The organism is Lysobacter sp. ESA13C, from assembly GCF_019970005.1.
Classification (GTDB): domain Bacteria; phylum Pseudomonadota; class Gammaproteobacteria; order Xanthomonadales; family Xanthomonadaceae; genus Lysobacter; species Lysobacter antibioticus_B.
Genome location: NZ_JAHXYK010000005.1, coordinates 1 through 57,138, shown reverse-complemented (window position 1 = coordinate 57,138; position 57,138 = coordinate 1). Strand labels below are relative to the sequence as shown.

The following is a 57,138-nucleotide window of genomic DNA, read 5'->3' as shown; positions in this document are numbered from 1 at the left end:
CGCCGACCCCAAGCGCGCCGAGCCGCAGGTCCTGATGGTGGTGTACCGGGTCCGCGACGGCCTGATCGAAGACCTGTGGCACGTCGGCAAGGAAACCGCCGACAACCGGCCGCAGGCTGCCGGCGCCGTGGCCACCGCGCGTGCGCTGGTCGAGGCCAACAACCGCGCCGACGCCGAACGCTTCCTCGCCCTGTTCGCCGCCGATGCCCGCCACTTCCGCCGCGCCGAAGACCCGCACCAACTGGCCGACCTGCCCTCGCGCGCCGTCGTCGACGAGGCCAGCCGCGCCAAGACCTATCGGGCGCTTTATGCGGACGGCCCCTCGGTGCAAGTCGACCTGCTCGATGCCTTCGCCGTCGGCGACCTGGTCGTGACCCACGAGCGCATCCGCACCCGCGGCACCTCGGCCGCCGCCGGTGAGACCTACGAGATGTTGGCGATCCTGCGCGTCCGCGACGGTCGCGTCCTCGACCTGTGGCCTCTGCAGAAAATCGCCCGCCCCGCCGATGCGGTCGTCTCGGCCGCCGCCGCCGGGGCGCGGCCATGAAGCGGATGCCAATCCTGCTGATCGCACTGTCGGCGCTATCGGCGGGCGCCGCCGTCGCCGCCATCGTCGCCGCCGACGACGCCCAGGAAGTCGTGGTCCGCCGCTACGTCCAGGCCTGGAACGACGCCGACGCCGAGGCTTTCCTGGCCCAGGCCACCGCCGATGCCGGCGCCTGGCGCCGCGGCGACGACGAACCCCTGCCCGGCCAGCCCCTCATCGCCGAGGCCACGCCGCAGGCGCGTTCGCGCTATTACCGCGCCGCCTTCGCCAAGCGCCCGCATCCGCGGGTCGAGATCCTGGGTCTGCAATCGCTGGACGACATGGTGGTGGCGCGCGAACGCGTCACCGGCACCGCCGACGGCAAGACCGTCGACGGGTTGACGATTTATCAGGTCCGTAACGACAAGATCTGCAACGTCTGGCACATCAAGCGGCGCTCGCGCTGAGCCGCGGCCCTGGCGCGCCACGACGGCGACCGCGTTTCAGCGGCGCTCGCGGCCTCGTCGCGACCGTCTGCGACGCCGCGCCGCTAGACTAGGCGCATGCAGCAGCCCGCACTCGAACTCCTCCATCGCGTTTTCGGCCATACCGCGTTCCGCGGCGAACAAGCCCAAATCGTCCAACACGTGATCGACGGCGGCGACGCCCTGGTGCTGATGCCGACCGGCGGCGGCAAGTCGCTGTGCTATCAGATCCCGTCCTTGCTGCGCGATGGCTGCGGCCTGGTCATTTCGCCGCTGATCGCACTGATGCAGGACCAGGTCGAGGCGATGCGCCAGCTCGGCGTGCGCGCGGCCTACCTCAACTCCACCCTCGACGCCGCCGAAGCCGCGGCGGTCGAGCGGCAGTTGCTCGACGGCGAACTCGACCTGCTGTACGTCGCTCCCGAGCGCCTGCTGAGCCCGCGTTGCCTGTCGCTGATCGACCGCGCGCGCATCTCGCTGTTCGCGATCGACGAGGCCCACTGCGTATCGCAATGGGGCCACGACTTCCGCCCCGAATACCGCGAACTGACCATCCTTCACGAGCGTTGGCCGGACATCCCGCGCATCGCCCTGACCGCGACCGCCGACGCGCCGACCCAGCGCGAGATCGCCGAACGCCTGAACCTGGAAGACGCGCGCCGCTTCGTCAGTTCCTTCGACCGGCCGAACCTGCGCTACCGCGTCGTCCACAAAGACAACGGCACCCGCCAGCTGCTCGATTTCCTCAGCGCGCATCGCGGCGACAGCGGCATCGTCTACGCCTTCTCGCGCAAGCGCGTGGAATCGATCGCCGAGCAACTGGTCGCCGCCGGCATCCGCGCCCTCCCCTACCACGCCGGCATGGACGCCTCGCTGCGCGCCGGCAACCAGCGCCGTTTCCTGCAGGAAGACGGCGTGGTCATGGTCGCCACCATCGCCTTCGGCATGGGCATCGACAAACCCGACGTGCGTTTCGTCGCCCACGTCGACCTGCCCAAGTCGATCGAGGGGTATTACCAGGAAACCGGCCGCGCCGGCCGCGACGGCGAACCGGCCGAGGCCTGGCTGTGCTACGGCCTCGGCGATGTGGTCAACCTGCGCCAGCTGATCCAGCAAGGCGAGGCCGGCGAAGAACGCAAGCGACTGGAACTGCGCAAACTCGATTCCCTGCTGGGGTTCTGCGAATCCACCGAATGCCGGCGCAAGAGCCTGCTGGGGTGGTTCGGCGAACCGCACCCGGGCGGCTGCGGCAATTGCGACAACTGCCTGGAGCCGCCGCAAAGCTGGGACGGCACCGAGGCCGCACGCAAGGCGCTGTCCTGCGTCTACCGCACCGGCCAACGCTTCGGCGCCGGCCACGTCATCGACGTATTGCGCGGCGCGCAGACCGAGAAGATCACCCGCTTCAATCACGAACAGCTCAGCACCTTCGGCATCGGTAGCGACCTCGACGCCAAGCAATGGAGCAGCGTATTCCGCCAGCTGGTGGCCGGCGGGCTGCTCGAAGCCGACATCGAGCGCCATGGCGCCCTGCGCCTGACCGCCGACAGCGGCCCGGTGCTGCGCGGCGAACGCAGCCTGCGCTTCCGCACCGAGGCACCGAAGGCCGCAGGCGGCGCGCGCAAGTCCCGCGGCGGTGCGAGTGCGGCGCCGATGATCGACCTCGACCCGGAATCGCTGGTGCGTTTCAACGCGCTGCGCGAGTGGCGTTCGACAACGGCGCGCGAGCAGAACGTCCCGGCCTATGTGATCTTCCACGACAGCACCTTGCGCGCGATCGCCGAGCATGCGCCGGACGATCTCGACGAATTGGCGCGTATTCCCGGGATCGGGGCCAGCAAGTTGGATCGCTATGGCGAGGCGGTGTTGCAGCATTTGTTCGATCAAGGGTGAGGGTTGCGCTGGGCGGCTTGGGGCACGTCCTTGCTTCGTCGCTTCGGTAGGGTTCATGTAGGAGCGACGTGAGTCGCGACCGCTGGACGCGCAGCCATCGCAACGCCGATGACGCCCATAGAAGCGACAAGCTTTCGCAGGGGCAAGAGCGGCGTCCTACTGGATTTACTTCGGTCACAAGCCGCGACCGCGCCGTAATGGTCTTGCGGCGCATCCATCAAGCAATACCAAGATCAAACGCCAAAAGCTTCCGCCACTAAAGCGGCGGGTTACTTTCTTTTGTCATAAGCAACAAAAGAAAGCTAACCAAAGAAAAATGCTTTTCTTTGAATCACAGGCCCGCACGCGCGATGCCAACGCAAGGATTTTTCATACGGGACATCCCTGTCCCGATGAAAAACGGCCTGCATCCATGCAGGCCGCCCTTCGGGTCTTCGATTGCCTTCGCGAGGGCGAGACGGCGCACGGCTAAATCAGAGCAACGGCAACAGCAACGGCCATAGCTTCTGTTGCCGTTGCCGTTGCCGTTGCCGTTGCCGTTGCCGTTGCCGTTGCCGAGATTTTGATCTGCTTTGCTGCTTTGCTGCTTTGCTGCTTTGCCAGTCAACAGTAGACCCGGAGGGCGGCGCACAGGACGTGCGCCGTTTTTCGATAGGACAAGGATGTCCTATCGAAAAATCCCGGCGACAGCATCGCACTCGTGGCCTGTGCCCTTGCAAGGAGAGCCCTTTTCTTTGGTTACCTTTCTTTTGGGCTTAGCAAAAGAAAGTAACCCGCCGCTTTAGTGGCGGAAGCTTTTAGCGTTTGATCTAGATATTGCTTGGTCGAGGCGCCGCGACGCCGTCAGAACGCGGTCGCGACTCGCGTCGCTCCTACCCCAAGGCAACGACCGATATCGGCGCGAGGTCGAGACTCCGCGGTCGCGGCTCACGCCGCTCCTACAAGAGGAGGACGACTCGCACAGCCCCGCACCGCTACTGCAACTGATAAGAGAAACTCAGATTCCAGCGTGCCTTGCGGTCGTCGGCCTCCAGCGGCAGGTCCGCGGTCGGTCGGGCGTAAGCGAAATCGACGTTGTAGTGGCGGTTGTCGGACAGACGGATGCCGAGCCCGACCGAGCCGAGTTTGTCGATCGGCGGGCGGCCTTCGGTCATCGAGACTTGCGCGTGTTGCACCACCAGGTAAGGCGACACCGATTTCAACCAGCGCGACTGCGGGCGGTAGTTGCGGCTGAGTTCCAGCGACAACCCCCAGCCCTTGTCGGCCGACACTTCGCCCGGGTCGTAGGCCAAGGCGAAACGCGAGGCGCCGAAGCTGATCTGCTCGGACGACGGCAAGCGGTTGCGGCTGTACTGGGCGGTGCCGCGCAGGATCGCGAGGTAACGCTGTTCGGCCCAGCTTCGGCTCTGCGCGTAACCGAGGTTGTAGCGCCGAAACGAAACATCGTTCGGCGAGGCGAATTCGACGCCCGCGACGTTGGTCACCGTGCTCGCCGAGGCGCCCCAGGCATCGAGGCCGCGCGCGATCGACAGGCTGATTTGGCGAGCGCTGTTCTTCTTGGCCTTGGTGTAATCCAAGCTCGCCTGCAACACGCGGGTCTTGGAGCGTTGTTGCAGGATCGCACCGGTCGCAGTGTTGCGGTAGGCATCGACCTGATCGGCACCGTAGATGCCGGCGCCGATGAAGATCGAGCGCTCGTTGCGCAGCAGCCATGGATAACGCGCAGCGAACGCGAGGCGGTCCTGTTCGACGCGGTGATCGAGGAAATCCGGCAGTGGCGTGCGGCTGGCCGGCTCGCCACGATAACGCGAACCGTCGACACGACCGATCCAGCCGTCGCTGCCGAACAACTGCGAATAGCCGGCGCCGTAGAAACGCTCGTCGCCGCGACCGTCGGGATACAGGGTCGACAAGGTCCACTGTTCGGCCAGCGGCGTCAGCGCATTGAGCTGCAGATTCATCAGCCCCTGGGTGCCGGGATGGTTGAACTCCAGCGCCCAAGTGGCGTCGTAGCGCTTGCCGCCGACGTTGAGCTCCAGCGCGGTCGCGCCGTCGGTGGTGGTCGGCGCGGGCACGTTGATCGCCATCTTCGCGCCGGGCAGGAAGCCCAGGATCTGCGAGTAGCGCTCGAAGGTGGCCTGGCGCAACGGCCGGTCGTCGAGGATGTGTTGGGCGATCGCGCGGATCTTGCGCTCGAGCTTGCCCGGCTTGCCGCTCAGGCGCAGCTCGGCGACATAGCCTTCGACCGCGATCACGCGGACCACGCCATTGGCGAAATCCTGGGTGGGCACATAACAGAACGACAGCGCGTAGCCGTGTTCGCGATACAGCTTGCTGCAGGCTTCGGCCGCCTGCAGCAATTCGGCGACGGTGATGCTCTTGCCGGCGAGCGGACTGAACACCGCCGCGACCTGCTCGAACGGGATCGCCTTGACGCCGGACACGTCGAATTTGCTCGGCGTGAGTTGCAACGCCAGCAAAGCAGCCATTTCGGGATTCTGTTGCGGTGCGACCGTGGTGCTGACCTTGGGGTCGGTCTTCGGCAACGGTGCCTGCGGCAGGGTCTGCAGCGGGTTGCCGGTCGGCAGGCGATCCTGGGAATACGCCGGCAAGGTCGAATACAAAAGCGCGGTGACCGTCAGCGCGAGTAGGTAGCGTTTTCCCGAAAGGCCTGTTCGCATGCACGCGCCCCTGCGTTTAGCGTGGTCCATCCAGCGGAAGGTCGGCATTGGAATGGCGCGTCCGCCATGCGGCGGAACGCGCCTCCCCAAGACTCATGCGTTCACCATACGCCGTTGTTGCGCGACGGGAACGGGCCTGTGCCCGTTCCCGCGCGTTGCATCACAAACTTGCGTTCAAGGCTTCTTCTTGAGCAGACCGGTACCGAGCAGGCCACCTTGGTTGGTGGTGCCGCCGAGCAGGCCGCTGCCGGTGCTGGTGCCATTGAGCCCGGTCGCCCCGGCCACGCCGTTGACGACCGTGCTCAGCCCCTGGGTAACCGGCTGCAAAGGACCATTGACCGCCGCGGTCGCCGTCGTGCCGACCGTGGTCACGCCACCGCCGACGCTGGTCACCGCGCCGGCGACCAAGCCGGTGACCGGCGCCAACGGCGTGGTAGCGCCGGTGCTGGCCAATGCCGAGCCCACGCCGCCGACCGTGCCGCCAAGACCGGCGACGCCGCTGGTCACGCCAGCTGCGGTCACGCCGACCGGATTGGCGATGCTGCCGGCATTGCCCATGCCTGCGGTGATGCCCGCGCCGACCGTGCCGAGGTTGCCGCTGACGCCCTGTACCGCGCCACCGAGCACGCCGGTTGCGCCGCCCGGAATCGGAAGACCGCTGAGCTGCGCGCCGACCGTGCCGCCCGCAGCGGCCACGCCGCTGGTCGTGCCGCCCACGCTACGCGAGACATTCGCGACAAGGTTGCTGCCGCCGCTGCCGCCCGCGGTGCCGCCGTTGGCTTGGCCGATACCGGCAACCGGGGTCAGCACGTTGCTGAGCGCGCCGGTCAGCGCCTGTCCGCTCGGACCTTCGATCAGTCCGCCGACCTTCGGCGCCAAGCCTTTGACCTGCGTGCCGACGCCAGAGACCAAGGCACCGGCGGTGCTGGTCAGGGGCTGGATCGGCGAGCCCTGGAAGGCGCCCACGGTCGCGACCGTCTTGCCGAGGTCGTCGACGGTGGTACCGACGTTGACCACTACGTTGTCGACGCCGGCCGCGGTCGTGCCGACCGGATTGGAGATATTGCCGATCTGGCCGAGACCGCTGCTGGTCGCTTGACCGAGCGCGGTGATCGTGTCGCCGACATCGTCGACCACAGTGCCCAGCCCCCGCGTGGTCGGAGTGCTGCCGCCGAGCAGAGCCTGATTCGGGATTTGCGCGCCCAGTCCGCTGATCGCGCCGCCTACGCCGCTGATCAGTCCGCCACCGGTGGTGACGACCGAGCCGACTACGCCGCCGGGCGGAGTGGTGGTGCTGCCGGGAGGATTGCCGGGACCGCCAGGCGTGCCGGGGCCACCGGGAGTGCCCGGGCCACCGCCGCCGGAACCGCCACCGCCAGAGCCGCCACCGCCCGAGCCACCGCCGCCGGAACCTCCACCACCCGTGCCGCCGCCTCCTGAGCCGCCGCCGCCCGAACCGCCACCCCCGTCGCCGCCCCCCCCGGGATTAGGATTGAAACTCGATTTGACGCCGCCCGAGCCCGAGCAACCCGTGGTCGATACCGTGACCGTCAGGATGCAGGCTGCAAGCAGGCTGTAGGAAAGGGCTTTACGAATGCTTTGAGATTCCATTGCGTTCCTCCGAATGCAGCCTGAGCTGCCTCGTGCGCGAATGTGTCGCTACGCCTGCGTTCGCTAGGTCGCGATACCGGCAAGCTCCCCTATCACACTTACAGTTGCCGTTCTGGTGTGTAGTGGGTCAAGGCTGCTCCGATTCATCGTTTATAAAATGTGACGTTCATCACGTTTATATAGCGACGTGCGCATATTTCCGATGGCCGGTTAAACGGGTGAGAAAGGGTGATTTTCGTTCATCAATCAGTGCGGAAACGCGCGACCGGCGCAACAACGGACAAGACCCTGCGTAACCGTACGGTTATGCCCTTAAGCGTTCTGAACGCGAATCCAGAAACACAACCCGAACGTGTCTTCTGCGGCGCCGCCCTTAGGCCATCGCGACCATGCCGACGCAGCGCGACCGAGGCCCGCCGCGCGTTTTTCTTGTTTCCGACAACTACGCGGTAAGCGTTATCGGCGTAAGGCAAAACTACGCACGAACGGGTTTCACCACTCGACCGTGCCGCGAACCACCGCTTGCACGCGCCCGCCGATCCACACTTCGCGTTCGTCGTCGATGCGGATCTCGATGCAGCCATCGCGGCCGACCTCGCGCCCCTGGCTGATCTGGTAGGCATCGCCCACCTCGATACGGCCGGCGGCGAGCAAGGCGGTCGCGATCGCCGCATTGGCGCTGCCGGTCACCGGATCTTCGGCGATGCCGTCGCTCGGGCAGAAGGCCCGCACCGCGTAGGCGAATCCGGGCTCCTGGGTGCGCGCGAACACTGCCAGCCCCAGCGCATCCTCGCCGCTCAGGGCCTGGATCGCCGCCAAGTCGGGGCGCATGCCGCGTACCGCGGCGGCATCGGCGAGTTCGGCCACCCACCAACGCGGTCCGTTGTCCCACAGCGCCGGCACCAGCGGCCCCCATGGCACTCCGGCCAACGCCGCGTCGAGCAAGGCCTGCTTGTCGTGAGCGGTGACGCAACGCTGCGCGCGCGGCGTGCGGATGCTGACCCGCAAACCGTTCGCGTCGTGGACGATGCGCACCGGCAAATGTCCGGCCGCGCACTGCTGCACCAAGGCTTCGCTGCGCGGCGACACGCGTCCGGCGTCGAGCACCGCCCAGGCCGCGCCGATGCTGGGATGACCGGCGAACGACAGCTCCTGGCGCGGGGTGAAGATGCGCACCCGATAATCGGCGCCTGGCTCGGGCGGCAACAGGAAGATCGTTTCCGGCAGGTGCGTCCAGGCCGCGAACGACTGCATCGCCTCGCTGTCGAGGCCTTGCGCATCGAACACCACCGCGAGCGGATTGCCCGCTCCGATGCGGTGGGCGAAGACATCGAGTTGCAGAAAGCGGCGCAGGCTCATGGATGCCGAGCGTACAGCCCGCGGCGCATGCGTTCATGTGCCCTCGGCACGATTGACGCGATGCTCGGCGAAGTCATCGCCGCTTGCGTCGAACCCATGCGGCCGAAGCGCATGTCATCGTGCATGCGGTGCGACGACGGTGCAGCGCAAGGGCGCGGCCAAGACGGCCGCCCCCTTGCGTTGCGGGCCTGCGATCAATCGCAGAACCAGGTCCGCTTCTGGAAGATCGCAGTGCTCTCGCCCCAGGAGCTGTACTGGCCGCCGCAGCTGGCGACCGCGCCGCCGACTTCTTCGCCGGCTTCGTTGAAATACAGAATCGAATAACCCTGCCACGGAGGCGCGGCCTTGACGCTGCCGGCCAGCACCAATCCACCCAGCACCACCGCCGCCACTGCAGTTGCGATAAGACGCATCGTCGTTCTCCCCTTGCTTGATTCGTACTCCGTCGGGCCATGCCTCGCCGGAGCGCTGGAAACCCCGCGACGTTCGCGCAAAGAGGAAAGCCCCGGAAGACCGGAGCTTTCCTGCGGCGCGAACGCCGCGAACCGTATGCGCGACGCCTCAGCTTTCGGCTGCGCAGCCCTGCACGAAACGCTTGTTCTCGGTGGTCTGGCCCCAACGGCCGTCGGCGGCGCCGCAGCCGGCGGTCCACTTGCCGACCTGCGCGCCTTCGGCGTTGTAGTAGTACCAGGTGCCCTGCCAGTTGTAGGCCAGTGCATTGAACGACACGCCACCCACCATCGCCACCGCCATGACGGCAGCGAACAATCCGATACGACGCATGCGATTTCTCTCCCGATTGCGCGGCGTCATTCGCCGCTCGGGCACCTTATGCCAGCGCGCGAGCGCAGCGGCACGATCGGAGGTTCGAGCTTGTATCCACTTATCGAAATCGTGATTGCTATCGCTATTGGCCGTTTTGCCGCTGCGTAAAGCACCGGCAATCGCAATCCCGGCGACGCGACGGAGCGAATCTGCGAGGTCGCCGGGGCGCATTCAGCCGCGACGATGGTGCAGCGCACGACGCGTTGCGCGAACGAGTGATGCGTGGACAACAGCGGCGCCGCTGCTGGGCAGGAGCGGCGTCCTACTGGATTTCCTTCGGTCACAAGCCGTGACCGCCATCGATCCGATGGCGATGCAAGCGTGAGCGCTTCGGCGCAACCATGCCCATCACTTACGTCGAAACACTTGAGATTCGACGTTTGCACCGCGACGGGCGGCGGCGCGGTCGCGGCTCGCGCCGCTCCTACTCCAAGGCCGCCGCGCGTCGGATGCCAGCGCGGCCGATCAGGCCGCGAGCAAGGCCGGCAACTGCGCCGGCGCGGCGACCAGGTGCTGGGCGCCGGCTCCACGCAGTTCGTCTTCGCTGCCGAAGCCCCACAACACGCCGATGTTGCGCATGCCGTGCTCGCGCGCGCCTTCGATGTCCATGCGCCGGTCGCCGATCATCAGGCACTGCTCCGCCGACAGTTCGAAACGACGCAAGGCTTCGGCGATCAGGTCGACCTTATGGGTCAGACGGCCGTCGCGGCTGGAGCCGATGACGTCGTCGAAGCGGTCGCCGAACGGCAGGCCGGCGAGGATCTTGCGCGCGTTGTCTTCGTTCTTGGCGGTGACGACGGCCAGGCGGTGGCCGGCGCCGTGGACCGCGTCGAGCATCTCGGCGACGCCGTCGTAGACCGAAAGCTCGGTCCAGCCTTCGCGGCTATAGCGTTCCAGATACAAGGCCACGGCCTGCTCGACGCGGGTCTCGTCGCCGAGCAGCGGCAGGAAACTGGTGCGCAGGGCCGGACCGATCCAGCCCCGCAACTCCGCCTGCGACGGCACCGGATGCCCAAGCTGCTCGAAGGCGTACGACACGCTGCGGGTGATGCCCTCGGCCGAATCGATCAGGGTGCCGTCGAGATCGAAGAACAGGGTGGTCGGCGCGCCCACGGTCAGCCCGCGCGCTGCTTGAGCGCGGTCACCGCCGGCAGTTCCTTGCCTTCGAGGAACTCGAGGAAGGCGCCGCCGCCGGTCGAGATATAGCTGACCTCGTCGGCGATGCCGTACTTGTCGACCGCCGCCAGGGTGTCGCCGCCGCCGGCGATCGAGAACGCCTTCGACGCGGCGATGGCGCGCGCCAAGGTCTGCGTGCCATGGCCGAAGGCGTCGAACTCGAACACGCCGACCGGGCCGTTCCAGACCACGGTGCCGGCGTTCTTGATCAGCTCGGCGTAGCGCGCGGCGGTGTCGGGGCCGATGTCGAGGATCATGTCCCCGGCGTCGACCGCATCGACGGCCTTGACCGTCGCCGGTGCATCGGCGGCGAACGCCGGTGCCACGACGACGTCGGTCGGCACCGGAATGTCGGCGCCGCGCGCCTTGGCGTCGGCCATGATCTGCTTGGCGGTGTCGATCAGGTCGGGCTCGACCAGCGACTTACCGACGCTGTGGCCCATTGCGGCGATGAAGGTGTTGGCGATGCCGCCGCCGACGATCAGCTGGTCGACCTTGGACACCAGCGAGGACAACAGTTCGAGTTTGGTCGACACCTTGGAGCCGGCGACGATGGCCAGCAGCGGACGCGCCGGGTGTTCGAGCGCCTTGGCCAGCGCGTCGAGCTCGGCCATCAGCAGCGGACCGCCGGCGGCGACCTTGGCGAAACGGATCGCGCCGTGGGTCGAGGCCTGGGCGCGGTGCGCGGTGCCGAAGGCGTCCATGACGAACACGTCGCACAGCGCGGCGTACTGCTTCGACAGCGCCTCGTCGTCCTTGCCTTCGCCGATGTTCATGCGGCAGTTCTCGAGCAACACCAGCTGACCGGGCTGCACCTCGACGCCGCCGACCCAATCCTTGATCAAGGGCACTTCGATGCCGAGCAGTTCCGACAGGCGCTGCGCCACCGGCGCCAGCGAATCGGCCTGGCTCCACTGGCCTTCCTTGGGGCGGCCGAGGTGCGAGGTGACCATCACCGCCGCGCCCTTCTCCAATGCCAGCTTCAGCGTCGGCAGCGCGGCGAGGATGCGCAGTTCGGAGGTGATGCGGCCATCGTCGATGGGGACGTTGAGATCTTCACGGATCAACACGCGCTTGCCGGCGAGATCGAGATCGGTCATGCGAACGATGGGCACGGGGCCTCCTGAGGCGATGCGGGGGATGGAATGGCTGGGGACGAGTGGAACTGGGGGCGCGGCTGGTTCGGGGAGCCGCCGCCGGGGTGGCTATTGTCGCGGCGCGGGGGGACGAAATAAACCTTCGTGTCTGAACGGAGGCATTGGCGGGGGTTTATTGGGGTGGAGACGGTTTGGTATGGGGAGGTGGCCGGGCCTGTGCTCGGTGTCGATTTGGTCGCGAGGCGAGATCGAAGTGGTCCGGTCGCGGCTTGTGACCGAAGGAAATCCAGTAGGACGCCGCTCCTACCCAAGAGCGACCGCGTTGCCGTTGCCGTTGCCGTTGCCGTTGCCGTTGCCGTTGCCGTTGCCGAGATTTTGATCTGTTTTGCCGCTTTGCCGGTCAACAGTAGACCCGGAGGGCGGCGCACAGGACGTGCGCCGTTTTTCGATAAGACAGGGACGTCTTATCGAAAAATCCCGGCGACAGCATCGCACTCGTGGCCTGTGCCCTTGCAAGGAGAGCCCTTTTCTTTGGTTAGCTTTCTTTTGGGCTTAGCAAAAGAAAGTAACCCGGCCGCGTAGCGGGCGGAAGCTCTGCACTTGCTTGAAGAGTACGCCGGCAGTTGCCACGGCGCGGTCGCGACTTGCGTCGCTCCTACCCTGGCCTCCAGCCGGAAGCGACGAGAGATTATGAGGCGCGACGTCGTGGCCTCTAAGGGTAGGAGCGGCACAAGCCGCGACCGCGTTGTGATGGTCTCGCGGCGCATCGCTCAAGCAAGATCTAGATCAAACGCCTAAAGCTTCCGCCACTAAAGCGGCGGGTAACTTTCTTTTGTCTAAAGCAACAAAAGAAAGTCACCAAAGAAAAATGCTTTTGCTTTGAATCACAAGCCCGCACGATCGGTGCCTCCGCAGGGATTTTTCATACGGGACATCCCTGCCCCGATGAAAAACGGCGCGCATCCCTGCGCGCCGCCCTCCGGGTCTTCTATGGCCTTCGCGAGTGCAGCACTGCGCACAGCAACAGCAACCGCAACCGCAACCGCAAAAAACTAAAGCCACAGCCACAGCCACAGCCACATAAAACTAAGTCATAGGCGTAGCGAATGCGGCGCTGGAGCTAAAGGCAAAGCAACGCTACCGCGCGAACCCTTAATCCACCGGCTTCGAACTGCGCAGCAAACTGAAAGCAAAGCCCGCCACGATCAGCGCCCCCGCCACCAACACCGCCCACAGCAGCCACGAGCGCCAATCGCGCTTCGGTTCCGGCGGCACCAGGGCGGCGGGGCCGGCCAGGGGCGCGGGTTCGCCGAGGCTGGCTTCGGCCGGTTGCCAATCTTTGCCGCGGGTCTGACGCAAGGCTTCGATCAGATGCGCGAGCGGCGAGTCGGCCCGGGCAGTGCGGGCGCTGCCGGCGACCAGGGTGTACGGCGGTGCGCCCTGGGCCAGGAACACCGCGACTTCGGGGCGATAGCCCAGGCGCAGCACCGGTTCGCCGGGCACCGCGGCGTTCGCACGCAAGCGCCAGTGGCGATCGCGCACGGTCGCGGCGAGCTGGCGCGCGGCGGAGCGGTCGCCCTCGCCCTGGCCGGCGACGCGGAACGCCATCCACGGGCCGGCCTGCGGGTGCCAGCCCTGCTCGCTGTCGTCGCGGCTGTCGAGGCGCCATTCCAAGGCATGGTTGCCCGGCAGGGCAACGTCGATCTGCTGAATCGGAAAGCGCCCGTCGAGCTCGTATTCGAACGCGACGCTGCCGTCCTTCTGTTCGAGGCGACGGCCTTTCAGCTCGCGCCATTGCAGCGGCGCGGCGGCGGCGTTACCGGCCAGTTCGGCCTTGACCGCGCGGATCTGCGCGGCGGCCTTGGGGTCTTGCGGGGTCAGGCGCAAATAACGCGCTTGCTCGCCGACGCTGTCGAAGACGATGCGCCGTTGCAGCAGGCGTTGGCCGCCGCGTTGCAGGTCGACCAGACGGCCGCTGCTGCTCAGGCTGCGCCATTGATCGAGATCGTCGCTGGCCTCGACGCTGTAGGCGGCATCGAGCGCGGCGCCCGGCGCCCATTCCAGTTCGAGCGCGAGGATCGGCCGGCGCAAGCGGCTGGCGTCGATCAACAAGGCGGTCTGCGGCAAGCGCGTGGTGTCGCTGGCGGTGCTGCGCGCTTCGACGCGGCGCAGGCGGCCGTCGGTCTCGACTTCGCTGATCAACTCCCAACCCTGGGTCGCCGAGTCCGACGGCGAGGCCGGCAAGGCGAACCACGGCAAGGCCACGCGCTGCGGCGCACGCGCCAGGGGCTGTTCGGGCGCGAACACCGAGGCCGGCACCGGCGTGCCGCTGCCGTCGAGCACCTCGACGTCGCGCAGCTGCGGGCTCTGCGCCTGCCGATAGACGTTCTCGTCGAGCACGACGCGATAAGCACCGCCGTCGTCGCGGCTGAGGTTCAAGGGCCATTGCCGCGCGTAGTCCTCACGCGGGCCGGCCCAGGCCAACAACGGCACCGCGACAAGCAACCAGGCGCTGCGGCGGAACCCGGAGATCGTGCTCATGAAATCGCGCTCATGCCTGGGCCTCGTGAGTGCTGCGGTCGGGGCGGTCGGGGCGGGTATCGTCGTACGGCGGCGCCGGCGCGCCGGGCGGCGCCGGGGCGAAATAGCCGACCAGGGTGCACAGCAGGCCGTAGGCGATGAACGAAGCGATGCCGAGCAAGTTGCCGAGATGGCCCCGATCGACCAGCACCAACTTGGCCAGCACCACCGCCATCAGCACCGCGCCGGCCAGCCACAGGCCGCGCTGGCCGCGGCGCGAACCGGCGATCCAGCCGGCCACGCCGAGCACGCTCCAGACCACGGTCAGGCTGGTCTGCACCAGGCTGGTCGAGAACATCGACGACGACCACGCCACTCCGCCCCAATAGTGCGCGCTGCGCAGCACTTCGACCGTGATCAGGACGAAACCGGCGGCGGCGAGCAAGGGCACGCGGCGGCGCTGCAGTTCGGTGCCGACCAGCGGCGATGCCAACCACGCGCCGAACACCGTCAACACCGCCCACTGCATCAGGCCGAGCGGGTTGACCAGGGGGAGCCACATCAGCGGATACGGATTGGCCGGCGTGGCCAGGGTGAAGCCGATCGCCAGCGCCAGCACAATCGCGAACGAGGCCATCAGCGGCGCACGCCAAGCGGCGAAGCGTTGCGGCAAGGGCTGTGCGACCGCGCCCGGGCGCCACAGGATCGCCGCGGCCATGACCAGCATCGGCAGCAACAAGGCCGCGACGGTCCAGCCGGTGCCGAGCGCGGGAATGCCGTTGCGCTCCCACAAGGTCGACACGCGCAGCAGAGTCATGCCGATCGCCAGCGCCCAGGCCCACCACCAGCCCGAATGGCCCAGGCCGAGTTCGCCGCCGGCGCGTTCGCGCAGGCCGCTCAGGTTGCGCCAACCGAGCACGGCATACAGCGCCCAGGCCAGCCAACCGAATCCGGCCAGCGGGTAGTCGTGCTGTTCGGTCTGCAGGAACAGCAACGGCAGCGCCGACAACAATGCGAATACCGCAGTCAGCGACAAGGCTTTCCAGGTGTGGCGACGGAACACTTCGGCGGCGATGCAACCGCTGGCGGCGGTCAGCATCAACACCGCATCGGCGCTGTGGCGGTCGGGGACGAAGTCGGCGATCTCGCTGCCGGCCGCACCGAGCCACCAGGCCAGGCCCCACAGGTAATACGGCAAGGCCGACCCGGGGCTGTCGCTGCGGCGATGGCTCCAGGCACTGGCGAAACCGGCGATGGCGATCAGCAGGGCACCGGCGAAACTGGCGTTGAGCACCGGCACTTCGGCATCCCAGACCGCGTCGCTGGCGCCGATGACGAAAGCGAACGCGGCCGCGCCCTGCAGCAGGAAGCCGACCAACTGCGGCAAGCGGCGTTGCTGGCGCAGGCCCAGCCAGACCATCGCCGCGCCTTCGAGCGCGAACACGCAGGCGGTGGCCTCGGCGGCGAGCGCGAGCGGAATGGCCAGGGTGGCGAAACCCGCGGCGAGCAAGGCATACGGCGTCGACAGGGCGAGGAAGCGTTCGTCGCGACGCAGCCACCAGGCCAGCGCTGCGTACAACGCGCCCAGCCCCAGCGCGCAGAACGCCAGCGGCATGCGCTCGCCTTCGAGCAAACCGGCCTGCAGCGAGAACGCGACCAGCGGCGTGCCGAACACCAGGCAGCCGTCGATGAGGTCGCGGCGCCCGGCCGGACGCTTGCGCGCATACAGCACCGGGATCAACAGATAGAAGGCGAAGAACAGCAGCAGAAAGGGCTCGGTGGTGGAGAAATGCTCGGGGCGGTACTTGAGCACGCCCCACAAGGTGCCGATGCCCCAGGTGAAGACGAAGCCGAGCAGGTTGAGCACGCGCCACGGTCGCCACCAGGCGATGGCGAAGATGCCGGCATTGAGCACGGCGTAGTAACCGAACAGGGCGACGTGGTTGCCGGAACCGGTCGACAGCCAGATCGGCGCGAGGAAGCCGGCGAGGATCGCGAACACCGCCAGCGCCATCGCGTTCTGCTTCACCGCCAGCACGCCGGCGCCGGCCACCAGCACCACGCTGAGCGCGAACGCCGCGCCGGCCGGCATCAGCTGGTACAGCTTGAACGCCGCGAACACCACCAACAGCAGCACGCCGATGGCGCCGCCCTGCAGGCTCAGGGCGAAGCTGCGCTTGCGCTCGCGCTGGCGCCAACCGAACACCAGCCCGGCCATCGCCGCCAGGGCGACGCCGGCCAGGCGCAGTTCGATCGGCAGGTGCAGCCAGCCCTGGTCGGTCGCGTACTTCAACAACGCGGCGACGCCGGCGAACAACACCAGCATGCCGACCTTGACCGGCACGTTGCCTTCGGTGAACCAGCGCCGCAGCCAGCGCGCGGCGACGGTGAACACGTCCGGCGGCGGCGGTGCGGCGGGTGCGCGCGCGGCTGCGGGCGCGACGCGCGCGGCGACCGGGCGGGCGGCGGCGTCTTGCGGCATCGGCGGCGGCACGCTCGTGGTCGGCGGCGGCGCCGAGACCGGCGGAACGGTATGCGGTGGCGCGGTCGTGGGAGGAGCGGCCGCGGAAACGACGGGCCGCGGCGGACGGACCGCCTGCGCTGTCGGCGGCGGCGTTTCGCGCGCGATCCGCTCGGCCAGGGTCTCGTCCCCGCGGTGGGCGGATCTCGCAGCGCTCAACGACTCGGCCTGCTGCGCCACGCGACGCTCGAGCTCGGACACGCGCGACTTCAATCCGGCGACTTGCACCAGCGCCACCACGAGCAGGATCGGCACCAGCAACAACCCCAGTGCCACTAAAACGATCAGTGCTTCCATCACCCGTCCCTGTTCCGTGCATCGTGCGCTTGGTCACGAACGTTACACCAAGCCGCAAGCCTTGAAGGACAAGGCTTCACGCATTCTATACACAGCTTGTTCACCACATATCGCGTTGACGGAATCGATAAACCACACTATGTTGTGCCCGTCGGTGCCGATCGCGAGATTGGCTCAATAGGGAAGCCGGTAAGGACGCAGCCAGCGCGGCGTCCAAAGCCGGCGCTGCCCCGCAGCGGTATGGGAAACGAACGCTACCAAGCACTGGACGCGCCTCGCGTCTGGGAAGCGGTAGCCAGTAGGAGACGCGAGTCGTCGTGTCCCGAGCCCGAAGACCTGCCGACAGCCGCGCGTTGCACACCGCGCGGTACCGGCCCAGGAGTCTTCGGGGGAAGACGGCCGGTGTCGCAGCACGATGGCTCCGCCGTCGTGCTCGTTCCGTTGCGGCGCCGCCACGCGCGCCGACGCGGGATGCGCCCGTCTCGGGCCGCGCGACACCTCGCCTGCAAGCTCCCGAGTTCCGCGCCCGCGGGGGCACGGCCGTGCCATCGACGACGCCGCTGCGCGGCCGGTCGTCGCTGGCGCGTCCGCGTTCTCCGCGCGTCGCCCTTCGCGGGAAGGTCGGCGACCCGTGCACCCACGCCCCGGAGTTACGCCATGACCACGCTCGCACCCGAATCGTCCGCCGCCTCCCCCGCCGCCGACACTGCCGCCAAACCCGCCCGCGACCCGCAAGCCGATACCGGCTTCGCGCTGACCCCGCCCGCGGCCAACCTGACCATGAGCGTGACCAAGCGCAACGGCCGCCGCGAGCCGGTCGACCTGAACAAGATCGTGCGCGCGGTGACCCGCAGCGGCGAGAACCTGTACGCCGTCGACCCGATGCGCGTGGCCACCCGCACCATCTCCGGCCTGTACGACGGCGCGACCACGCGCGAGCTCGACGAGCTGTCGATCCGCACCGCCGCCCTGCTGACCGCCGAAGAACCCGAATACGGCCGCCTCGCCGCGCGTCTGCTCGCCGGCGTGATCGAGAAGGAAGTCGCCGGCATCGAGATCCATGCGTTCTCGCAGTCGGTCCAGCGCGGCTTCGACCTGGGCCTGATCAACCAGCGCCTGCTCGACTTCGTCCAGGCCAATGCGCGCAAGCTCAACGACGCGATCGACCGCAACCTCGACGCCAAGTTCGACTACTTCGGCCTGCGCACCCTGTACGACCGCTACCTGCTGCGCCATCCGACCGCGCGCACCGTCATCGAGACCCCGCAGCAATTCTTCCTGCGCATCGCCTGCGCGCTGAGCGAAGACGTCGGCGACGCACTCGCCCTGTACCGGCGCATGGCCCAGCTCGACTACATCCCGAGCTCGCCGACCCTGTTCAACGCCGGCACCACCCACGAGCAGTTGTCGAGCTGCTTCCTGCTCGATTCGCCCGACGACTCGCTGGAAGCGATCTACAAGCGCTACATGGACGTGGCCAAGCTCAGCAAGTTCAGCGGCGGCATCGGCCTGAGCTACACCCGCATCCGTTCGCGCGGTTCGCTGATCCGCTCGACCAACGGACTCAGCAACGGCATCGTGCCGTGGCTGAAGACCCTCGACGCCTCGGTCGCCGCGGTCAACCAGGGCGGCAAGCGCAAGGGCGCGGCCTGCGTCTACCTGGAGCCGTGGCACGCCGACGTCGAGGAGTTCCTCGAACTGCGCGACAACACCGGCGACGAAGCGCGCCGCACCCACAACCTCAACCTCGCCAACTGGATTCCCGACGAATTCATGCGCCGCGTCGAGGCCGACGCCGACTGGTCGCTGTTCGATCCGTCCAAGGTGCCGCAGCTGACCGACCTGTGGGGCGAAGCCTTCGACCGCGCCTATCACGCCGCCGAAGCGGCCGGCCTGGCGACCAAGAAGGTCAAGGCGCGCGACATCTACGGCCGGATGATGCGCACCCTGGCGCAGACCGGCAACGGCTGGATGAACTTCAAGGACAAGTCCAACCGCGCCTCCAACCAGACCCTGCGCGACGGCAACGTCATCCACCTGTCGAACCTGTGCACCGAAATCCTCGAGGTCACCTCGCAGGACGAGACTGCGGTGTGCAACCTGGGCTCGATCAACCTCTCGCACCACGTCGAGATGTACGAGGATGGCAAGGGCGCGTTCGATTTCGACAAACTTGCCGAGACTGTGCGCCTGGCCGTGCGCCAGCTCGACCGCGTGATCGACCTGAACTTCTACCCGATCGAGACCGCGCGCCGCGCCAACCTCAAGTGGCGCCCGGTCGGCCTGGGCTCGATGGGCCTGCAGGACGTGTTCTTCAAGCTGCGCTTGCCGTTCGATTCGGAACCCGCGCGCAAGCTCGCCCAGGAGATCGCCGAAGCGATCTACTTCCATGCCCTGTCGGCGTCGAACGAGCTGGCGATGGAACACGGCAAGCACCCGTCCTTCGCCGACACCCGCGCTTCGGTCGGCGAACTGCAGTTCGAGGCCTGGGGCGTGACCCCGTCGCAGCCCGAGCGTTGGGACGCGCTGCGCAAGCGCATCGCCGAGCACGGCCTGCGCAACTCGCTGCTGATCGCGATCGCGCCGACCGCGACCATCGCCTCGATCGCCGGCTGCTACGAGTGCATCGAGCCGCAAGTGTCGAACCTGTTCAAGCGCGAGACCCTGTCGGGCGACTTCCTGGTCGTCAACAAGTACCTGGTCGAAGAGCTCAAGAAGCTCGGCCTGTGGACCGCGGAGATGCGCGACCGGATCAAGATGGCCGAAGGTTCGATCCAGTCGGTGACCGAAGTGCCGGACGCCCTGCGCCAGGTCTATCGCACCGCCTGGGAACTGCCGATGCGCTCGCTGATCGACATGGCCGCCGAGCGCGGCGCCTATATCGACCAGAGCCAATCGCTCAACCTGTTCATCGAAAGCCCGAACATCGGCCAGCTCAGCTCGATGTACATGTACGCCTGGAAGAAGGGCCTGAAGACGACGTATTACCTGCGTTCGCGTCCGGCCACCAAGATCGCCAAGACCACGGTCAGCGCACCGGCGGTCAGCGCACCGAAGCCGGAATACACCACGGATGAGGCGATCGCCTGTTCGCTGGAGAACCCGGAATCTTGCGAGGCTTGCCAGTGAGGCAGGAATGAGTTGAGAGGAGTGAGGAGTGAGTCAAGGCGGTTTCAGTGACCTTGAGGCTCTTCGCAGGACGGTAAGCATTCGGCTGGTCTCGTCGATAAGACGTTTTATTTCGACGAGATCGGCCGGGAACAGCCAGCCCACCCGCTCGCAGATCAATACTTGGGTGTGAAGCTCCGATAGCGAACCATGTGCGATGGCCAAGAATTGCGCCTTCTCCTTCTTAGACTCCCGCGTCCAGCCTTCCGCGATATTGCTAGGTACCGACACGGCAGACCGGGTCAGTTGCAACCGAATTCCATATCGCTCCATCGCGGGGAGCTGCGTCGAAACGATGCAAACCTGTTCCGCCAGCCTCATGGACTTGTCCCAAATCGTAGTTACTTGGTAGTGCATCGGCTGCTCCCTCACAACAGAGGTTGACTCATCCGCCGCACACCTAAAATCGGAAAACCCCTTATGTCCATGTCAGCGACTTCCCCACTCACTCCTCGCTCCTCTGCACTCGAAACCAAGCTCCTCGATCCCGGTTTCGATCTCACCCTGCGGCCGATGCGCTATCCGCACTTCTACGAGATGTACCGCGATGCGATCCGCAACACCTGGACCGTCGAGGAAGTCGATTTCTCCCAGGACGTCAACGATCTCAAGCACAAGTTCGGCCCGGCCGAGCGGCATTTGATCGAACGCCTGGTCGCGTTCTTCGCCACCGGCGACAGCATCGTCTCCAACAACCTGGTGCTGAACCTGTACCAGCACATCAACGCGCCGGAAGCGCGCATGTACCTGTCGCGGCAGTTGTACGAGGAAGCGCTGCACGTGCAGTTCTACCTGACCCTGCTCGACACCTACCTGCCCGATCCGAACGAGCGCGCCAAGGCCTTCGATGCGGTCGAGAACATCCCCTCGATCCGCGCCAAGGCCGAGTTCTGCTTCCGCTGGATCGACTCGATCCAGGGCCTGCGGCGCATCGAAACCCGCGATCAGCGCCGCCAGTTCCTGCTCAACCTGATCTGCTTCGCCGGCTGCATCGAAGGCCTGTTCTTCTTCGCCGCCTTCGCCTATGTCTATTACCTGCGTTCGCGCGGCCTGCTCAACGGCCTGGCCTCGGGCACCAACTGGGTGTTCCGCGACGAGAGCTGCCACATGGCGTTCGCGTTCGAAGTCATCCGCACCGCGCGAGAGGAAGAACCCGACCTGTTCGACGCCGACCTGCGCGCGCAGGTGGTGAAGATGTTCGAGGAGGCGGTCGAATGCGAATACCAGTTCGCCCGCGACGTGCTGTCCGGCGGCGTGGTCGGCCTGTCGCTGAAGGACATGCGCCAATACCTGGAATATTGCGCCGACCAGCGCATGGCCCAGCTCGGCATGCCCAAGCATTTCGGCTCGACCAACCCCTTCGCCTTCATGGACCTGCAGGACGTGCAGGAAGTGACCAACTTCTTCGAGCGCCGCGTCTCGGCCTATCAGGTCGGCGTGCAGGGCGAAGTCGCCTTCGACGAAGCGTTTTAAAGCAGAAGCGAGAAATTGGGAGAGAGGAGTGAGTAGAGCGGCTCCGGCCCTTGACTCGCTCCTCGCTCCTCCAACTCACTCCTCACTCCTCGAAGCTCACTGCTCAAATGATCGAAGCGCGCATGACCGAGATCGTCTTCCCCGACCACACCAACCACCTGGGCACGCTGTTCGGCGGCCAGGCGCTGGCATGGATGGACAAGGCCGCCTTCATCGCCGCCTCGCGCTACGCCCGTCGCACGGTGGTCACCGCGCGTTCGGAGCAGATCGACTTCCATACCGCCGTGCCGAAGGGCGCGTTGGTCGAGCTGATCGCGCGCGTGGTCGAAACCGGCCGCACCTCGATGCAGGTCGAAGTCGAGATGCATAAGGAAGACCTGCTGTCGGGCGAGTCGCAACTCGCCACCCGCGGCCGCTTTACCATGATCGCGCTCGACAGCGAGGGCAAACCCACGCCGGTGCCGCCGCTCGCGCGCTGAAGCGCGCGATCAGGGCGCCGTGCCGGGCGTCTCCGGCTCAGGCACGATCGTGCCCGTGCAGGCGCCGCTAGGCTGCTCGCACAACACCAGCGCGCGATACGACAAGCCGGCCCAACTGCGGAGCAGGCGCATCCCCAATCGCGGTTTCTGCTGCAGCGACCAATACAAGGGCTGCGAGGTCTCGATGTAGCGCGAGCGATCTGCACCATCGACGGCCGCGCCCTCCGGCTCGAAGCGGAAGCTCACCGTGGCGCTCGGGCCGCCGTTCTTGCTCCAATGCTGCTGCCAATGCAGGTTGACGGTCTTGCCGACCACCCACTCCTCGCGTCCCCAACGCGCGTTGTAGCGGTCCACCGACCAACCCAGCGCCATCCACATCGCCACCAGCAGCATCAACAAAGGCCCCGCCGCCAGCACGCGCCAGGGCCGCAGACTCGGCCAACGCCCCAGGCGATAAGCGCCGCCGGCCAGGCCGACGATCAGCAACAGGTTCCACGCCCGCCACAAGCCGCTGGGCTCCACCGCGACCGGCCCGCCCCCATCGACCAGGTTCACCATCGTCATGATCAGGGCGACCATAGCCGCGACCCCGATCGCGATCACGGTCATGACCTTCCATTCGGCCATCGTCACCGGGAAATCCTCGCTGACCGGATCCTTCGTGGCCGCGGCTGCTTCTTGCTTCGGCTTCGGCTTCGGCTTCGGTTTCGCTTCCTGCTTCGACATCTGCGCTCCATCGCCGCAAGCCGCGGCCGACATCAGGGTTACCCGGCGCGCGCCCGGAAGCAAGTTGCGGATATTTCGCCGGCACGGCGCTGCCTAGACTCGTGGCTCCCCTCGATGGAACCACGACATGCGCTTGGACGATTACCGCACCCTGGGCCGCTCCGGCCTGCGCGTCAGCCCGCTCTGCCTCGGCACGATGACCTTCGGCAACGACTGGGGTTGGGGCAGCGACGCCGACGAAGCGCGCAGCGTGTTCGACGCCTACCTCGAACGCGGCGGCAACTTCATCGACACCGCCAACCTCTACACCGGCGGCAGTTCGGAAACCCTGATCGGCGAATTCGCCCGCGGTCGCCGCGATGCGCTGGTGATCGCGACCAAGTTTTCGCTGTGCATGAACCCCGGCGACCCCAATGCCGGCGGCAACCACCGCAAGAACCTGCGTCAGTCGGTCGAAGCCAGTCTGCGTCGGCTCGGCAGCGACTACATCGACCTGCTGTATCTGCACGCCTGGGATGCGACCACGCCGGCCGAGGAAGTGATGCGCGGCTTCGACGATCTGGTCCGCGCCGGCAAGGTCTTGTATGCGGGCGTGTCGGACCTTCCGGCCTGGCAGGCCGCGCGCATGCAGACCCTGGCCGAACTGCGCGGTTGGTCGCCGCTGATCGCCTTGCAGACCGAGTACAGCCTGGCCCAGCGCGACAGCGAGCGCGAACTGCTGCCGATGGCGGCCGAACTCGGGCTCGGCGTCACCGCCTGGTCGCCGCTGGCCTCGGGCGTATTGACCGGCAAGTACACGCAGGCCGACCTCGATGCCGGCAGCGCCGAAGGCCGCCGCGCGGTGGCGATCGGCAACGGCGCCCTGACCGAACGCGCCCTCGTCATCGCCGAGACGGTCAAGGCGGTCGCGGCCGAACTCGAACGGCCGCCGGCGCAGATCGCCCTGGCCTGGTTGCTGCGCCGGCCCGGCGCGGTGGCGCCGGTGATCGGCGCACGCACCCTGGCGCAGTTGCAGGAGAACCTCGGCGCGCTCGAGATCGAATTCGACGAGGCGCAACAGCGTCGGCTCGACGACGCCAGCGCGATCCAGCTCGGCTTCCCGCACGATTTCCTCGCTCTGCCCGGCATCCGCCAGGTGATGTTCGGCGGCGCGCGGGTCGAACGCCGCTGGTGAGCGCCCGGCGGGGTCGAGCTCGCGCGGCGCGCACGACGGCTATTCGGCGCTCTTGTTGGAACGCTTCTTCGACGCGCCCGCAGTGGCCGGCGCGTCGGCATCGGCGCCTGCGTCGTCCGGCAGCGGCAGGCGCCGCAGGTCGCGGGCGTACAGATCGGCCGGACTGTCGGAGGGGCAGGTCTCGTCCGGGAAGCCGAACTGTTCCTGCAAGGCTTTTGCGCATTCCGGCATGGAGGCGAAGTTTTTGCCGGTGGCCATGCACTGCGCGTCGAAATCGCGGCGGAAGGCTTCGCGGCGGCGGACGAAGTCCTCGCCGCACTTGCGGGTCAGGCGGATGCGGTCGAGGTCGTCCTGGGCGGCGTTGGTGCCGTCGAGGCCGAACTGCTTGAGCTCGTCCACCGTCAACACGCGCAGGTCGCGGTTGGCGATGGTCATCATCAGGTCGGCGACGCCGGTGGCGACGCCGTTGCGTTCCAGATAATCGCGCACCTGCTGGTTGATCGCCTTGAGTTCGCGGCTGAGTTCGGCGCGCGAGGTCGCGGTCGAGCGGTCGCGCATCAGCCGGTGGATGCCGACCTTGCCTTCGATCGAGCGGGTGTCGCCGGCGGCCAGCACCAAGACGCAGGCGCTGTGGCAGACCGAATCCTCGCGCACCCAGATCGCCCAGCCCGATTCGGCGATCGAGTCGCCGGCGCGGATCGCTTCCTCGACGTGGCCGCCGCTGGAGTCGATGTCGAGGATGCGGGTCTGGATTTCCATGCGCGTGGCCATGGCGGCGACGCGCTGCACCAGCGCGGTGAAGCCGGCGCCGATCTTGCCCTGGTAGTGCAGGCGCACCACGCCGCTGGCCTGGCACGGCGACAAGGCGTCGACCAGGCTGAAGAAGTCCAGCGCGGTCAGCGGTTTTCCGTCGCCGAAACGCGGGTAGTCGTATTCGCAGCTGATCTTGGCCACGCCGCCGTCGAGCTTGGCCGGCGGCCAGTAGGTGCCTTGCAGGATGTCGGTCTCGCTCGACGCGTCCGCGGCGGCGACCTTGGGCGACTCGTTCTGGCTGCCCATGGTGACCGGCTCGGACCGGGCCGGCGGCGGCGCGGCGGAATCCCTCCCGCAAGCCGCCAGTCCGAGCAGGCACAAGGTCAGCGCAAACGTCCTTCTGAAAAGCATGTTCCACCCATCGGAGTCGGGATCGCGCGGGCCGTCCTGGACCCGCGCCGCGCATCGTCGCCACAGCACCAACGTTAGCCCCAGGGCCCACCAAGCTCAACGGCAGGAGGTCATGGCGTTCGCGCTCGTCAGCGTGCCGACATCATCGTCGGCGGCGCATGAACGGCAGCCGGGGAAACCCCGGCCGCGGCGCCGTCGCCGGCTGCGGCCACAAATCGCAAACCGGGTCCACGCATCGCGATCGCGGCGATTGACTTCGCCGGTCGCGCTGCGTAGCTTGGCGGCGTGATGGTGAACATCGCTTCATGCAGATGAAGCGATGTGACAAATCGCCACCGGTTCGCACCGGCGGCGGTTAGAGGGAATCCGGTGCGGACGCCACGTCCAATTCCGGAGCTGCCCCGCAGCGGTATAGGGAACGAACTTCGTCAGGCACTGGGAGCGATCCCGGGAAGCGACGGACAGTAGGAGGCGCCTCGTGCTCCATGCCCCAAGCCCGAAGACCTGCCATGACCGGAAGGCTCGCCTTCCGTCCGACTCCGGCCCGCAAGGCGTCGGCGCTGCGTCCGGGCCCGTCCCGGCGCGGGCCGCGTCGTGCGCGCCGGTTCGCCCGCGGGGGCGAAGGTCGACACCAAGGGTTGTGGCGAAGCCGGGCGCGCGAGCGTCGGGCCGGCGCAGCCGTGGTCTCCTTCGTTGCCCTGCGCCATGCCCACGCATCGCAGGTAATCATCATGATCAGCGTCACCCATCTCGGCTTCCCGCGCATAGGCGCGCGGCGCGAGCTCAAGCTGGCCCTCGAATCGTTCTGGAAAGGCGACACGCCGGCCCAGGCGCTGCACGACACCGCCCACGGCCTGCGCGAACGCCATTGGCAACTGGCGCGGCAGGCCGGCGCCGACGTCGTGCCGTGCAACGATTTCTCCCTTTACGACCACGTCCTCGATACCGCCGTTCTGTTCGACGCGATCCCCGCGCCGTACCGCGAGGTCTACGACGAAAACCCGCTGACCGGCTACTTCGCCCTCGCCCGCGGCCTGCAGGACGGCCGTCGCGACCTGCACGCGCTGGAGATGACCAAGTGGTTCGACACCAACTACCACTATCTGGTGCCGCAGTTCGAGCGCGATCAGCGTTTCGTGCTGCGCGGCGACAAGCCCTTGGCCGAACTGGCCCAGGCGCGCGCGCTCGGCATCCAGGCGCGGCCGGTGCTGCTCGGCCCGGTGTCCTTCCTCAAGCTCGGCAAGCGCAGCGACGGCGGCGACCCGCGCGAGCTGCTCGATGCCCTGCTGCCGGCCTATGCCGAACTGCTCGGCAAGCTCAAGGCGGCGGGCGCCGACTGGGTCCAGCTCGATGAGCCGGCCCTGGTGCTCGACCTCGACGACGACGACCGCGACGCCTATCGCCGCGCTTATGCGGCCCTGGCCGAAGCCGACGCGCCGCAGCGCCTGCTGACGACTTACTTCGGCGGCCTCGGCGACAACGCCGCCCTCGCCGCGCGCCTGCCGGTGCAAGGCCTGCACGTCGATCTGGTGCGCGCGCCGCAGCAGTTGGAAAGCGTGCTGCCGCTGTTGCCGGACGACCGCGTCCTCAGCCTCGGCGTGGTCGACGGCCGCAACATCTGGCGCGCCGATCTCGACGCCGCGCTGAGCCTGGCGCGCCGTGCCGGCGATCGCGCGCAATGGCTGGCGCCGTCGTGCTCGCTGTTGCACGTGCCGACCGACCTGGAACTGGAACGCAAGCTGCCCGCACCGCTGCGTCACTGGATGGCCTATGCGCGGCAGAAGATCGAGGAACTGCGCCTGCTCGCCGATGCCCTCACCGGCAGCGCCGACGCCAACCGCGACCTCGCCACCGCCGCCAGCGCGCGCGCTGCGCGCCTGGCCTCGCCGTTGCTGCGCAATGCCGAGGTGCGCAAGCGCCTGGCCGCGGTCGAACCGGCGATGACCCGGCGCGCCTCGCCCTACCCGCAACGCGCGAAGGTGCAGGCGCAGCGCCTCGGCCTGCCGCTGTTCCCGACCACCACCATCGGCTCGTTCCCGCAGACCGCCGAAGTGCGGCGCGCGCGCGCCGAGCACAAGGCCGGCAAGATCGACGACGCGGCCTACCGGACCTTCCTGGAGAACGAGACCAAGCTGTGCCTGCGCGAGCAGGAAGCGCTGGGCATCGACGTGCTGGTGCACGGCGAGTTCGAACGCAACGACATGGTCGAGTACTTCGGCGAGCAGCTCGACGGTTTCGCCTTCACCGCCCACGGCTGGGTGCAGAGCTACGGCTCGCGTTGCGTCAAGCCGCCGGTGCTGTTCGGCGACGTGGTCCGGCCGCAGGCGATGACCGTCGACTGGACCCGTTACGCGCAGGCGCAGACCCAGCGGCCGGTCAAAGGCATGCTGACCGGACCGGTGACGATCCTGCAGTGGTCCTTCGTCCGCGACGACCAGCCGCGCGCCGACAGCTGCCGCCAGATCGCCCTGGCCCTGCGCCAGGAAGTGCTGGACCTGGAAGCGGCCGGCATCGCCATCGTCCAGATCGACGAACCGGCCCTGCGCGAAGGCCTGCCGCTGCGTCGCGCCGACTGGCCGGCCTACCTGGCCTGGGCCGGGGAAAGCTTCCGCCTCGCCGCCAGCGGCGTCGGCGATGCGACCCAGATCCACACCCACATGTGCTACGCCGAGTTCAACGACATCATCGAGGCGGTGGCCGCGCTCGACGCCGACGTGATCTCGATCGAGACCTCGCGTTCGCGCATGGAGTTGCTGGATGCGTTCGTGCGCTATCGCTATCCGAACGGCATCGGCCCGGGCGTCTACGACATCCACTCGCCGCGCGTGCCCAGCGAGACCGAGATGCGCGACTTGCTCGACAAGGCGCTCGACGTGCTCGACCCGGCGCAGTTGTGGGTCAACCCGGACTGCGGTCTGAAGACCCGCGGTTGGCCGGAAGTGCGCTCGGCCCTGCGGGCGATGGTGCAGTCGGCGCGCGGCCTGCGCGAGCAGGTCGCCGCCGAAGTCGACTGAGCATGGCCGACTGAACGGAACCGTCGGCGGCGCGATCGCGCCGCCGACGATGCCCCTTCCGGACTACGGAAGGAGCACTTGCCTTACATCACATCGTAGGCCAGCACGTTCCACTGCTCCGGCTGGCCGGAGCTTTCCACCGAGCGCACGATCGCGCCGACGTCGGCGCCGGACACGCTGAACGGTGCGACTTCGTAATCCAGATCCTGGATTTGCAGACTACCTTCCATAGAGTTGCTCCTGATTCGCCGGCCTGATGGCATCCCGCGGCGCGCCGGCGACGCCGCGCAGATTCATTGCAGGGACTGCAGCACCTTGCTCGCATGGTCGCGGACCATCGCGCAATCGTCGGCGTACAGGCGCTCGAGCGCGCCGCGATAAGCGTCGCTATCCTCGCGCAGGCCGTCCAGGCACATCAGGCGCATGCGCGGCGGCAGCACCGTCGAGTCGACCACGTCGGCGAACAGCGGCGTGAGTTCGTCGCCGCCGACCAGCACCGCCATTTCCGCCAGCATCGACAAGCGGCTGTGGATGCTCGCCGAGGTGTAGCTGAGGATGCGCGCGCGCTCTTCCCCGAGTTCCTGTTCGAACACGAAGTTGTACTGGCATTTGGCGATCTGGCTTTGATTGTTGAACAGCACGTTCAACGAGATCGACAACTCGTCCGGCGGCGCCTGCCGGTGCACGTCGCGGTGGGCGCGATAGAGCATGATCTTGCCCTTGGGCAGGGTCGTGACCTCCGAATCCAGGATGCGCGCGCTGTCGCCGATGGCGCCAGTCAACTCGGCCGGGTCGATCTCGGCGATATGGGTGCGATAGCCCGAACCGAAATAACCGACGGTGAGAAAATGGAAGTTGTGGTCGTGGGCGGTGTCGTACGAGTACGCGCGCTCCTCGTTCTTGCGCAGGGCGCCGGTCTGCTTCAGCGGCGACCACACGTTGGCGCGGATCATCACGTGCTTGCGCCGCGCGATCACGTAGCACTGCGGAGCGACGAACGGTGGCGGCTCGCCATCGAGGATCGAGCGCAGCGACCGCGCCATGGTGCGCGCGACCAGGGCCGGGTCGTTGGCGTAGGCGGCGAGCACCGGCGCGGCTTCGGCGATGCTGTCCGGGTCGAGCGTATCGACCCGGCTGAAGATGAAATCGAACAGCTCTTCTTCGCTGGCCACCGTGGTCGCGGTGGCATTCAAGGTATAGGCCATGGCGGTGTCCTCAAGCGGTCAGGCGGTCAGGGCCAGGGCGGCGAGCGAACGCGTCGCGGCCCGGCGGATGTCGTCGTGCTCGTCGTCGACGGCATCGCGCAAACGCTCCAGCGCGGCCTGCGGGTCGACCTTGCCGAGCAGTTGAATGGCCGACCAGCGCACGAAATGGCGCGGGTGCCGGCTCAGTTCGAGCAAGGCCTGCGGCGCCTGCTCCGCGTCGATAGTGGCCAGGGTCTGGCCGATGCAGACCAGTTCGGAGTCGCTCAGGCGCGCGGAAATGCAGCTGTCGGCACGCAGCGTCTCGGGGTCGAAGCGCCATTGCAGATCGACCGCGCTTTGCGAGAGCAACAACACCACGATGGTCGGTTGCCGCACGTCGACCTTGAACGCGGCATCGTCCACGCCCAGCGCCGCGGCCTCGCCGTTGGCCAGTTCGATGCGGCGGTTGAGCTGCACGCTCTGCTCGCGTTCGAAGTAGGCGTTGCGGAAGCTCTCGCCGGTGGCGTAGGTGCTCAGCTCGATGGCGCCGGCGGCGACGCCGATGCAGGCGTACTGCGACAGGGTGAAGATGCCGCTGGACGAGCTGAAGTAGCGCGACAGGTGCAGCGACCAGCCCTCGCCCGACATCAGGAACACGCCGTGCCGGCTCCACAGGCCGCCGCGGTTCCAGTTTTCCCACAACAGCGCCTGTTCGCCGTCGCCGAGCAGATCGGACAGCTCCTGGCGCAAGCGCGCGGCGATGGCGCCCGATTGCAGCAGGGTCTGCAGGTCCGCCTGCATATCGACGATGCCGGCGATGCCGCGCTCGCCGACGCGGCGGTCGACGGCATCCTTGAAGCGCGCGAATCTGGAATCGGCTAAAGAGCGCGATTGTGCATCCATGCATCCTTCCTTGAGTTGTGAGTTCGATCCAGCGAAACCTTCCGCGTCCTGCGGCCGCCGTCGCCCATCCATTCGGAAGGACCACTGCCTGGCGACGATCGCGTCGCGGAGGATCGTGGTCCAACCGCTCCCCGGACCACGTGTTGCGATCCTAGCGACAAGCCGTCGCAAACGCAGCGATGCACAGGGCGACGCCGGTCACAACTCGATCGATGCGTCGGCCGCCGCGATCCGACGCGCCGTCGCTACGTAATTGCGCCTTCACTCCGGCCACCTAACGCCCGCAATCTACGAACCCGTCCACCTCGCCCGCACCACGCAACCTCCGAATCAGCTCCCCTTTGCCAAAGGAGGGGCAAGGGAGGATTTGCTTTGCCGTTGGAACGCAGCCATACACGCCAAAGATCAGGACGCCGCTAAATCAGAAGGACTCCAGCCCTCGTCGCTACGACATGCCCCCATCGCCTCCACAAACCCCGCGCAACAAAAAAGCCCCGCAATCGCGGGGCTTTTCGTCGATCGGGAAAACCGCCGCTTACTTGCCGGCGACGACCTTGACCATTTCCAGGCACTTGTTCGAGTAGCCCCATTCGTTGTCGTACCAGCTCACCAGCTTGACGAAGGTACCGTCCAGCGCGATGCCGGCTTCGGCGTCGAAGATCGAGGTGCGCGCGTCGCCGCGGAAGTCGGTCGCCACGACCTTGTCTTCGGTGTAGCCCAGCACGCCCTTCAGCGCGCCTTCGCTCTGCGCCTTCATTTCCGCGCAGATCTCGGCATAGGTCGCTTCCTTGACCAGTTCGACGGTCAGGTCGACCACCGACACGTCCGAGGTCGGCACGCGGAACGACATGCCGGTGAGCTTCTTGTTGAGCTCCGGGATCACCACGCCGACGGCCTTGGCCGCACCGGTGCTCGACGGAATGATGTTCTCCAGGATGCCGCGGCCGCCGCGCCAGTCCTTGTTGCTCGGGCCGTCGACGGTCTTCTGGGTCGCGGTGGCGGCGTGCACGGTGGTCATCAGGCCACGCTTGATGCCCCACTTGTCGTTGATCACCTTGGCCAGCGGCGCCAGGCAGTTGGTGGTGCACGAGGCGTTGGAGACAATCGTCTCGCCCTTGTAGGTCTTGTCGTTGACGCCATAGACGAACATCGGCGTGTCGTCCTTCGACGGCGCCGACAGCACGACCTTCTTCGCGCCGGCATCGAGATGCTTCTGCGCGGTGACCTTGTCGAGGAACAGGCCGGTCGATTCGATCACGACTTCGGCGCCGACCTCGTCCCACTTGAGATTGGCCGGGTCGCGTTCCTGGGTCAGGCGGATCTTCTTGCCGTTGACGATCAGGGTGTTGCCTTCGACCTTGACCTCGCCCTTGAAGCGGCCGTGGACCGAGTCGTACTGCAGCATGTAGGCCAGGTAGTCGGGCTCGAGCAGATCGTTGATGGCGACGATTTCGATGTCGTTGCCGAAATTCTGCACGGCCGCGCGCAGGACGTTGCGTCCGATGCGGCCGAAGCCGTTGATGCCTACCTTGATCGTCATTGAGGTAACTCCTGCAGCCGCCCGGGCGGGTCAAGTGGGGAAACCCCCATTCTAGCAAGGCGGCGCCTGGGTCGCAGTCCGGCCCCATGGACGGCTCATTGACGGCTCATTGACGGGCCATCGACGGCTTATGGCGGCCCGTGACCGCATCCACAGCGGCTTTAGGGCCCTTTCTGCGGCACATAGCAACAAGAATGGAACGCAGGTCTAGGTTTACCGTTCTCCGGCGTATTTAGAGTGCGGTGCGGACAGACTCCTGTTCAGCAAACCTGCAAAATCGGTCTCTTCACGACCTCACAGGGGACTCAAGGAATGAATCAGCGACTGATCGGCGGCGTCCTCGCCGCCACCCTGGCTTGCGCGGCCCAGCCCGCCCTTGCCCAGCAGACCGGCAACTTCACCCTGGGTATCGGCGCTCACCAGGTCAATCCGAAGTCCGACAACGGCAGCGTGCTAGGCGGAGCGGCCGAGCTGGAAATCGGCGACAACGTCCAGCCCACCATCACCTTCGAGTACTTCATCCGCGACAACCTCGGCATCGAGGTGCTGGCGGCCACGCCGTTCAAGCACGACATCGATATCAAGGGCGTCGGCAAGGTCGGCACGACCAAGCACCTGCCGCCGACGTTCTCGCTGCAGTACCACTGGAACAGCCGCGGCGTGGTCTCGCCCTTCGTCGGCCTGGGCGTCAACTACACGACCTTCTTCAGCGAGAAGACCACCGGCGCATTGCGCGGCACCCGCCTCAAGCTCGACGACTCGGTCGGCGTGGCGGCCCATGTCGGCGTCGACTTCATCCTGACCGAGCGCAGCTCGATCCGCGTGGATGCGCGCTGGATGGACATCCAGACCGACGTCGAGCTGAACGACCAGAAGATCGGCAAGGCCACCATCGACCCGACCGTGTTCGGTCTGGCCTACGTGATGAAGTTCTAAGCGGACGATCCGCATCGGCGATCGCGGCGGGCCGCGATCGCCTCACGGCCGATCCTGCGATTGTTGCCACACTCGTGCGGCACGGCCATCCGCCAAGCGAATGCGGACCGCACCGCCGTTTGCGCGTCCCGGTTTCGGCCGACCGCGCCGCCAGGTTCGGACAGCGGAGTCGGTGCGCGGCTCCGGTAAAGTGGACGACATGACCTCCATCCGTGCGCGTTCCTTCTCCAAATCGCTGCGCCGCTATTCGGCGCTGCTGCTTCTGCTGCCGCTCAACAGTCTGGCCTGGGGTCCGCAGGGGCATCGCCTCGTCGCGGCGCTGGCCTGGGACGATCTGCGTCCGAACGTACGCGCCGAAATCGCCAAGATGCTCAAAGGCGAAGCCGACCCGTCCCTGCCCGGCATCGCCAATTGGGCCGACGACCTGCGCAGCAGCAACCCCACACTCGGCAAAGAAAGCGCCAAGTGGCACTACGTCAACCTCGCCGAGGACGACTGCCATTACGACGCCGCGCGCCATTGCCCCAAGGGCAACTGTGTGGTCGAGGCGATCCGCACCCAGACCGCGATCCTCGCCGACCGCAGCCGGCCCCAGGCCGACCGCCTGCAGGCCCTGAAGTTCGTGGTCCATTTCGTCGGCGACGTGCACCAACCACTGCACGCCGGCTTCGGCCGCGACAAGGGCGGCAACGATTACCAGTTGCAGATTCCCGGCGAGCCGGAACCCGTCGACGGCTACGGCACCAACCTGCACTCGCTGTGGGACAGCAAGATGCTGTCGATGAGCAAGCGCGACTACACGGCTTATCTCAAGTACCTGCGGCAGACCCCGGTACCGGCCGCGACCGCTCTCGGCCTGCCGCCGGCCTCGCCCGCCTGGGCCGAGGCCTCGTGCCGGATCGTGCTGCAGCCGGGTTTCTATCCCGACGGCCACATACTCGAACCGGCCTATGTGGAAACCTGGCGCCCGGTGGCGGAAACTCAGCTGCGGCTCGGCGGCGCGCACCTGGCCGGCGTCCTCAACGCCGCGCTCGCGCATCGCTGAGCGCACCGGCCGCCTGCCGGCCTGATCGACGGGCGGCCCGCCCCTGCCGCGTCCATCGGGCGGGATCGCCGCCAGGAGCTTTTCGTATGTCGCCGCAGGTTATGTCGCCGCAGGTCGTGCCGTTCCATCATCGCGAAACCGGGACCTGGTCGTATCTGGTCGCCGACCCGGCGACGCGTGCGGCGGCCATCGTCGACCCGGTGCTCGACTACGACGCACGCTCGGGCCGCACCGGCCTGGGCAGCGCGCAAGCCCTGCTCGACGAAGCCGCGCGCCTGGGGCTGCGCATCGACTGGCTGCTCGAAACCCATGCCCATGCCGATCACCTCAGCGCGGCCCACGCCCTGCGCGAGGCCATCGCCGCTGGCGGCGCGACGCCGCCGCGGATCGCGATCGGCCGCGGCATCGGCGAGGTCCGGCGTGTGTTCGCGCCGCTGTTCGGCCTGGCCGAGACCGAGGCGGTCCCGGCCTTCGACCATCTGTTCGACGACGACGAAGGTTTCGCCATCGGCGATCTGCAGGCGCGGGCCATCCCGGTGCCAGGCCACACCCGCGACAGCCTCGCCTATCTGATCGGCGACGCCTTGTTCACCGGCGACACGCTGTTCCTGCCCGACAGCGGCACCGCGCGCTGCGACTTCCCCGGCGGCAGCGCGGCGATGCTGTATCGGTCGATACAAACGCTGTACCGGCTACCCGACGCCACCCGCGTCTTCGTCTGCCACGACTACGGCAAGCCCGAACGCGAGCCGGCCTGCGAAACCACGCTCGGCGAACAGAAGCGCAGCAACATCCACGTGCGCGCCGACACCGGCGAGGCCGAGTTCGTCGCCTTGCGCGAGCAACGCGACGCCGGGCTGCAGATGCCGGCGCTGATCCTGCCGGCGCTGCAGGTCAATCTGCGCGCCGGCGCCCTGCCCGAGCCCGAGGCCAACGGCGTGCGTTACCTGAAACTGCCGCTCGACCGGTTCTGAGGCGACTCAACCGGCTTCGCGCTACTCTCGTCCTGACTCACACCCGACAGGTCCGCAATGAACCCGATCCGCCGCCGCTGGCTGGGCGCCTTGTGCACGCTCGCCGCGGTTTTCGCGGCCGCTTCGGCGCACGCCGCGCCGAAGCCCGAGACTGCACCGATCACGGTGTTCGCCGCCGCCAGCCTCAAGGAATCGCTCGACGAAGCCGCGGCCGCGTACACCCGGGCCAGCGGGCAATCGGTGCGGGTGTCCTATGCCGCCAGTTCCGCCCTCGCCCGCCAGATCGAACAGGGCGCGCCGGCCGACGTCTTCCTCTCGGCCGACCAGGACTGGATGGACTACCTGCAGCAACGCAAGCTCATCGACGCCGGCAGCCGCCGCAATCTGCTCGGCAACCGCCTGGTGCTGATCGCCGCCCAGGCCAGTAGCGCCCAACCGGTCGCGCTCAAGCCCGGCGTCGACCTGCGGCCGCTGCTCGGCGACGGTCGCATCGCCCTGGCCCTGACCGGCAGCGTGCCGGCCGGCAAGTACGCACGCGCGGCGTTCACCTCGCTCGGCGTCTGGACCGCGCTGCAGCCCAAGGTCGCCGAGGCCGAGAACGTGCGCGCCGCGCTGATGCTGGTCGCGCGTGGCGAGGCCCCGCTCGGCGTGGTCTACGCCAGCGACGCCCGCGCCGAACCGAAGGTGCGCGTGTTGGCGACCTTCCCGGCCGACAGCCATCCGCCGATCGTGTACCCGGTCGCCCGCGTGAGCGGCAGCCGGCAGCCGCGTGCGGCGGTGTTCGCGCAGTGGCTGAAGAGCCCGGCCGCGGCGGCCATCTTCCGCCGCCACGGTTTCGCGACCCTGGACTGACCGCGCGACGATGTTCGACTTCAGCCCGGCCGAACTGACCGCGATCGCGCTCAGCCTCAAGGTCGCCACGGTCGCGACCCTGGGCAGCCTGCCGCTCGGCATCGCGATGGGCTGGCTGCTGGCGCGCACCCGTTTCCCCGGCAAGCTGTTGTTCGACACCTTGCTGTACCTGCCGCTGGTGTTGCCGCCGGTGGTCACCGGCTACGCCTTGTTGATCCTGTTCGGCACCCAAGGCGCGGTCGGGCGTTTCCTGTCGGACTACTTCCACTTCAGCTTCGCCTTCCGCTGGACCGGCGCCGCCCTGGCCAGCGCGATCATGGGGTTTCCGTTGATGGTGCGGGCGATCCGCCTGTCGATCGAAGCGGTCGACCGCCGCCTCGAACAGGCCGCCTCGACCCTCGGCGCGAACCGCTGGCGGGTGTTCTTCGGCGTGACCCTGCCGCTGGCCTGGCCCGGGCTGGTCGCCGGTGCGGTGCTGTCGTTCGCCAAGGCGCTCGGCGAGTTCGGCGCCACCATCACCTTCGTGTCCAACATCCCCGGCGAAACCCAGACCCTGTCGTCGGCGATCTACGGGCTGATGCAGGTGCCCGACGGCGAGTCCGGCGTGCTGCGGCTGGCCCTGGTCGCGGTGGCGATTTCGTTCGCCGCGGTGTTCGCCTCGGAGTGGCTGGTGCAACGGCAGCGGCGCGAGACCCACCGATGAGCGATGCCATCCTCGATCGCGACCGCAACGCGGGCGATCCGCCCCCCGACGACATCCACGTCCTCGATTTCAGCCTGCGCCGCGGCAGCTTCGAACGCAGCGTCAATATTCGCAGCCGCCATCGGGTGATCGCCCTGGTTGGCGAATCCGGCGCCGGCAAGACCTCGCTGCTGTATGCGGTGGCCGGGCTGCTGCGGCCGCAACGCGGCCGCATCGAGATCGCCGGCCGCTGCCTGTTCGACAGCGAACGCGGCATCGACGTACCGGTGCATCGCCGCCGCATCGGCTACGTGTTTCAGGATGCGCGCCTGTTTCCGCACCTCAACGTGCGCCGCAACCTGCTGTACGGCCTGCACGGCGAAGCGCGGCACTCGCCGCGCTTCGCCTTCGAGGCCATCGTCGACTTGCTCGGCATCGCGCCCTTGCTCGAGCGCGATACCGCCGGCCTGTCCGGCGGCGAAAGCCAGCGCGTCGCCCTGGGGCGCGCGCTCTTGTCCCAGCCGCACATCCTGTTGCTGGACGAGCCGCTTTCGATGCTGGACATGAACCGCCGCGACGAACTGTTGCCTTATCTGCAGCGGGTACGCGACGAGATCGCGTTGCCGATGATCTACGTCAGTCACTATCCCGAGGAAGTACGACGCATCGCCGACGAGGTGCACACTGTCGGTGCCTGAGCGCGTCGGTTGCGCAAGCCTGGCGCGCAGCGTTCGGAGGAACGCTTCGAATCGACGGCGATGCCGTCAGCGCTTGACGTCGACCGGAACGAAGGTGACCGACCGGCCCTGGAACACCGGCTTCATGCCCGAACTGCCGGCGACGAGCTCCAGGGCACTGCGCGCCGGTATGCGATCGACCTGCAGGCTGACGCCCTTGCCGCTGTCGTCGAGCACCTGCGGATTGGTCAGGATCAGGCCGGCCTGGGTGGCGATGCGACCGGCGACTTCGCGCGGCATTTCATCCCTCGCCGCGAGGGAGACCATCGGTTCGCCGGGCACCGAGTGCAAATAGACCGATTCGGTCTTCGGCGCGTCGGCGGGTTGGCCGGCCCATACGCCGAAACCGGCGGCAGAGGCGACCAGGGCGAGCACAACTACGCCGATTGCGACCCGCTTCGGCGCAGGCAAAGGTTGCTTGAGCATGAGAATTCTCTCCTTCAAAGGATGGGCTTGCGCCCAGTGGCATGCCAACGGCGAAGGGTTCGCCACCAGCAGGGTTTTCAACATCGCTTCGCCGTAGGTACGCCGCGAGCGGGGATGCCGGGCGAGCACGCGCAGATCGCAGGCCAGCTCCTGGTCGTGGCGGAAACGGCGCACGGCGTAATGCAGCAGGGGGTTGAACCAATAAACGCAACGCAACAGAACGACGAAGGCATTGACGTGCAGATCGCCGCACCGGATGTGGCTGCGTTCGTGGGTGCGGATCAAGGCCTGCTGTTCGATCGAGTAGCGCGTGTCGAAATCGCGCTGCACCACGATGCGCGGCCGCAACAGGCCGAGCGCCGCCGGCAACCCGAGGATCGCTTCGGCTTGATAGAGGCCGTCCTCGCGGCGCGCGACGCGGCCAAGCCCGCGTTGGAAACGCCGTTGCTGGCCTAAGGTCGCTACGGCCATGACGATGGCGCCTGCAAGCCAGACGGCGAGCAGCCAAGGCATCGGGTCGAAATCGGACGACGCGGCCGCCTGCATCGATGGCGGCGGGATCGGTGCGGCGCTTGCGCCGGCGACCACCGCAGGCAATCTGTGCCCTGCCCTCGGCAGCAACACCGCGATCATCAGCAGCGGCACCAGTGCCCAGGCGGCATAGCCGATCGCGGCACCGAAAGCGCGGCGCAGCGGCAGGCGCGCGGCCAACACGAACAACACCGCCAGACTCGTCGCCACCGTGGTTTCGATCAGCCAGGTCGTCCATTCCGTACCCATGATCATGAGTCGCTCTCCAAACCGCCGGGGATTGCCGTTGCGTTCACGGCGCCGCATCTTGATGCGACACGCCTGCCAGCGACGTCAGTGCGCGTCATCGTCGAGCTCGTCGAGCAGTTTGCGCAGATCGGCGATGTCCTTGCGGCTGAGCTTGCGCTGCTCGCTGAAGTGCGCGACTAGGGGCGCGACGCGGCCGTCGAACAAACGGTCCAGCAGGCTGCGGCTCTCGCCCATCACCCAGTCCTCGCGCTTGAGCACCGGCGCGTACAGATAACGGCGGCCGTCCTTGTCGGCGCGCACGGCCCCCTTGTTCAACAGCCGGTTGAGCAGGGTCTTGATCGTCGCTTCCTGCCAGTGCTGACTGTCGGCGAGCGCGGCGATGACCTCTTCGGCCGACTGCGGGTGGCGGCGCCACAACACGTCCATGACGAGAGATTCGGCTTCGCTGATCTGCATCGTTTACATCCGTAATTTTTACTTAGATTACGCCTGTAAACGTTGCTGTCAAGCCCGCCCTCGGCGGAATGCGATACTGCTCGCATGACCGCTCCCGCCCGCTTCGATTCCCTCGACGACGCCGTCGCTTTCCTCTACGAACGGCTGCCCGGCCCACTGCATGTCGGTGCCCCGCTCGGCCTGGGCAAGCCGCATCGGCTGCTCAATGCGCTGTACGCCCGGGCCGAACGCGAAACCGCGCGTCCGCTGCATCTGTACACGGCGCTGTCGCTGGATCCGCCAGGAGCCGGCAAGGGTTTGGAGGGGCGTTTCGTCGGTCCGTTCGCGCAGCGCCATTTCGGCGACGACTTCCCGCGCCTGCGCTATGTGCAAGCGCTCAAGCGCAACACCCTGCCGGCGCATATCGAGATCGAAGAGTTCTATCTGCAATCGGGCGCGCTGCTCAACGCCGTCGCCGCCCAGCGCCGCTACGCCAGCCTCAACTACACCCACGTCGCACGCGCTCTGGCCGACCGCGGCGTCAATGCCATCGTGCAGAAGGTCGCGGCCGAGCCCGGCGGCGATCGCCTGTCCTTGTCGTGCAACACCGACCTGACCTGCGATGCGGTCGACGCGATCGTCGCCCGCGGCCTGCCGCGGCCGGTGCTGATCGCCGAAGTCGATCCGCAACTGCCCTGGCTCGGCGGTAGCGCCGCCGTCGACCCCGGCTTTTTCGACGCAGTGGTGACTCCGCCGGGTCCGCATCCGAAACTGTTCGGGCTGCCCCGGCAACCGGTCGCCGACGCCGACTACGCGATCGGCTTCTACGCCAGCACCCTGGTGCGCGACGGCGGCACCCTGCAGATCGGCATCGGCACCCTGGCCGATGCGCTGTGCCATGCGCTGGCGCTGCGGCATACCGACAATGCGGCGTACTTGCGGGTGGTGAAGGCGTTGGGGGTCGAGGTGGACGAAGCGGGTGCGCCGGTTGGTCACACCGCTTCTAGTGCCAATAACCTGGCCGGAGGCCGTAACGCGATGGCACCGGTTGCGTCGCTTGGACAACCTGCTTCTAGTGCTAATGACCTGAGCTTGGGGCGTAACGCGATGGCGCCAGTTGCGCCGCTTGGACCATTTAGCACTGGGCTTTTTGGCTGTTCCGAGATGATCAACGAAGGGTTTCGGCGTCTCGTCGAAGTCGGCGTGATCAAGCGCAAGGTCGTCGACGACCTGGAGCTCATGCGCCGGCTCGACGACGGCAGCGCAAGCCCCGCAGACCATGCGCGGCTCGAAGACGAAGGCGAATTCCTGCAGGGCGGCTTCTATCTGGGCTCGCCGGACTTCTACCAGTGGCTGCGCACCTTGTCGGACGAGCAACGGCGCGGCATCGGCATGCGCCGGATCAGCGAGGTCAACGAACTCTACGGCGGCAACGAGACACTCGAACGCCTACAACGCCGCGATGCGCGTTTCTTCAACAGCTGCATGATGGCGACCGCGCTCGGTGCGGCAGTCTCGGACACGCTCGACGACGGCCGTGTCGTGTCCGGCGTGGGCGGCCAATACAACTTCGTCGCCATGGCGCATGCATTGCCGAACGCGCGCTCGGTGTTGATGCTGCGCTCGACCCGCGAAAGCGCCGGCACGGTGCGCTCCAACGTGGTCTGGAACTACGCCCAGGCCACCATTCCGCGCCATCTGCGCGACGTCTACATCACCGAATACGGCATCGCCCACCTGCGCGGCAAGACCGACGAGGACTGCATCGAGGCGATGTGCGCGATCGCCGACACGCGCTTCGCCGGCGCCCTGCGCGAAGCTGCACGCGCCTCCGGCAAGCTGGCGCCGGGCGCGGCGCAGCCGGCGTCGAGCGCACGCGGCGGCGCCAACACCCCGGAACGTTTGCGCGACCTGCTCGCCCCGTTCCGCGCCGACGGCACCCTGCCCGACTATCCGCTCGGCAGCGACTTCACCGAAGTCGAACAACGCCTCGTCAAGGCGCTAGGCCTGTTGAAGGCCAGTACGACCACGCGCGCGGGCACCGCCCGCACCGTGCTGCGGGCCTTGTTCTCCCGGCCCGACCACGACCGCGAGGCCATGCAACGGATGGACCTGGTACGACCGGCCGGCCTCGGCGACAAGCTGCAGGCGCGACTGCTGTCGTGGGCGCTGGCACAAGACGGGCAAGGCTGAGCTCGCTTATTCAGGCCTAGTGTCCAGCGTAGACCAATCGAGGCGCTGCGGGCCGCAAGTCCATCCAGATTCGTTGCCGTTGCCGTTGCCGTTGCCGTTGCCGTTGCCGTTGCCTTGATGAGCTTGGCGCAGGATCGAATTTGCGAGAACACCCAGAGACCCGGAGGGCGCCGCACAGGACGTGCGGCGTTATTCGATAAGACAGGGATGTCTTATCGAAAAATCCCGGCGCGCGCACCGACCTCGCAGGGGAGCTTCGTCAAGGAGAGCCCTTTTCTTTGGTTATCTTTCTTTTGGGCTTAGCAAAAGAAAGTAACCCGGCCGCGTCAGCGGACGGAAGCCTTGCTGTGGCTGTTGCTTCATAGCTCTGCGGCAAGAAGCGCCGCAACCGCCAGCGGCGCGGTCGCGGCTCGCGCCGCTCCTACCCCGGCGAAAGCACGCCGCATCGATGAATGACATCGGCCTTGGGGCCTCTGCGCGTCCCGCGGTCGCGGCTCATGACCGAAGGAAATCCAGTAGGACGCCGCTCCTACAGGAGAAGGATTCGCAAGGCTCCGCTCTTCAAGCAAGAGCCGACCCTCAGCCCCCCTGCGTCTCGCCCGCGGGCGCCCGCTTACGCGCCGATACGCGAGCGAACAGCCGATGCCCGAGGCGGATGCCCGGTTTCTCGACGAAGCGATAGGTCAACCACGCGGCCGGAATCGCCAGCGCCAAACTGATCGCCGCACAGCCGGCATACGCCGCTCCCGGCGGAAGGTGCTCGTACGACCGTGCGAACACGCCATACAAGAGCGACACCACAAACGGATGCACGAGATAAAGCGAGTAGCTGATCGTACCCAGGAAACAGGTCGCACGATTCACCAGCAGCCGATTATTTGCCAGCAACAGGCCGAGCAGCATCGCGCCGTAGAACACGGCGCTCTGGTTCCAACCGCTCAACCCAGGCACCGGCGGCAGCATCCGATAGAACAATAAGGCGTTGCCGATCACGCCGACCAACAACAGAGCAACGCCGAGCGGTCGGCGAATGCGCACGGGCTTGTCGCGCAGGCATAACCAGAGCTGAAACAGGACGCAGCCCCAGGCCAATACCAGCCAATGCGTCAAAGCCAGCAGCAAGGGCGCGATGCGGAACCACCGGTTCAGATAAAAACTGCGCAAGGCCACGCCCGATGCGGCATGGCGCGGCCAGGTCAGGGACAACGAAAACGCACTCATGACGAAGAACAGGGCGACACGGGTGACCGCCCATCGACGAACGGCAGGAGCGCCGCTGGCACGGCGAGATCGGGATCGGCCATCGCCATGACGTGATAGATCACCACATACAAGGCGGCCAGTCCGCAGCGCATCCAACTGGGGCAAGCGGGACTGCAGCGGCTCGGTGTCGAGGTCTTGTGCCATGCCATGTCATGGCCTCGGCAGCTAAGGAAGGACTCGGTCGCCGGCGCGATCCGCCGGAGGGCGTCATCCGGCTCGGTTCCGGATCGGCCCTGAGCCTCGTCATGGGTTGGTGCGACCGCCGGAGCGTCGTCGCACCTTGCCTTGCAGGCCCACGCCGCCGAGGGGCGGCGCGGCCTGCCGGGACCGGTCAGGCCAGGTTCTTGACCGCCGACACCACGCGCTCGACGGTGAAGCCGAAGTGCGGGAACAGGGCCTCGGCCGGGGCCGAGGCACCGAAGCCGTCGATGCCGATCACGTCGCCGTCCAGGCCGACATACTTGCGCCAGAAGCCGGTGACGCCGGCCTCGATCGCAACGCGCTTGCGCACCGCATTGGGCAGCACCGACTCACGGTACTCGAAGGGCTGGCGGTCGAACACGTCGCTCGACGGCATCGACACCACGCGCACCTTGAGGCCTTCGGCGCTAAGCACGTCGGCAGCCTGGGTGGCGAGACCGACTTCGGAACCGGTCGCGATCAGGATCGCGTCCGGGGTGCCTTCGCTGTCGCGCAGCACGTAGCCGCCGAGCGCGATCTGCTTGACCTGCTCGTCGTTGCGCGGCTGATGCATCAGGTTCTGACGCGAGAAGATCAGGCAGCTCGGGCCGTCCTTGCGCTCGATCGCCGCGCGCCACGACACCGCCGACTCGACCGCGTCGCAGGGACGCCAGACGTCGTTGTCGGGGATGTAGCGCAGCGACGCCAGATGCTCGACCGGCTGGTGGGTCGGGCCGTCTTCGCCGAGACCGATCGAATCGTGGGTGTAGACGTGGATCGCGTGCGCGCCCATCAGCGCGCTCATGCGCACGGCGTTGCGGGCGTAGTCGCTGAACACCAGGAAGGTGGCGTCGTAGGGGATGAAACCGCCGTGCAACTGCAGACCGTTGCTGATCGCGGTCATCGCGAATTCGCGCACGCCGTAATAGATGTAGTTGGCGTTGGGGTCGTCGGTCGCGACCGACTTGCTGCCCTTCCACAGGGTCAGGTTGGAATGCGCCAGGTCGGCGGAACCGCCGATCAGTTCCGGCAGCAGCGGCGCGAAGGTTTCGATCGCCATCTGCGAGGCCTTGCGCGAGGCGATGGTCGGGCCGTCGGCCTGCAGCTTGGCGATGTAGGCGTTGGCCTGGGCGAGGAAGTCGTCGGGCAGCTCGCCGTGCGAACGGCGGGTCAGCTCGGCGGCCTCGTCGGGATAACGCGCGGCATAGGCGTCGAACAGACGGTTCCACTGGTCCTCGCGGACCAGGCCGGTGCTGCGCGAACGCCAGCCGTCGTAGATGCTTTCCGGAATCTCGAAGTCGCCGTACGGCCATTCCAGCGCGGCGCGGGTCGCGGCGATCTCGTCCTTGCCGAGCGGCGCGCCGTGCGAGGATTCCTTGCCGGCCTTGGTCGGCGAGCCGAAGCCGATGGTGGTGCGGCAGCAGATCAGGGTCGGCTTGTCGTCGTGCTTGAGCGCGGTGTCGATGGCGGTCTTGATCTCGACCGCGTCGTGACCGTTGACGTTGCGGATCACGCGCCAACCGTAGGCCTCGAAGCGGGCCGGGGTGTCGTCGGTGAACCAGCCGTCGGTGTTGCCGTCGATGGAGATCTTGTTGTCGTCCCAGAACGCGACCAGCTTGCCCAGGCCCCAGGTGCCGGCGAGCGAGGCGGCTTCGTGCGAGATGCCTTCCATCAGGCAGCCGTCGCCCATGAACACCCAGGTGCGGTGATCGACGATGGTCAGCTCGGGGCGGTTGAAACGCTGCGCGAGCAGCTTCTCGCCGAGCGCCATGCCGACCGCGTTGGCCAGGCCCTGGCCGAGCGGGCCGGTGGTGGTCTCCACGCCCGGGGTCATGAAGTTTTCCGGGTGGCCCGGGGTCTTGGACTCGAGCTGGCGGAAGCGCTTGAGGTCTTCGATCGACAGGTCGTAGCCGGACAGGTGCAGCAGTGCGTACTGCAGCATCGAACCGTGACCATTGGACAAGATGAAGCGGTCGCGGTTGAACCACTTCGGATTGTTCGGGTTGTGGGTCAGGTAGTCGTTCCAGAGCACCTCGGCGATGTCGGCCATGCCCATCGGCATGCCCGGATGACCGGAGTTGGCGGCCTGCACCGCGTCGATGGTGAGGAAACGAATGGCGTTGGCAAGGTCGCGGCGGCTGTGCGTCGTCATGGGAGTCTGCATGCTGGGGGCTTGGAAGCCGCTCCCGACGGGACCGGCGAAGAGCCGCCATTGTCCCATCCCGGCGCCGCCGTGTCGCCCCGAACCACTGGCCGAAAGCCGCACGCCGGGCTTGCAAATGCGCGGAAAACCGCGCTGGGCCTGCTCTGAGGGCAGGATCGGTACGCTCGCCACAAGCGATCGGTGCGCTAGGCCACGAAGCCCGCAAGGCCGATCGTGCCGACGGTCGCGCAAGCCCTTGCGCAAACGAAAAACCCGCCGTTCAGGCGGGTTTTCGTGCGCTCGGGCAGCGGCCTCAGTCCGCCAGGCTTTCGGCCGGCGGATCGGCGACGCCGCGCGACACCATCGCCGCGATGGCGATGTCGCCGGTGACGTTGAGCGTGGTCCGGCACATGTCGAGGAAGTGATTGACGCCGAGGATCAGGCCGATACCCTCGGCCGGCACGCCGACCATGGCGCAGATCATCGCCACCACCGGCAGCGAGCCCGAGGGCACGCCGGCGGTACCGATGCCGCCCAGGATGCACACCAGCATCACCATCACCTGCTGGCCCAGGCTCAGGTCGACGCCGAAGAACTGGGCCAGGAAGATCACCGTGACGCCTTCGAACAAGGCGGTGCCGTTCTGGTTGGCGGTCGCGCCGACGGTCAACACGAAGCGCGACACCCGACGCGGCAAGTGCAGCTCGTCTTCGGCCACGCGCAACGCAGTCGGCAGGGTGGCGTTGCTCGACGCGGTCGAGAATGCCAGCACCATCGCTTCCTGTACGCCCTTGAAGAACTCCATCGGCGAGCGGCCGCCGATGAACTTCAGGGCCAGCGAATAGACCACGAACAGATGGATGGCGAGCGCAGCGACCACCACCGCGACGTACTTGGCGAGCTTGAACAACAGGTCCCAGCCGAACGCCGAAGCCAGGTTGAACATGAAACAGAACACCGCGTACGGCGCCAGCTTGATGACCAGGCCGATCAGGGTCATGGAGATGTCGAACAGGCCCTGGATGCCTTCGCGCAGAGTGTCCACGGCCTTGGAGCGGGTCAGCACCATGCCCACGCCGATCATCAGGGCGAAGAACATCACCGCGAGGATGGCGTCGTCGGCGGCGGCCTGGATGACGTTGCTGGGCACGATCGAGACCAGCATCTGAATGCCCTTGGGCGCATTGGCGCTGCCCTGGACGATGCTCTGCGCGCGCTCGGCGTTCTCGCTCATCAACAACTGCGCCTGGGCCGGGTCGACGCCGGCGCCGGGCTGAAACAGGTTGACCATGACCAGGCCGAGGATCACCGCCAGCGCCGACATCAGTACGGTCAGGCCGAGCGTGCGCCAACCGACACGGCCGAACGAACGGATGTCGCCCATCTCGCTCACGCCCATGACCAGCGCCGAGAACAGCAGCGGGATCACCAACATGAAGATCAGGCGCAGGAAGATTTCGCCGGCCGGGCCGGTGACGGTTTCGGTGAGCAGCTTGAGCAGCGGGCGGCACTGCCAGGCGATGTCGGCGCCGGCCGTGGTGGCCGGACAGACCTGGCCGGCCAGTTGCGCGTAGGTGACGCTGCCGATGCCGGCGGCGTAGACGATCAGGCCGAGGACGAGGCCCGCGAGGAAGCCGATCGCCATCTTCCAATGCAACGGCAGCGGCTTGCGCGCGTTAAGGTTTTCGCTCATGAATCCGGCCTGGCCCAAACAGCGGGCAGGATACACCAGGGGCTTGCGGCGGCCTCGCTGCGTCGCAGCCATACCGGCCGAGGCCGGCGGAGCACGCGTCGGCGGGCGGAGCGGCGATCGCGGCGCCCGCTCAGGGCGCCGGCCGGCTTAGGAGGGCTCGTTCGAGCATGGCTCGCTCGAACATGGCTCGCTCAAGCAGGGCTCGCTCAGGACGGCTTGCGCGGGGGATACAGCGGCGGCAACGGTGACGCTGCCGTCTGCTCCGCCTCGTGCCACGACGGCCCCTGGGCGAAGGCCTGACGCAGTTGCGCACGCGCGGCGACGCCGTCGCCCCCGCCCCAGCGCGCGCGGCGCAGGGCCTGTACCGCCTCGCGCTGGGCCGGATCGGCCAGGCGCTCGACCAGTTCGTCGTCGTCGGCCGCCGGCGGATGCGCCAGCGAACGCAGCACGGTCGCGATGTGGTCGAAATCGGCCAGATCGATCATCTGGCGCAAAGCCGGCACGTTGACCGGCACGCGTTTCACCGCAACGCTGGCCTCCGCAGTGGCCTCGGCGCCCGGTTTCGGCAGCAAGCTGGCCGGATGGCTGCGCAGATGCAAGGCCCAGACCAAGGTCGCCAACCACAGCGCCGCGAACAGCAGCGCCGCCAAGGCCCAAGCGCTGGAGATGCCGCCCGCGGGCGCGGCGCCGACAGCCGCTCCCGCCGCACCGGCCGGCAAGGCATCGGCGAGGGTCGTGGCCGCCCCTGCGGCACCCGCAGCCGCAGGAGCCGCGGCGGCCGCACCGCCCGCCGCCGCGATCGTCCACGACAGCGGCGGCAGCGCGCTGCTGCGCGGCTTGCCGGTGGCGACGTCCCACCACTCCATGCGCAGGCCGTCGAGCCGGGTCGGGCCGGTGCGCGAGGGCACCAGCGAGAACTTGCGCGTCAGCTTCACCCGAGGGCGGCCGTCGGCGAAACCGTCGTCGGCCTGGACCGGCTCGGGAAACACTTGCACGCCGTCGATCGGCGGCAGTTCCAGCCCGGGCAACTGCGCCGCGTTGGCGCCGTCGACCGTCGCCTCGACCACCAGGGTCGCCGCGCTGCCGACTCGCAGTTCCTGCGGCGTGGAGCGATAACGCAGGCTCAGGTCGTGCAAGGGCAGCCACGGCTGCGGCGCGTCGGCCGGCAGCGCCTGCACGTTCAGATTGCGCGGCCGGGCGCGCGCGCGCAGTTCGTCGCCGCTGCCGCCCATGATCTGGTCGATGAAGCTCGGCGCGCTGCGCCCCTCGAACAGCGCCGCCGGCACGCTGAGGGCGCCGCTGCGTTCGGGCACCAGCAGGAAACGCCGTTCGACCACGGTGTAGCGGCGTCCGGCGATATCGCGGCTGTACTGCGCGTCGTCGCCGACCCGCATCAACGACGCGCCCTCCGGCACCGGCTGGTCGATCTTGCCGGCCAGCAAGGGCACCGCCGCGTACAGGCGCACCACCCAGCCCACTGCCTGTTGCACGTAGGGGCTGAGGTCGTCGGCCTCGCTCTCGATGAAGACGTCGCCGCCCGCGCCCTGCGGCGCGCTGGCCGGTTCGCCCAGCACTTCCAACGCCAGAGGCTGGGTGCGCTCGCTGCCGACTTGCAGCGCCGCAATCGCGATGCGGCCGCTGCGGCGCGGCTGCAGCAGCACCGAGAATTGGCTGCGCACGGCCAGGCCGTTCTTGCCCGGCACCATCTCGCTGTTGCTGCGGCTGGCGCTCAACACGAAATCGCTGCGCAGCGGAGCGAAGTCGGGACTGTTGCCGAGCGAGCCGGTGGTCTCGACGTTCAAGGTCACCGTTTCGCCGGCATTGATGCGCTCGCGGTCGAGCCAGGCGCGCGTTTGCGCGAACGCGCCCGTGCTGAGCGTCGCCAGCAACAACCACAACCCAAGTTGGCCCATCCATCGCGACATCGGTTTCAATCCCCTCGCAGCGCTTCCATCTGGCGCCGCTCGTATTCGATCTTGAACTTCTCGCGCAGCAGGCCGCCCGGATCGTCGGGGACGCGCTTGAGCCAGGCTTCGTTGGCGAGCCGGCGTTCGCGCTCGGCCGGTGTTTCCTGCCCGGGCTTGCGCCCGGCGGCAGGCTGTTGCGCAGGGTCCTTGCCCTGGCGCGCGAGTTCGCGCTGCATGCGTTCGCGCTGGGCCGCATCGGCCTTGCGCTGGGCTTCGCGGTCGGACGGCTTGGATTCGCCACCGGGCTTCGGCTGGGATTGGGCGGGGTCGCCGGAGTCCTGCGAGGGCTTGGGCGGCACGGGCTTCGGCGACGCCGGCGACTGCTGCGGTTGCCCGCCCTGCTGCCCCCCCTTCTGCGAATCCTGGCCTTGGCTGTCGTTCTGGCCGTTCTTGCCGTCCTGCGATTTCGAGTTTTTGCCGTCGCCACCGCCCTTCGGCGGCGGCGGGCGCTTCATCGCCGCTGCGACTGCGCGCTTGTTGGCCAGGGCGTCGGCCATGTCGGGCTGCAGCTTGAGCGCGCGATCGTAGGCCGCGATGGCGTCCGGATAACGCCCCTGGCGCGCCAGCGCGTTGCCGAGGTTGTACTGCGCATCGGCGCCTTGCGCGCGCTGATAGAGCTCGCCGGCACGCTCGAACTCGCCCTTGCGATAGGCCTGGGTGCCTTCGCGCATGCGTTCGTGCGCGGCCTGGTCCGGGCGCTGCCACAGGCCCTGCGCTTGCGCCGGCTGCATCGCCGGCCAGCACAGGCAGACCAGCACGACCGAGGCCACGCCGCTGCGACGGCGGAACGCGAACAAGGCCAGCAGCATCAACAGCGGCAACAGCCAATAGCCGTTGTCTTCGCGGGCCAGGCTCTTCTCGCCACGCGCGCTGCCGGCCTCGGTCACCTCCGGCGCCAGCAACCGCAGCGTCTGCAAGTCTTCATCGCCGCGGCCGATGCTCGCGTAACGACCCTCGCCGTCGGCGGCGAGTGCGCGCAGCGAATCGGCATCCAGCTTGACGTTGACGATGCTGCCGTCGGGACGCTGGAACGGGGTCGCGGTTTCGCCGCCCAGGCCCAGTACCGAGACGCGATAACCGCGATCGGCCGCCTGCGCCGCGGCGCGGCGCGCGGCCGCGTCGGCACGGTCGGTCATCAACACGATTTCGCCACGTTCGAAACCGGCCTGGGCGAGCAGGCGCGCGGACCATTCGACGGCACGGTCGCTGCGCTGGCCGTCGCCCGGCATGACATCGGGCGACAGCGCATCCAGGAACACCGCGACGTTGCGCGCGTCGTCGGTCAGCGGCGCCACCGTATAGGCATCGTCGGCGTATACGACCAAGCCGATCTGGCCGCCATCGCGCAGCTTCAACAAGGTCGCGAGCTTGGCCCGCGCCTGCGCCAGCCGCGTCGGCGGCAGGTCGCCGGCCAGGGTCCGGCTCGACAGGTCCAGCGCGATCACCAAGGGCGTGCTGCCCTGCCACAAGGGCTGCTCGCTCTGGCGCCAGCTCGGCCCGCTCAGCGCCAACACCGCCAGCGCATAAGCGAACACCGCCGTCGCCGCGGCGAAACGCGAACGACGGCCGTCGCGGCCGTCGAGCAGATGCGGCAGCAGATGCGGATCGACCGCGCTGCGCCACACGCTGCTGCGATTGCGGCGACGGCGCCACACCCACGCCAACAACGGCAGCGCCAGCAAGGCCCATAGCCAATGCGGACGCAAGAACTGCAAGGGCGCCAGATTCTGCAGCCACAGCGACGGGTTCATGCCAGCCTCCGTCGCGGCCACGCGAAGGCCAACAGAGCCAGGGCGAACGCGGCCGCCAACGGCCAGACATAGCGTTCGATGCGTGGCCGCACCGCTTTGCCGGGGCGCTGCACCGGTTCGATGCGGTCGATCTCGGCGTAGATGCCGGCCAACTCGGCGGTGTCGCGGGCGCGGAAGAAACGCCCGCCGGTGGTCTGGGCGATGGCGCGCAACGAGGTTTCGTCGAGCGGATCGCCGCCCGGCACCGCGATCTTGAAACCGAACAGAGACAAGGAACCGTCGCCGCCGAAGGCGATGGTGTGGATGCGCACTTGATGATCGCGCGCGAGCTCGGCGGCCTTGTTCGGATCGAGCGCACCGGCGGTATTGACGCCGTCGGTCAGCAGGATCAGCACGCGCTGGCCGGAAGGCTGCTCGCGCAGACGCTTGACCGCCAGGCCGACCGCGTCGCCGATCGCGGTTTCCTGCCCGGCCAGGCCGACCACACTGTCCTTGAGCTGGTCGCGCACGGTGTCGCGGTCCAGGGTCAGGGGCGTGAGTACGTAAGCTCGGCGACCGAACACGATCAGGCCGATGCGATCGCCGACGCGGCGATCGAGAAAGTCGGCGAGTACCGCCTTGGCGGCGGTGAGGCGGTCGACCGGCGCATCGTTCAGGGCCATGTCCGGCTCGCTCATGCTGCCCGACAGGTCGAGGGCGAGCATCATGTCGCGACCGACCTGCGGCGGCTGCACCGCTTCGCCGAGCTGCTGCGGGCGCGCCGCGGCGATGCACAACACTGCCCAGGCCAGCCACAGCAGCCAACCCGCACTGCCGCCGCGCAGGCTGCGTCCGCCCACTGCGGCGATCGCATCCAGGCGCTCGCCGAACGGCACCTTGAGTGCGGCCGAAGCATCGCGCGCGGCCGGCAACAGCCAACGCGCAAGCAAAGGCAACGGCAAGGCCAACAGCCACCAGGGCCATGCGAACAATTCGCGCCAATCGCTGAGCAAGGACATCAACGCGCCCCCATCCAGCGCAGGAAGCGTTGCCGGGCGAGTTCGCGCAAGGCCGCGACCTGGGCCGCATCGGCCTCGCGCCGATAGCCGCCGTCGAGCAACAGGCGCCCGGGGCCGTCGACGAAGTCGCTGCGCTTGCTGCCGCGATCGAGGAACTCCAGCCACTGCTCGCCCTGCAGGCGATCGGCCTCGCGATCGTGGCGACGCGCGGCGCGACGCAACAGCTCCGACATCGCCGCGACTTCGGCCGCGGGCGTGGCGACGGCTTCGAGTGCCTGATCGAAGACCCGCGCGATGTCGCGCCGCCGCCGTTGCCGGCGACGCTGCCAGAGATATACCGACAGCGCGACGATCGCGACCACGGCGATCAGCATCCACCAGCCCGGCGCCAGCGGCCACAGGGACGGCGCATCCGGTTGGTGGACATCGCGCAGCGGCAAGGTCGCATCCATCACGCCACCAACGGCCGCGAACGGCCCAACAGCGGCAACCACGATTCGCTCGGCGCCTCGGTCGACAAGGCCTGCACGCGCACGCCGCGCGCCGGCAGTTTCTCCAGCGCGACCTGTACCGGCGCGACGAACTGATCGTGCCAACGCTTGCGTTGCGCATCGATGCCGAGATCGAGTTCGACCCGCTGGCCATCGCGGCTGAACGGCAACGCCGTCTGCGGCGGCTCGGTTTCGATCGGATCGGTCAGCAGCAGCACGATCACTTCATGATGTTGGGCGAGCACCGGCCAGCGGCGCTGCGGCAAGGCCGCGATGCTGGCCGGGTCGGCGAGGACGATCAAGCGCGAACCCGGCCGCAACAAGCGCGCGGCGTGATCGAGCGCGACCTCGAGGCCGGCATCGTCGGCCGGCGGCTGCGCATACCAGCGCACCATCGCATCGAGCACGCGCAAGGCGCCGCGCGGGCCCGAAGCCGGCGTCACCGGCGGTTCGCGCAGACTGCCGCGCAGCGCGGCGATGCGGTCGCCGTCGCGCGCCGCGGCCCAGGCCGCGACCGCACCCGCGCGCGCCGCCTGCACCGACTTGAAGCGTACGCGGGTACCGAAATACAGCGAAGGCGCGGTGTCGGCGACGATCAAGGTCAAGCGCTCGCGCTCGGCCTGGAACAATTTGGTATGCGCGCGGCCGGTACGCGCGGTCAGGCGCCAATCGATATGACGCGCATCGTCGCCATGCGAATACTCTCGCGACTCCGCATATTCCATGCCGCGCCCGCGCAACGGCGACAAGGCCTGCCCGCTGACGCCGTGACGGCCCAGGCGCGCGCTGCGGCGCCCGCTGACCGCCGCGCGCAGCGCGACCAGTTCCGCCAGCCCCGGAACGATGCCTTCGCTCATCGGCCGATTCCGCTTGCGCGCATGTCGCCGTTACGAATCCCGGATCCCGATTCGCGCATCGCGGCGCTCAAGGCAACGGCACCTTCTTGAGCAATTCCCCGAGCAGGCGGTCGCCGTCCCAGCCTTCGGCGGTGGCCTCGTAGCTCGGCAGGATGCGGTGACGCAGCACTTCCGGAGCGATCGCACGCACGTCGTCGGGGGTGACGAAATCGCGGCCTGCGAGCCAGGCATGCGCGCGGGCGCAACGCTCCAGCGCGATCGAACCGCGCGGGCTGGCGCCCCAGGCGATGCGTCGCGCCAGCGCCGCGTCGTAGCGCGCGGCGTCGCGCGAGGCCAGCACGATTTCGATCAGGTAACGCTCGACCGCCGGCGCCACGTGCAGGTCGAGCACGGCCGCGCGCGCGGCGAACACGTCGGCCTGCGGCATCTTCTCGACCGGCGTGGTCGCGGTTTGCAAGGTCTGGCGGGCGCGTTCGCGGGCCAGGCGCAGGATCTCGGTTTCCGCGGCGGCTTCCGGATAGCCGATGCGCACATGCATCAGGAAGCGGTCGAGCTGCGCTTCCGGCAAGGGGAAGGTGCCCTCCTGCTCGATCGGGTTCTGCGTCGCCATGACCAGGAACAACGGCGGCAAGGCATAGGTCGCACGGCCGACCGTGACCTGGCGCTCGCCCATGGCCTCGAGCAGCGCCGACTGGACTTTGGCCGGCGCGCGGTTGATTTCGTCGGCAAGCAGGATCGGGTGGAAGATCGGCCCGGCCTGGAACTCGAACCTGCCCTCCTGCGGGCGCCAGACTTCGGTGCCGGTCAAATCGGCCGGCAGCAGGTCGGGCGTGAACTGGACGCGGGCGAAATCGGCTTCCAGGCGCGAGGCCAGGGCACGCACCGCACTGGTCTTGGCCAGGCCCGGCGCGCCCTCGACCAGCAGATGGCCGTCGGCGAGCAAGGCGATCAACAGCCGTTCGATCAGTTCGGCCTGACCGACGATCTCCAGCGCGAGCGCATCGCGCAGGGCGCGGAAGGCATCGTGCAGGCGCGCGGTCTCGGCGCCGGCCTGCGCGGGAACGGTGTCACGGGTGCGATCGAGGCTGCTGTCCATCCGGTATCCAATGACGATCGAAGGCGAGATCAGGCCGATTTTGACCGAAGTTCGCCATCGGGGTTCAAAAAGCGCGATTAAGGGTTCGAAACCGCAGCGGCCGCGAACGCGGTTTGGCCGCGTCGAATCCACGCGATGTACGACGCAAGTGCTTGATTGCCGCCGTTTAAAGCCGGCTGCGGCGTCCTCGCGCGACGGTTCGAAGGCGACCGCGGCTGGGTTGCGATCCCGACTGTCATTCAGCTTGTGCGAACCGAGGGCAGAAATGCAAAGAGGGCCCGAAGGCCCTCTTTGCGATGCGACTGATCTGTCCGCCCGTCCTCGGGTCGGACGCTCGACGCCGTGGATCAGCGCTGGGTCACCTTCATCACCTTGGGGGTGACGAAGATCAGCAGCTCGGCCTTTTCCTTGCTGCGGCTCTTCTTCTTGAACAGATTGCCGAGGAAAGGAATGTCGGCCAGGAACGGCACCTTGGACAGGTCGGTGCGATCGCGGAACTCGTAGACGCCGCCGATCACGACGGTCTGACCGTCCTCGACCAGCACCGCGGTGTTGATGTTGCGCTTGTTGATCTGCGGCACCTGACCGATCGAGGTGTCGATGAAGCCCTCGATCTCGTCCTTCTTCACGTTCATGTTGAGGAAGACGCGGCCATCGTTGGTGATGGTCGGGTTGACCTTCATCTCCATCAGCACGTCCTTGAACTGGACGTTCGGGATCGGGACGCTGTTGCCGCCCTGCTGCGGCGAGATCGTCACGTAGCCGACTTCCTGACCCTGGCTGATCACCGCTTCGCGCTGGTTGCTGGTGACCACGCGCGGGTTCGAAACCACTTCGCCGCGACCTTCGGTCTGCATCGCGGTGAATTCCATGTCCAGGTTGACCCACTTGCCGAGGATCGTGAAGGCCAGCGCGCCGGCCGGATTGGCGATGCCGACATTGCTGTTGAGGCTGGCCGGGAACAGGAACGCCGGATTGGTCATCGTCTGCAGCAGCGAACGCGCCTGGTCCAGCAACGAGGTTGCCTTGGCCGGATCCGAGACACGGAACAGATCGGCGTCTGCAGTCAGCTTGCTGGCCTGGTCGCGAATGAGCTCATTCTTGGCGGTGGTGTTGCGATAGTTGTTGATGCTCTCCAGCGTGCCGCTGGTGATCACGTCGCCCTTCTGGCCGGAAACTCCGAAACGGGCGCCGAGGTCGCGGGCGAAGCTTTCGGTTGCGATGACGATGCGGGCCTCGATCAGGACCTGGTCGACCGGACGGTCGATGACCCGGATCAGTTCCTTCATCTGCACGACTTTCTTCGGAATGTCGCTGATCATCAAGGTGTTGGTGCGCTCGTCGGCGACCAGACGGCCACGCGGCGAGAGGAAGCCGTTTTCGTTGTTGCCGCCGCCGCTTTCGCCGCCACCGCCACTGCCGCCGATGCCCTTGGCCTCGGTCAACGCCTTATAAATCTGCGCGGCGTTGTGGTAGTTGATCTGGATGTATTCGGTGGTCAGGTCGACGCGGTTGTCGAGAGCGATGCGCGCGTCTTCGCGGTCCTGCTCGTACTTGGCGACCTCGGCCTGCGGAGCGACCCACACCACGTTGCCGCTGCGGCGCTTGTCCAGGCCCTTGGCCTGCAGGACGATGTCGAGCGCCTGGTCCCACGGCACGTTGACCAGGCGCAGGGTGACGTTGCCCTGCACGGTATCGGCTGCGACGATGTTGAGGTTGGACTCTTCGGCGACCAACTGCAGCACGGTGCGTACCGGCACGTCCTGGAAGTTGAAGGTCACCGGACGACCGGAGTAGGAACGAACCACGCCGGGCTGAGTGGAGCCCGTGGTGCTGCCCGCTGCGCTCGCCGCCGACTTGGCGCCGGCCGCACCGACCGCGCGATTGCCCGCCGCCGCCGTGCGCGGCACGACCTCGACGATATATTCGCGACCGGTCTGGTAGGCCATGGTGTCGTAGGCGCCGCTGGTGTTGAGCACCAACTGGGTCCCGGTGCCGCTGGTGCGCGCTTCGACGCGCTGCACCGGCGTGGCGAAATCGCTGACGTTGAGCGGACGCTGCAACGAAGCGGGGAGTTGCGCATTGCCGACGTTGACCAGGACTTCGGAGCCCTGGTTACGCAGGTCCGGCAGTGCACCGTCGCCGTTGAAACGCACGATCAGCTTGCCGGAGCCGCCGTCGCCGCGCTTGAAATCGATGTTGGCCACCGAGATCGTGCCCGGCAATTGCTTGCTCGGGTCGTTGCTCGGCGTCGGCGCGACCTGCACCGTGGGCGCCTGGACAGCGGGTGCCGTGGTCGCAGCCGCAGGCGGCGCCGCGTGGACGGCGCTGATGCCAGCCAGCAGGCCGACGACGAGTCCGGCCATGCGCGGACCGGAAGCCATGGGGCGTCGAGCCGACGGCATGGATTTGGCGTTGAGTACGATCATCATGCTATCCCCTAATCATTGATCTTCGAGCGCCACGGAAGCTGGACGTTCCAGCCAACCGCCTGCGCCGTCCGGCACCAGTTCCACCAAGTCGATGCGCTCCTCAGTCACGGCGGTCACACGACCGTCGTTCTGCCCCATGTACGCACCGGGTCGAACACGATAAGTCACTTTGTCGGGCGCCATCACCAGCGCCACCGTACCGCTTCCGCGGCCGAGCGTGCCGACCATGTCCAGAGCGTCGAGCGGAAACTGTTCGAGCAACTGCTTGCGCCGCACCTTGTCCGGACGCAGGCCGGAGCCGTCGTCCTCGTCGGTGAAGGCGGTGCTGAACGGATCGCGCAGGTCCTGCGCGGCGTATTCGAAGGTTTCGAATTGCTGCATGACCGGCAACGGATCCAGCGGCGGCGCGGGCTTGGCCTTGACCTCGGCCACCCACTTCTCGAGGTTGGGCGCGTCGCCCGGCGTACTCGAGATGCTGCGGAAGCAGCCGCTGACGAGCAGCGCCATGGCGATGGCGCACAGGCCGTTGACGAAGGAACGATTGAGAACGAAGGCGGTGCCCATCTCAGTTCTCCTCCTTTTTCGCTTTGCTCTTGCCTTTGCCCTTGTCGTCGGCGGCATCGCCTTCGGCCGGAGCTTGCGCAGCCATCTCTTCCTCGTCCAGGTAGCGGTAGGTCTTGACCGTACCGGCCAGTTCGAGCGGGCTGTTCGGCGTAATGCCGCCGACCGCGTCCTTGTTGTTCTTGCCCTTGGGCTTAAGCGAGATGTCGTGCATGGTCATGATGACCACGCGCGGCAGCGACGCAACTCCGCTAACGAAGGCGCCGAACTGATGGTAGGTGCCCACCATGCGCAAGGCGATCGGCTTTTCGGCGTAGAACTCCTTGGGAACTTCGGCGCCGGGCTGGAACAGCTCGTTCGAGATGCCGGTGGCCAGGGCCGTCTGCGAGATGTCGACGATCAGGTCGGGCATTTCGGTCTTGCTCGGCAGCTGGCGCAGCATCTGCTGGAGCTGCTGCTCCATCTGCACGAGCTGCTGCTTGAGCGGCTCCAGATTGGCGGCCCGGCCCTGCTTGGTCTCAAAGGTGGTGCGAAGATCGCTCTCTTTACGCTCCAGCCCTTCCAGCTCGGTGCGTTTGTCGCTGACGAATAACCACCAGGCCAGGCCAATGATCACCACGCCGACGAGGGCGCAGAAAATGATCTGAGCCTTTCGCGGCCAGCCGCCGATGTTGTTGATGTCGAGGTTCTTCATAGAAGCCTTTCTGCTCACGACGCGGCTCCTGTCTTGGTGGGCGCCGACGCGGGCTTGGCCGGCGCGGCAGCAGGCGTGGCGGCTTCAGCAGCCGGCTTGGCCGGCGCGGCGGCCGGTTGCGCGGCCCCCGCAGGCG

Annotated in this window: 48 protein-coding genes and 2 riboswitches (1 of these 50 only partly in view); of the genes, 16 read left to right on the top strand and 32 right to left on the bottom strand. The window is 67.4% G+C overall.

The window, feature by feature from the left end; genetic code table 11:
• From LC490_RS11535 to recQ, 3 genes are all read left to right on the top strand, one after another.
• Positions 1-547, top strand: partial view of a nuclear transport factor 2 family protein gene (locus LC490_RS11535; RefSeq protein ID WP_223620267.1) — the 3' portion only. 347 nt of this gene lie to the left of the window's left edge; the window shows 547 of its 894 coding nt (coding positions 348-894); its start codon lies off the left edge, out of view; its stop codon occupies positions 545-547.
• Complete coding sequence (locus LC490_RS11530) at positions 544-993, top strand: nuclear transport factor 2 family protein (RefSeq protein WP_031372876.1); 450 nt, start codon at positions 544-546, stop codon at positions 991-993. Before LC490_RS11535 ends, LC490_RS11530 begins: the two co-directional genes overlap by 4 nt.
• 96 nt (positions 994-1,089) lie before the next feature.
• A complete protein-coding gene (gene recQ / locus LC490_RS11525; protein ID WP_031372877.1) occupies positions 1,090-2,904 on the top strand; it encodes a DNA helicase RecQ in 1,815 nt (604 codons plus the stop codon).
• Positions 2,905-3,235: 331 nt separating this feature from the next.
• On the opposite strand, the gene LC490_RS11520 is transcribed toward recQ, so the two are convergent.
• The 10 genes from LC490_RS11520 to LC490_RS11475 all read right to left on the bottom strand — a co-directional run bounded on the left by LC490_RS11520 (position 3,236) and on the right by LC490_RS11475 (position 16,991).
• Positions 3,236-3,511, bottom strand: coding sequence for a hypothetical protein (locus LC490_RS11520; RefSeq protein ID WP_223620266.1), 276 nt, complete (start codon positions 3,509-3,511; stop codon positions 3,236-3,238).
• Between the two features lie 367 nt (positions 3,512-3,878).
• Entirely contained in the window at positions 3,879-5,585 is a 1,707-nt protein-coding gene (locus tag LC490_RS11515) for a ShlB/FhaC/HecB family hemolysin secretion/activation protein (RefSeq protein WP_161786168.1), read from the bottom strand.
• 174 nt (positions 5,586-5,759) lie between these two features.
• Complete coding sequence (locus tag LC490_RS11510) at positions 5,760-7,196, bottom strand: collagen-like triple helix repeat-containing protein (protein WP_305067580.1); 1,437 nt, start codon at positions 7,194-7,196, stop codon at positions 5,760-5,762.
• 492 nt (positions 7,197-7,688) lie between these two features.
• Positions 7,689-8,555, bottom strand: a complete 867-nt coding sequence (locus LC490_RS11505; protein ID WP_031374089.1) for a PhzF family phenazine biosynthesis protein — start codon at positions 8,553-8,555, stop codon at positions 7,689-7,691.
• Positions 8,556-8,749: 194 nt separating this feature from the next.
• A complete protein-coding gene (locus tag LC490_RS11500) occupies positions 8,750-8,968 on the bottom strand; it encodes a DUF6289 family protein (protein WP_152566412.1) in 219 nt (72 codons plus the stop codon).
• 148 nt (positions 8,969-9,116) lie between these two features.
• A complete protein-coding gene (locus tag LC490_RS11495) occupies positions 9,117-9,338 on the bottom strand; it encodes a DUF6289 family protein (RefSeq protein ID WP_031374090.1) in 222 nt (73 codons plus the stop codon).
• 507 nt (positions 9,339-9,845) lie between these two features.
• Entirely contained in the window at positions 9,846-10,493 is a 648-nt protein-coding gene (locus LC490_RS11490) for an HAD hydrolase-like protein (protein ID WP_223620265.1), read from the bottom strand.
• 2 nt (positions 10,494-10,495) lie between these two features.
• Positions 10,496-11,671 (bottom strand): phosphoglycerate kinase, encoded by a 1,176-nt coding sequence (locus LC490_RS11485; protein WP_223620264.1) that lies wholly within the window; start codon positions 11,669-11,671, stop codon positions 10,496-10,498.
• Between the two features lie 1,134 nt (positions 11,672-12,805).
• Positions 12,806-14,194: a DUF3999 domain-containing protein gene (locus LC490_RS11480; RefSeq protein WP_223620263.1), complete on the bottom strand. Its 1,389-nt coding sequence runs from the start codon at positions 14,192-14,194 to the stop codon at positions 12,806-12,808.
• 10 nt (positions 14,195-14,204) lie between these two features.
• Positions 14,205-16,991 (bottom strand): DUF2339 domain-containing protein, encoded by a 2,787-nt coding sequence (locus LC490_RS11475; RefSeq protein WP_223620262.1) that lies wholly within the window; start codon positions 16,989-16,991, stop codon positions 14,205-14,207.
• A gap of 135 nt (positions 16,992-17,126) precedes the next feature.
• Positions 17,127-17,350: riboswitch (cobalamin riboswitch) on the top strand.
• Between the two features lie 421 nt (positions 17,351-17,771).
• On the opposite strand from LC490_RS11475, the gene LC490_RS11470 reads away from it, so the two are divergent.
• Positions 17,772-20,120: a ribonucleoside-diphosphate reductase subunit alpha gene (locus LC490_RS11470; RefSeq protein ID WP_223620485.1), complete on the top strand. Its 2,349-nt coding sequence runs from the start codon at positions 17,772-17,774 to the stop codon at positions 20,118-20,120.
• Positions 20,121-20,153: 33 nt separating this feature from the next.
• On the opposite strand, the gene LC490_RS11465 is transcribed toward LC490_RS11470, so the two are convergent.
• Entirely contained in the window at positions 20,154-20,516 is a 363-nt protein-coding gene (locus tag LC490_RS11465) for a four helix bundle protein (protein ID WP_031372597.1), read from the bottom strand.
• Positions 20,517-20,585: 69 nt separating this feature from the next.
• Here LC490_RS11465 and LC490_RS11460 point away from each other — a divergent pair, with 69 nt between their 5' ends.
• Positions 20,586-21,632 (top strand): ribonucleotide-diphosphate reductase subunit beta, encoded by a 1,047-nt coding sequence (locus LC490_RS11460; RefSeq protein ID WP_031372598.1) that lies wholly within the window; start codon positions 20,586-20,588, stop codon positions 21,630-21,632.
• Positions 21,633-21,739: 107 nt separating this feature from the next.
• The gene (locus LC490_RS11455; RefSeq protein ID WP_223620261.1) at positions 21,740-22,111 is read left to right on the top strand and encodes an acyl-CoA thioesterase; all 372 of its coding nucleotides are present in this window, start codon (positions 21,740-21,742) and stop codon (positions 22,109-22,111) included.
• A gap of 9 nt (positions 22,112-22,120) precedes the next feature.
• Here LC490_RS11455 and LC490_RS11450 read toward each other — a convergent pair whose 3' ends face one another.
• Complete coding sequence (locus LC490_RS11450) at positions 22,121-22,720, bottom strand: hypothetical protein (RefSeq protein ID WP_223620260.1); 600 nt, start codon at positions 22,718-22,720, stop codon at positions 22,121-22,123.
• Between LC490_RS11450 and LC490_RS11445 the strand changes: the two genes are divergently transcribed.
• Both LC490_RS11445 and LC490_RS11440 read left to right on the top strand, forming a co-directional pair.
• Positions 22,719-22,934: a hypothetical protein gene (locus tag LC490_RS11445; protein ID WP_223620259.1), complete on the top strand. Its 216-nt coding sequence runs from the start codon at positions 22,719-22,721 to the stop codon at positions 22,932-22,934. The two genes, LC490_RS11450 and LC490_RS11445, sit on opposite strands and share 2 nt — an antisense overlap.
• A 30-nt stretch (positions 22,935-22,964) precedes the next feature.
• Positions 22,965-24,011, top strand: a complete 1,047-nt coding sequence (locus LC490_RS11440; RefSeq protein WP_223620258.1) for an aldo/keto reductase — start codon at positions 22,965-22,967, stop codon at positions 24,009-24,011.
• Between the two features lie 39 nt (positions 24,012-24,050).
• Here LC490_RS11440 and LC490_RS11435 read toward each other — a convergent pair whose 3' ends face one another.
• The gene (locus tag LC490_RS11435; RefSeq protein ID WP_223620257.1) at positions 24,051-25,070 is read right to left on the bottom strand and encodes a hypothetical protein; all 1,020 of its coding nucleotides are present in this window, start codon (positions 25,068-25,070) and stop codon (positions 24,051-24,053) included.
• Positions 25,071-25,303: 233 nt separating this feature from the next.
• Positions 25,304-25,474 carry a hypothetical protein gene (locus LC490_RS11430; protein ID WP_161786127.1) on the bottom strand — a complete coding sequence of 57 codons (171 nt, stop codon included), beginning with the start codon at positions 25,472-25,474 and terminating at the stop codon, positions 25,304-25,306.
• A gap of 20 nt (positions 25,475-25,494) precedes the next feature.
• A riboswitch (cobalamin riboswitch) is annotated at positions 25,495-25,702 on the top strand.
• A gap of 204 nt (positions 25,703-25,906) precedes the next feature.
• On the opposite strand from LC490_RS11430, the gene metE reads away from it, so the two are divergent.
• Positions 25,907-28,189 carry a 5-methyltetrahydropteroyltriglutamate--homocysteine S-methyltransferase gene (gene metE, locus LC490_RS11425; RefSeq protein WP_223620256.1) on the top strand — a complete coding sequence of 761 codons (2,283 nt, stop codon included), beginning with the start codon at positions 25,907-25,909 and terminating at the stop codon, positions 28,187-28,189.
• Between the two features lie 83 nt (positions 28,190-28,272).
• Here metE and LC490_RS11420 read toward each other — a convergent pair whose 3' ends face one another.
• The 4 genes from LC490_RS11420 to gap all read right to left on the bottom strand — a co-directional run bounded on the left by LC490_RS11420 (position 28,273) and on the right by gap (position 31,816).
• Positions 28,273-28,419 (bottom strand): hypothetical protein, encoded by a 147-nt coding sequence (locus LC490_RS11420; RefSeq protein ID WP_161786128.1) that lies wholly within the window; start codon positions 28,417-28,419, stop codon positions 28,273-28,275.
• 63 nt (positions 28,420-28,482) lie between these two features.
• Positions 28,483-29,394, bottom strand: a complete 912-nt coding sequence (locus tag LC490_RS11415; RefSeq protein WP_223620255.1) for a hypothetical protein — start codon at positions 29,392-29,394, stop codon at positions 28,483-28,485.
• Between the two features lie 18 nt (positions 29,395-29,412).
• On the bottom strand, positions 29,413-30,276 hold the full coding sequence (locus LC490_RS11410) for a HEAT repeat domain-containing protein (RefSeq protein WP_223620254.1): 864 nt from the start codon (positions 30,274-30,276) through the stop codon (positions 29,413-29,415).
• A 535-nt stretch (positions 30,277-30,811) separates the two neighbouring features.
• Entirely contained in the window at positions 30,812-31,816 is a 1,005-nt protein-coding gene (gene gap / locus LC490_RS11405; RefSeq protein WP_031372606.1) for a type I glyceraldehyde-3-phosphate dehydrogenase, read from the bottom strand.
• A 312-nt stretch (positions 31,817-32,128) separates the two neighbouring features.
• On the opposite strand from gap, the gene LC490_RS11400 reads away from it, so the two are divergent.
• The 6 genes from LC490_RS11400 (at position 32,129) to LC490_RS11375 (ending at position 37,003) form a co-directional block, all read left to right on the top strand.
• Entirely contained in the window at positions 32,129-32,752 is a 624-nt protein-coding gene (locus tag LC490_RS11400) for an OmpW family outer membrane protein (protein ID WP_031372607.1), read from the top strand.
• Between the two features lie 199 nt (positions 32,753-32,951).
• Entirely contained in the window at positions 32,952-33,797 is an 846-nt protein-coding gene (locus LC490_RS11395) for a S1/P1 nuclease (protein ID WP_223620253.1), read from the top strand.
• 101 nt (positions 33,798-33,898) lie between these two features.
• Entirely contained in the window at positions 33,899-34,771 is an 873-nt protein-coding gene (locus tag LC490_RS11390; RefSeq protein WP_223620484.1) for an MBL fold metallo-hydrolase, read from the top strand.
• Between the two features lie 57 nt (positions 34,772-34,828).
• A complete protein-coding gene (gene modA / locus LC490_RS11385) occupies positions 34,829-35,623 on the top strand; it encodes a molybdate ABC transporter substrate-binding protein (protein WP_223620252.1) in 795 nt (264 codons plus the stop codon).
• A gap of 10 nt (positions 35,624-35,633) precedes the next feature.
• Positions 35,634-36,326, top strand: coding sequence for a molybdate ABC transporter permease subunit (gene modB / locus LC490_RS11380; RefSeq protein WP_031372611.1), 693 nt, complete (start codon positions 35,634-35,636; stop codon positions 36,324-36,326).
• A gap of 53 nt (positions 36,327-36,379) precedes the next feature.
• Positions 36,380-37,003 (top strand): ATP-binding cassette domain-containing protein, encoded by a 624-nt coding sequence (locus LC490_RS11375; protein WP_223620483.1) that lies wholly within the window; start codon positions 36,380-36,382, stop codon positions 37,001-37,003.
• A gap of 66 nt (positions 37,004-37,069) precedes the next feature.
• Here the strand turns inward: LC490_RS11375 and LC490_RS11370 are convergent, their stop codons facing one another.
• Entirely contained in the window at positions 37,070-38,254 is a 1,185-nt protein-coding gene (locus LC490_RS11370; protein WP_223620251.1) for a M56 family metallopeptidase, read from the bottom strand.
• Between the two features lie 78 nt (positions 38,255-38,332).
• Complete coding sequence (locus LC490_RS11365; protein WP_031372614.1) at positions 38,333-38,704, bottom strand: BlaI/MecI/CopY family transcriptional regulator; 372 nt, start codon at positions 38,702-38,704, stop codon at positions 38,333-38,335.
• 84 nt (positions 38,705-38,788) lie between these two features.
• Here LC490_RS11365 and LC490_RS11360 point away from each other — a divergent pair, with 84 nt between their 5' ends.
• Entirely contained in the window at positions 38,789-40,876 is a 2,088-nt protein-coding gene (locus tag LC490_RS11360) for an acetyl-CoA hydrolase/transferase C-terminal domain-containing protein (protein WP_223620250.1), read from the top strand.
• Positions 40,877-41,455: 579 nt separating this feature from the next.
• Here the strand turns inward: LC490_RS11360 and LC490_RS11355 are convergent.
• The 12 genes from LC490_RS11355 to pilO all read right to left on the bottom strand — a co-directional run bounded on the left by LC490_RS11355 (position 41,456) and on the right by pilO (position 57,020).
• A complete protein-coding gene (locus tag LC490_RS11355) occupies positions 41,456-42,283 on the bottom strand; it encodes an acyltransferase (protein WP_223620249.1) in 828 nt (275 codons plus the stop codon).
• Positions 42,284-42,470: 187 nt separating this feature from the next.
• On the bottom strand, positions 42,471-44,471 hold the full coding sequence (tkt, locus tag LC490_RS11350) for a transketolase (protein ID WP_223620248.1): 2,001 nt from the start codon (positions 44,469-44,471) through the stop codon (positions 42,471-42,473).
• Positions 44,472-44,775: 304 nt separating this feature from the next.
• Positions 44,776-46,155 carry a dicarboxylate/amino acid:cation symporter gene (locus LC490_RS11345; RefSeq protein WP_031372618.1) on the bottom strand — a complete coding sequence of 460 codons (1,380 nt, stop codon included), beginning with the start codon at positions 46,153-46,155 and terminating at the stop codon, positions 44,776-44,778.
• 206 nt (positions 46,156-46,361) lie between these two features.
• Positions 46,362-48,080: a BatD family protein gene (locus tag LC490_RS11340; RefSeq protein ID WP_223620247.1), complete on the bottom strand. Its 1,719-nt coding sequence runs from the start codon at positions 48,078-48,080 to the stop codon at positions 46,362-46,364.
• Between the two features lie 5 nt (positions 48,081-48,085).
• A complete protein-coding gene (locus tag LC490_RS11335; RefSeq protein ID WP_223620246.1) occupies positions 48,086-49,873 on the bottom strand; it encodes a VWA domain-containing protein in 1,788 nt (595 codons plus the stop codon).
• Positions 49,870-50,871, bottom strand: a complete 1,002-nt coding sequence (locus tag LC490_RS11330) for a VWA domain-containing protein (RefSeq protein ID WP_223620245.1) — start codon at positions 50,869-50,871, stop codon at positions 49,870-49,872. Before LC490_RS11330 ends, LC490_RS11335 begins: the two co-directional genes overlap by 4 nt.
• Positions 50,871-51,326 (bottom strand): DUF4381 domain-containing protein, encoded by a 456-nt coding sequence (locus tag LC490_RS11325; protein WP_223620482.1) that lies wholly within the window; start codon positions 51,324-51,326, stop codon positions 50,871-50,873. The genes LC490_RS11330 and LC490_RS11325 overlap by 1 nt, the downstream gene beginning before the upstream one ends.
• Positions 51,323-52,219, bottom strand: coding sequence for a DUF58 domain-containing protein (locus tag LC490_RS11320; protein ID WP_031372623.1), 897 nt, complete (start codon positions 52,217-52,219; stop codon positions 51,323-51,325). Before LC490_RS11320 ends, LC490_RS11325 begins: the two co-directional genes overlap by 4 nt.
• 67 nt (positions 52,220-52,286) lie before the next feature.
• Positions 52,287-53,315, bottom strand: a complete 1,029-nt coding sequence (locus tag LC490_RS11315) for a MoxR family ATPase (RefSeq protein WP_031372624.1) — start codon at positions 53,313-53,315, stop codon at positions 52,287-52,289.
• 347 nt (positions 53,316-53,662) lie between these two features.
• Positions 53,663-55,582: a type IV pilus secretin PilQ gene (gene pilQ / locus LC490_RS11310; RefSeq protein ID WP_223620481.1), complete on the bottom strand. Its 1,920-nt coding sequence runs from the start codon at positions 55,580-55,582 to the stop codon at positions 53,663-53,665.
• Positions 55,583-55,759: 177 nt separating this feature from the next.
• Positions 55,760-56,254 carry a pilus assembly protein PilP gene (locus tag LC490_RS11305; protein WP_051885112.1) on the bottom strand — a complete coding sequence of 165 codons (495 nt, stop codon included), beginning with the start codon at positions 56,252-56,254 and terminating at the stop codon, positions 55,760-55,762.
• A 58-nt stretch (positions 56,255-56,312) separates the two neighbouring features.
• Complete coding sequence (pilO, locus tag LC490_RS11300) at positions 56,313-57,020, bottom strand: type 4a pilus biogenesis protein PilO (protein WP_223620244.1); 708 nt, start codon at positions 57,018-57,020, stop codon at positions 56,313-56,315.
• Positions 57,021-57,138: the final 118 nt, after the last annotated feature.

Bases quoted from the DNA above. Each gene is read 5' to 3' on its own strand.
- LC490_RS11530 (WP_031372876.1), top strand. From the start codon at position 544: ATGAAGCGGATGCCAATCCTGCTGATCGCACTGTCGGCGCTATCGGCG.
- recQ (WP_031372877.1), top strand. From the start codon at position 1,090: ATGCAGCAGCCCGCACTCGAACTCCTCCATCGCGTTTTCGGCCATACC.
- LC490_RS11515 (WP_161786168.1), bottom strand. From the start codon at position 5,585: ATGCGAACAGGCCTTTCGGGAAAACGCTACCTACTCGCGCTGACGGTC.
- LC490_RS11510 (WP_305067580.1), bottom strand. From the start codon at position 7,196: ATGGAATCTCAAAGCATTCGTAAAGCCCTTTCCTACAGCCTGCTTGCA.
- LC490_RS11505 (WP_031374089.1), bottom strand. From the start codon at position 8,555: ATGAGCCTGCGCCGCTTTCTGCAACTCGATGTCTTCGCCCACCGCATC.
- LC490_RS11500 (WP_152566412.1), bottom strand. From the start codon at position 8,968: ATGCGTCTTATCGCAACTGCAGTGGCGGCGGTGGTGCTGGGTGGATTG.
- LC490_RS11495 (WP_031374090.1), bottom strand. From the start codon at position 9,338: ATGCGTCGTATCGGATTGTTCGCTGCCGTCATGGCGGTGGCGATGGTG.
- LC490_RS11480 (WP_223620263.1), bottom strand. From the start codon at position 14,194: ATGAGCACGATCTCCGGGTTCCGCCGCAGCGCCTGGTTGCTTGTCGCG.
- LC490_RS11475 (WP_223620262.1), bottom strand. From the start codon at position 16,991: ATGGAAGCACTGATCGTTTTAGTGGCACTGGGGTTGTTGCTGGTGCCG.
- LC490_RS11470 (WP_223620485.1), top strand. From the start codon at position 17,772: ATGAGCGTGACCAAGCGCAACGGCCGCCGCGAGCCGGTCGACCTGAAC.
- LC490_RS11465 (WP_031372597.1), bottom strand. From the start codon at position 20,516: ATGCACTACCAAGTAACTACGATTTGGGACAAGTCCATGAGGCTGGCG.
- LC490_RS11460 (WP_031372598.1), top strand. From the start codon at position 20,586: ATGTCAGCGACTTCCCCACTCACTCCTCGCTCCTCTGCACTCGAAACC.
- LC490_RS11455 (WP_223620261.1), top strand. From the start codon at position 21,740: ATGATCGAAGCGCGCATGACCGAGATCGTCTTCCCCGACCACACCAAC.
- LC490_RS11445 (WP_223620259.1), top strand. From the start codon at position 22,719: ATGACCTTCCATTCGGCCATCGTCACCGGGAAATCCTCGCTGACCGGA.
- LC490_RS11450 (WP_223620260.1), bottom strand. From the start codon at position 22,720: ATGACCGTGATCGCGATCGGGGTCGCGGCTATGGTCGCCCTGATCATG.
- LC490_RS11440 (WP_223620258.1), top strand. From the start codon at position 22,965: ATGCGCTTGGACGATTACCGCACCCTGGGCCGCTCCGGCCTGCGCGTC.
- LC490_RS11435 (WP_223620257.1), bottom strand. From the start codon at position 25,070: ATGGGCAGCCAGAACGAGTCGCCCAAGGTCGCCGCCGCGGACGCGTCG.
- LC490_RS11430 (WP_161786127.1), bottom strand. From the start codon at position 25,474: ATGTTCACCATCACGCCGCCAAGCTACGCAGCGCGACCGGCGAAGTCA.
- metE (WP_223620256.1), top strand. From the start codon at position 25,907: ATGATCAGCGTCACCCATCTCGGCTTCCCGCGCATAGGCGCGCGGCGC.
- LC490_RS11420 (WP_161786128.1), bottom strand. From the start codon at position 28,419: ATGGAAGGTAGTCTGCAAATCCAGGATCTGGATTACGAAGTCGCACCG.
- LC490_RS11415 (WP_223620255.1), bottom strand. From the start codon at position 29,394: ATGGCCTATACCTTGAATGCCACCGCGACCACGGTGGCCAGCGAAGAA.
- LC490_RS11410 (WP_223620254.1), bottom strand. From the start codon at position 30,276: ATGGATGCACAATCGCGCTCTTTAGCCGATTCCAGATTCGCGCGCTTC.
- gap (WP_031372606.1), bottom strand. From the start codon at position 31,816: ATGACGATCAAGGTAGGCATCAACGGCTTCGGCCGCATCGGACGCAAC.
- LC490_RS11400 (WP_031372607.1), top strand. From the start codon at position 32,129: ATGAATCAGCGACTGATCGGCGGCGTCCTCGCCGCCACCCTGGCTTGC.
- LC490_RS11395 (WP_223620253.1), top strand. From the start codon at position 32,952: ATGACCTCCATCCGTGCGCGTTCCTTCTCCAAATCGCTGCGCCGCTAT.
- LC490_RS11390 (WP_223620484.1), top strand. From the start codon at position 33,899: ATGTCGCCGCAGGTCGTGCCGTTCCATCATCGCGAAACCGGGACCTGG.
- modA (WP_223620252.1), top strand. From the start codon at position 34,829: ATGAACCCGATCCGCCGCCGCTGGCTGGGCGCCTTGTGCACGCTCGCC.
- modB (WP_031372611.1), top strand. From the start codon at position 35,634: ATGTTCGACTTCAGCCCGGCCGAACTGACCGCGATCGCGCTCAGCCTC.
- LC490_RS11370 (WP_223620251.1), bottom strand. From the start codon at position 38,254: ATGATCATGGGTACGGAATGGACGACCTGGCTGATCGAAACCACGGTG.
- LC490_RS11365 (WP_031372614.1), bottom strand. From the start codon at position 38,704: ATGCAGATCAGCGAAGCCGAATCTCTCGTCATGGACGTGTTGTGGCGC.
- LC490_RS11360 (WP_223620250.1), top strand. From the start codon at position 38,789: ATGACCGCTCCCGCCCGCTTCGATTCCCTCGACGACGCCGTCGCTTTC.
- LC490_RS11355 (WP_223620249.1), bottom strand. From the start codon at position 42,283: ATGGCACAAGACCTCGACACCGAGCCGCTGCAGTCCCGCTTGCCCCAG.
- tkt (WP_223620248.1), bottom strand. From the start codon at position 44,471: ATGACGACGCACAGCCGCCGCGACCTTGCCAACGCCATTCGTTTCCTC.
- LC490_RS11345 (WP_031372618.1), bottom strand. From the start codon at position 46,155: ATGAGCGAAAACCTTAACGCGCGCAAGCCGCTGCCGTTGCATTGGAAG.
- LC490_RS11340 (WP_223620247.1), bottom strand. From the start codon at position 48,080: ATGTCGCGATGGATGGGCCAACTTGGGTTGTGGTTGTTGCTGGCGACG.
- LC490_RS11335 (WP_223620246.1), bottom strand. From the start codon at position 49,873: ATGAACCCGTCGCTGTGGCTGCAGAATCTGGCGCCCTTGCAGTTCTTG.
- LC490_RS11330 (WP_223620245.1), bottom strand. From the start codon at position 50,871: ATGTCCTTGCTCAGCGATTGGCGCGAATTGTTCGCATGGCCCTGGTGG.
- LC490_RS11320 (WP_031372623.1), bottom strand. From the start codon at position 52,219: ATGAGCGAAGGCATCGTTCCGGGGCTGGCGGAACTGGTCGCGCTGCGC.
- LC490_RS11315 (WP_031372624.1), bottom strand. From the start codon at position 53,315: ATGGACAGCAGCCTCGATCGCACCCGTGACACCGTTCCCGCGCAGGCC.
- LC490_RS11305 (WP_051885112.1), bottom strand. From the start codon at position 56,254: ATGGCGCTGCTCGTCAGCGGCTGCTTCCGCAGCATCTCGAGTACGCCG.